This is a genomic window from Leptospira ryugenii (assembly GCF_003114855.1).
Lineage (GTDB): Bacteria > Spirochaetota > Leptospiria > Leptospirales > Leptospiraceae > Leptospira_A > Leptospira_A ryugenii.
In genome coordinates this window covers 230,686-287,472 of sequence record NZ_BFBB01000004.1, presented here as the reverse complement: position 1 = coordinate 287,472, position 56,787 = coordinate 230,686, and the positions used below count along the sequence as shown (strand labels likewise).

At 40.2% G+C, this 56,787-nt stretch carries 57 protein-coding genes (1 of these 57 only partly in view); 30 read left to right on the top strand and 27 right to left on the bottom strand.

The annotated features are described in order from the left end of the window. The first annotated feature begins 107 nt into the window (after positions 1 to 107). Together DI060_RS09740 and DI060_RS09735 are read left to right on the top strand one after the other, a co-directional pair. Positions 108 to 752: a hypothetical protein gene (locus tag DI060_RS09740; RefSeq protein WP_108976258.1), complete on the top strand. Its 645-nt coding sequence runs from the start codon at positions 108 to 110 to the stop codon at positions 750 to 752. 84 nt (positions 753 to 836) lie between these two features. After that, positions 837 to 2,264 carry a cryptochrome/deoxyribodipyrimidine photo-lyase family protein gene (locus DI060_RS09735; protein WP_108976255.1) on the top strand — a complete coding sequence of 476 codons (1,428 nt, stop codon included), beginning with the start codon at positions 837 to 839 and terminating at the stop codon, positions 2,262 to 2,264. Between the two features lie 45 nt (positions 2,265 to 2,309). Here DI060_RS09735 and DI060_RS09730 read toward each other — a convergent pair whose 3' ends face one another. The 5 genes from DI060_RS09730 to DI060_RS09710 all read right to left on the bottom strand — a co-directional run bounded on the left by DI060_RS09730 (position 2,310) and on the right by DI060_RS09710 (position 8,891). After that, on the bottom strand, positions 2,310 to 3,008 hold the full coding sequence (locus tag DI060_RS09730) for a Crp/Fnr family transcriptional regulator (RefSeq protein ID WP_108976253.1): 699 nt from the start codon (positions 3,006 to 3,008) through the stop codon (positions 2,310 to 2,312). A gap of 140 nt (positions 3,009 to 3,148) precedes the next feature. Then, on the bottom strand, positions 3,149 to 4,126 hold the full coding sequence (locus DI060_RS09725) for a dimethylarginine dimethylaminohydrolase family protein (RefSeq protein WP_108976251.1): 978 nt from the start codon (positions 4,124 to 4,126) through the stop codon (positions 3,149 to 3,151). 97 nt (positions 4,127 to 4,223) lie between these two features. Further along, entirely contained in the window at positions 4,224 to 6,158 is a 1,935-nt protein-coding gene (locus DI060_RS09720) for a PAS domain-containing sensor histidine kinase (RefSeq protein ID WP_108976249.1), read from the bottom strand. Positions 6,159 to 6,279: 121 nt separating this feature from the next. After that, positions 6,280 to 8,322 (bottom strand): methyl-accepting chemotaxis protein, encoded by a 2,043-nt coding sequence (locus tag DI060_RS09715; RefSeq protein WP_167836963.1) that lies wholly within the window; start codon positions 8,320 to 8,322, stop codon positions 6,280 to 6,282. Between the two features lie 149 nt (positions 8,323 to 8,471). After that, complete coding sequence (locus DI060_RS09710; RefSeq protein ID WP_108976245.1) at positions 8,472 to 8,891, bottom strand: RrF2 family transcriptional regulator; 420 nt, start codon at positions 8,889 to 8,891, stop codon at positions 8,472 to 8,474. A gap of 117 nt (positions 8,892 to 9,008) precedes the next feature. Between DI060_RS09710 and DI060_RS09705 the strand changes: the two genes are divergently transcribed. The 7 genes from DI060_RS09705 (at position 9,009) to DI060_RS09675 (ending at position 15,808) form a co-directional block, all read left to right on the top strand. Continuing rightward, positions 9,009 to 9,368 carry a DoxX family protein gene (locus DI060_RS09705; RefSeq protein ID WP_108976243.1) on the top strand — a complete coding sequence of 120 codons (360 nt, stop codon included), beginning with the start codon at positions 9,009 to 9,011 and terminating at the stop codon, positions 9,366 to 9,368. Between the two features lie 241 nt (positions 9,369 to 9,609). Next, positions 9,610 to 11,166, top strand: coding sequence for a methyl-accepting chemotaxis protein (locus DI060_RS09700; RefSeq protein WP_108976241.1), 1,557 nt, complete (start codon positions 9,610 to 9,612; stop codon positions 11,164 to 11,166). Further along, positions 11,138 to 11,704 (top strand): hypothetical protein, encoded by a 567-nt coding sequence (locus DI060_RS09695; RefSeq protein ID WP_135355030.1) that lies wholly within the window; start codon positions 11,138 to 11,140, stop codon positions 11,702 to 11,704. Before DI060_RS09700 ends, DI060_RS09695 begins: the two co-directional genes overlap by 29 nt. Before the next feature lie 166 nt (positions 11,705 to 11,870). Beyond that, a complete protein-coding gene (locus DI060_RS09690) occupies positions 11,871 to 13,403 on the top strand; it encodes a hypothetical protein (RefSeq protein WP_108976237.1) in 1,533 nt (510 codons plus the stop codon). A gap of 140 nt (positions 13,404 to 13,543) precedes the next feature. Then, positions 13,544 to 14,350 (top strand): hypothetical protein, encoded by an 807-nt coding sequence (locus tag DI060_RS09685; RefSeq protein ID WP_108976235.1) that lies wholly within the window; start codon positions 13,544 to 13,546, stop codon positions 14,348 to 14,350. A gap of 5 nt (positions 14,351 to 14,355) precedes the next feature. Then, the gene (locus tag DI060_RS09680) at positions 14,356 to 15,174 is read left to right on the top strand and encodes a PcfJ domain-containing protein (RefSeq protein ID WP_108976233.1); all 819 of its coding nucleotides are present in this window, start codon (positions 14,356 to 14,358) and stop codon (positions 15,172 to 15,174) included. Positions 15,175 to 15,244: 70 nt separating this feature from the next. Next, positions 15,245 to 15,808 carry an Ig domain-containing protein gene (locus tag DI060_RS09675; protein ID WP_108976231.1) on the top strand — a complete coding sequence of 188 codons (564 nt, stop codon included), beginning with the start codon at positions 15,245 to 15,247 and terminating at the stop codon, positions 15,806 to 15,808. A gap of 8 nt (positions 15,809 to 15,816) precedes the next feature. On the opposite strand, the gene DI060_RS09670 is transcribed toward DI060_RS09675, so the two are convergent. Further along, entirely contained in the window at positions 15,817 to 17,898 is a 2,082-nt protein-coding gene (locus DI060_RS09670) for a Kelch repeat-containing protein (protein ID WP_209452018.1), read from the bottom strand. A 369-nt stretch (positions 17,899 to 18,267) separates the two neighbouring features. Beyond that, complete coding sequence (locus DI060_RS09665; protein WP_108976227.1) at positions 18,268 to 18,630, bottom strand: hypothetical protein; 363 nt, start codon at positions 18,628 to 18,630, stop codon at positions 18,268 to 18,270. Between the two features lie 86 nt (positions 18,631 to 18,716). On the opposite strand from DI060_RS09665, the gene DI060_RS09660 reads away from it, so the two are divergent. The 3 genes from DI060_RS09660 (at position 18,717) to DI060_RS09650 (ending at position 21,618) form a co-directional block, all read left to right on the top strand. After that, entirely contained in the window at positions 18,717 to 19,157 is a 441-nt protein-coding gene (locus tag DI060_RS09660; RefSeq protein WP_108976225.1) for a MerR family transcriptional regulator, read from the top strand. Positions 19,158 to 19,352: 195 nt separating this feature from the next. After that, positions 19,353 to 20,648 carry a SulP family inorganic anion transporter gene (locus tag DI060_RS09655; protein ID WP_108976223.1) on the top strand — a complete coding sequence of 432 codons (1,296 nt, stop codon included), beginning with the start codon at positions 19,353 to 19,355 and terminating at the stop codon, positions 20,646 to 20,648. Further along, positions 20,638 to 21,618, top strand: a complete 981-nt coding sequence (locus tag DI060_RS09650) for an MBL fold metallo-hydrolase (RefSeq protein ID WP_244594343.1) — start codon at positions 20,638 to 20,640, stop codon at positions 21,616 to 21,618. The genes DI060_RS09655 and DI060_RS09650 overlap by 11 nt, the downstream gene beginning before the upstream one ends. 1 nt (position 21,619) lies before the next feature. On the opposite strand, the gene DI060_RS09645 is transcribed toward DI060_RS09650, so the two are convergent. Next, positions 21,620 to 22,591, bottom strand: a complete 972-nt coding sequence (locus DI060_RS09645) for an MBL fold metallo-hydrolase (RefSeq protein WP_135355028.1) — start codon at positions 22,589 to 22,591, stop codon at positions 21,620 to 21,622. Between the two features lie 126 nt (positions 22,592 to 22,717). Continuing rightward, entirely contained in the window at positions 22,718 to 23,023 is a 306-nt protein-coding gene (locus DI060_RS09640; RefSeq protein ID WP_209452017.1) for a TIGR03643 family protein, read from the bottom strand. A 127-nt stretch (positions 23,024 to 23,150) separates the two neighbouring features. On the opposite strand from DI060_RS09640, the gene DI060_RS09635 reads away from it, so the two are divergent. Further along, on the top strand, positions 23,151 to 24,035 hold the full coding sequence (locus DI060_RS09635; protein WP_135355027.1) for an LBF_1199 family protein: 885 nt from the start codon (positions 23,151 to 23,153) through the stop codon (positions 24,033 to 24,035). On the opposite strand, the gene amt is transcribed toward DI060_RS09635, so the two are convergent. The 7 genes from amt to DI060_RS09600 all read right to left on the bottom strand — a co-directional run bounded on the left by amt (position 24,032) and on the right by DI060_RS09600 (position 30,623). Next, positions 24,032 to 26,170 (bottom strand): ammonium transporter, encoded by a 2,139-nt coding sequence (gene amt, locus DI060_RS09630; protein WP_108976217.1) that lies wholly within the window; start codon positions 26,168 to 26,170, stop codon positions 24,032 to 24,034. The two genes, DI060_RS09635 and amt, sit on opposite strands and share 4 nt — an antisense overlap. Before the next feature lie 160 nt (positions 26,171 to 26,330). Then, positions 26,331 to 26,852, bottom strand: coding sequence for a redoxin domain-containing protein (locus tag DI060_RS09625; protein WP_108976215.1), 522 nt, complete (start codon positions 26,850 to 26,852; stop codon positions 26,331 to 26,333). A gap of 8 nt (positions 26,853 to 26,860) precedes the next feature. Next, positions 26,861 to 27,370, bottom strand: coding sequence for a hypothetical protein (locus DI060_RS09620; RefSeq protein ID WP_108976213.1), 510 nt, complete (start codon positions 27,368 to 27,370; stop codon positions 26,861 to 26,863). 3 nt (positions 27,371 to 27,373) lie between these two features. After that, a complete protein-coding gene (locus DI060_RS19320; protein ID WP_108976211.1) occupies positions 27,374 to 27,778 on the bottom strand; it encodes a DoxX family protein in 405 nt (134 codons plus the stop codon). A gap of 24 nt (positions 27,779 to 27,802) precedes the next feature. Further along, the gene (locus DI060_RS09610) at positions 27,803 to 28,678 is read right to left on the bottom strand and encodes a helix-turn-helix domain-containing protein (RefSeq protein WP_108976208.1); all 876 of its coding nucleotides are present in this window, start codon (positions 28,676 to 28,678) and stop codon (positions 27,803 to 27,805) included. An 88-nt stretch (positions 28,679 to 28,766) separates the two neighbouring features. Further along, on the bottom strand, positions 28,767 to 30,164 hold the full coding sequence (locus DI060_RS09605; RefSeq protein WP_209452016.1) for an Lcl domain-containing protein: 1,398 nt from the start codon (positions 30,162 to 30,164) through the stop codon (positions 28,767 to 28,769). Positions 30,165 to 30,206: 42 nt separating this feature from the next. Next, entirely contained in the window at positions 30,207 to 30,623 is a 417-nt protein-coding gene (locus DI060_RS09600) for an ABA4-like family protein (protein ID WP_108976204.1), read from the bottom strand. Positions 30,624 to 30,738: 115 nt separating this feature from the next. Between DI060_RS09600 and DI060_RS09595 the strand changes: the two genes are divergently transcribed. The 4 genes from DI060_RS09595 to DI060_RS09580 all read left to right on the top strand — a co-directional run bounded on the left by DI060_RS09595 (position 30,739) and on the right by DI060_RS09580 (position 33,832). After that, positions 30,739 to 31,200 carry a DUF1499 domain-containing protein gene (locus DI060_RS09595; RefSeq protein ID WP_108976202.1) on the top strand — a complete coding sequence of 154 codons (462 nt, stop codon included), beginning with the start codon at positions 30,739 to 30,741 and terminating at the stop codon, positions 31,198 to 31,200. Between the two features lie 203 nt (positions 31,201 to 31,403). Beyond that, positions 31,404 to 31,685 (top strand): RNA recognition motif domain-containing protein, encoded by a 282-nt coding sequence (locus DI060_RS09590; protein ID WP_282097147.1) that lies wholly within the window; start codon positions 31,404 to 31,406, stop codon positions 31,683 to 31,685. A gap of 450 nt (positions 31,686 to 32,135) precedes the next feature. Continuing rightward, the gene (locus DI060_RS09585; RefSeq protein WP_108976198.1) at positions 32,136 to 33,293 is read left to right on the top strand and encodes a GAF domain-containing protein; all 1,158 of its coding nucleotides are present in this window, start codon (positions 32,136 to 32,138) and stop codon (positions 33,291 to 33,293) included. Between the two features lie 5 nt (positions 33,294 to 33,298). Continuing rightward, positions 33,299 to 33,832, top strand: coding sequence for a TetR/AcrR family transcriptional regulator (locus DI060_RS09580; protein ID WP_108976196.1), 534 nt, complete (start codon positions 33,299 to 33,301; stop codon positions 33,830 to 33,832). Between the two features lie 62 nt (positions 33,833 to 33,894). Here DI060_RS09580 and DI060_RS09575 read toward each other — a convergent pair whose 3' ends face one another. Next, positions 33,895 to 34,551, bottom strand: a complete 657-nt coding sequence (locus DI060_RS09575) for a TetR/AcrR family transcriptional regulator (protein WP_244594342.1) — start codon at positions 34,549 to 34,551, stop codon at positions 33,895 to 33,897. Positions 34,552 to 34,651: 100 nt separating this feature from the next. On the opposite strand from DI060_RS09575, the gene DI060_RS09570 reads away from it, so the two are divergent. Both DI060_RS09570 and DI060_RS09565 read left to right on the top strand, forming a co-directional pair. Beyond that, positions 34,652 to 36,025, top strand: coding sequence for a flavin-containing monooxygenase (locus DI060_RS09570; protein ID WP_108976351.1), 1,374 nt, complete (start codon positions 34,652 to 34,654; stop codon positions 36,023 to 36,025). Between the two features lie 4 nt (positions 36,026 to 36,029). Next, positions 36,030 to 36,878, top strand: a complete 849-nt coding sequence (locus DI060_RS09565) for an SDR family NAD(P)-dependent oxidoreductase (RefSeq protein ID WP_209452015.1) — start codon at positions 36,030 to 36,032, stop codon at positions 36,876 to 36,878. A gap of 55 nt (positions 36,879 to 36,933) precedes the next feature. On the opposite strand, the gene DI060_RS09560 is transcribed toward DI060_RS09565, so the two are convergent. After that, a complete protein-coding gene (locus tag DI060_RS09560) occupies positions 36,934 to 37,203 on the bottom strand; it encodes a cyclic nucleotide-binding domain-containing protein (RefSeq protein WP_108976194.1) in 270 nt (89 codons plus the stop codon). Between the two features lie 248 nt (positions 37,204 to 37,451). On the opposite strand from DI060_RS09560, the gene DI060_RS09555 reads away from it, so the two are divergent. Continuing rightward, on the top strand, positions 37,452 to 38,033 hold the full coding sequence (locus tag DI060_RS09555; protein ID WP_108976192.1) for a hypothetical protein: 582 nt from the start codon (positions 37,452 to 37,454) through the stop codon (positions 38,031 to 38,033). A 1-nt stretch (position 38,034) separates the two neighbouring features. Continuing rightward, positions 38,035 to 38,874, top strand: a complete 840-nt coding sequence (locus tag DI060_RS09550; RefSeq protein ID WP_108976190.1) for an RNA polymerase sigma factor — start codon at positions 38,035 to 38,037, stop codon at positions 38,872 to 38,874. Positions 38,875 to 38,876: 2 nt separating this feature from the next. Here the strand turns inward: DI060_RS09550 and DI060_RS09545 are convergent, their stop codons facing one another. After that, on the bottom strand, positions 38,877 to 40,955 hold the full coding sequence (locus DI060_RS09545; protein ID WP_108976188.1) for a methyl-accepting chemotaxis protein: 2,079 nt from the start codon (positions 40,953 to 40,955) through the stop codon (positions 38,877 to 38,879). 191 nt (positions 40,956 to 41,146) lie between these two features. Between DI060_RS09545 and DI060_RS09540 the strand changes: the two genes are divergently transcribed. Continuing rightward, entirely contained in the window at positions 41,147 to 42,997 is a 1,851-nt protein-coding gene (locus DI060_RS09540; protein ID WP_108976186.1) for an AMP-dependent synthetase/ligase, read from the top strand. Between the two features lie 32 nt (positions 42,998 to 43,029). Here DI060_RS09540 and DI060_RS09535 read toward each other — a convergent pair whose 3' ends face one another. Then, the gene (locus DI060_RS09535) at positions 43,030 to 43,464 is read right to left on the bottom strand and encodes an acyl-CoA thioesterase (RefSeq protein WP_108976184.1); all 435 of its coding nucleotides are present in this window, start codon (positions 43,462 to 43,464) and stop codon (positions 43,030 to 43,032) included. Between the two features lie 90 nt (positions 43,465 to 43,554). Then, complete coding sequence (locus DI060_RS09530; RefSeq protein ID WP_108976182.1) at positions 43,555 to 44,016, bottom strand: hypothetical protein; 462 nt, start codon at positions 44,014 to 44,016, stop codon at positions 43,555 to 43,557. 143 nt (positions 44,017 to 44,159) lie between these two features. On the opposite strand from DI060_RS09530, the gene DI060_RS09525 reads away from it, so the two are divergent. From DI060_RS09525 to DI060_RS09515, 3 genes are read left to right on the top strand one after another with little or no spacing between them, the layout of a single operon-like run. Continuing rightward, positions 44,160 to 44,579 (top strand): hypothetical protein, encoded by a 420-nt coding sequence (locus tag DI060_RS09525; RefSeq protein WP_108976180.1) that lies wholly within the window; start codon positions 44,160 to 44,162, stop codon positions 44,577 to 44,579. 9 nt (positions 44,580 to 44,588) lie between these two features. Beyond that, positions 44,589 to 44,936 carry a YciI family protein gene (locus DI060_RS09520; RefSeq protein ID WP_108976178.1) on the top strand — a complete coding sequence of 116 codons (348 nt, stop codon included), beginning with the start codon at positions 44,589 to 44,591 and terminating at the stop codon, positions 44,934 to 44,936. Between the two features lie 41 nt (positions 44,937 to 44,977). Further along, a complete protein-coding gene (locus tag DI060_RS09515) occupies positions 44,978 to 46,213 on the top strand; it encodes an RNA polymerase sigma factor (RefSeq protein WP_108976176.1) in 1,236 nt (411 codons plus the stop codon). Positions 46,214 to 46,234: 21 nt separating this feature from the next. On the opposite strand, the gene DI060_RS09510 is transcribed toward DI060_RS09515, so the two are convergent. Then, positions 46,235 to 46,843 carry a Crp/Fnr family transcriptional regulator gene (locus DI060_RS09510; protein ID WP_108976174.1) on the bottom strand — a complete coding sequence of 203 codons (609 nt, stop codon included), beginning with the start codon at positions 46,841 to 46,843 and terminating at the stop codon, positions 46,235 to 46,237. Between the two features lie 60 nt (positions 46,844 to 46,903). Here DI060_RS09510 and DI060_RS09505 point away from each other — a divergent pair, with 60 nt between their 5' ends. Then, entirely contained in the window at positions 46,904 to 47,533 is a 630-nt protein-coding gene (locus tag DI060_RS09505; protein WP_108976172.1) for a DUF2306 domain-containing protein, read from the top strand. Here the strand turns inward: DI060_RS09505 and DI060_RS09500 are convergent. After that, entirely contained in the window at positions 47,530 to 48,075 is a 546-nt protein-coding gene (locus DI060_RS09500; RefSeq protein ID WP_244594340.1) for a lipocalin family protein, read from the bottom strand. The genes DI060_RS09505 and DI060_RS09500 overlap by 4 nt on opposite strands. Positions 48,076 to 48,082: 7 nt before the next feature. Between DI060_RS09500 and DI060_RS09495 the strand changes: the two genes are divergently transcribed. Continuing rightward, a complete protein-coding gene (locus DI060_RS09495; protein WP_167836961.1) occupies positions 48,083 to 49,396 on the top strand; it encodes a glycosyl hydrolase family 18 protein in 1,314 nt (437 codons plus the stop codon). Here the strand turns inward: DI060_RS09495 and DI060_RS09490 are convergent. Next, positions 49,376 to 50,404: a zinc-dependent alcohol dehydrogenase gene (locus tag DI060_RS09490; RefSeq protein ID WP_108976347.1), complete on the bottom strand. Its 1,029-nt coding sequence runs from the start codon at positions 50,402 to 50,404 to the stop codon at positions 49,376 to 49,378. The genes DI060_RS09495 and DI060_RS09490 overlap by 21 nt on opposite strands. 2 nt (positions 50,405 to 50,406) lie before the next feature. Further along, the gene (locus DI060_RS09485; RefSeq protein ID WP_167836960.1) at positions 50,407 to 51,072 is read right to left on the bottom strand and encodes a DUF4865 family protein; all 666 of its coding nucleotides are present in this window, start codon (positions 51,070 to 51,072) and stop codon (positions 50,407 to 50,409) included. Between the two features lie 91 nt (positions 51,073 to 51,163). Here DI060_RS09485 and DI060_RS09480 point away from each other — a divergent pair, with 91 nt between their 5' ends. Together DI060_RS09480 and DI060_RS09475 are read left to right on the top strand one after the other, a co-directional pair. Further along, positions 51,164 to 51,775: a TetR/AcrR family transcriptional regulator gene (locus DI060_RS09480; protein WP_108976168.1), complete on the top strand. Its 612-nt coding sequence runs from the start codon at positions 51,164 to 51,166 to the stop codon at positions 51,773 to 51,775. 46 nt (positions 51,776 to 51,821) lie between these two features. Then, a complete protein-coding gene (locus DI060_RS09475) occupies positions 51,822 to 52,127 on the top strand; it encodes a hypothetical protein (RefSeq protein ID WP_108976166.1) in 306 nt (101 codons plus the stop codon). Positions 52,128 to 52,154: 27 nt separating this feature from the next. Here DI060_RS09475 and DI060_RS09470 read toward each other — a convergent pair whose 3' ends face one another. Continuing rightward, the gene (locus DI060_RS09470) at positions 52,155 to 54,224 is read right to left on the bottom strand and encodes a methyl-accepting chemotaxis protein (protein ID WP_108976163.1); all 2,070 of its coding nucleotides are present in this window, start codon (positions 54,222 to 54,224) and stop codon (positions 52,155 to 52,157) included. A gap of 212 nt (positions 54,225 to 54,436) precedes the next feature. After that, positions 54,437 to 56,158 (bottom strand): ATP-binding protein, encoded by a 1,722-nt coding sequence (locus tag DI060_RS09465; protein WP_108976161.1) that lies wholly within the window; start codon positions 56,156 to 56,158, stop codon positions 54,437 to 54,439. 128 nt (positions 56,159 to 56,286) lie between these two features. Between DI060_RS09465 and DI060_RS09460 the strand changes: the two genes are divergently transcribed. After that, positions 56,287 to 56,787, top strand: the 5' end (the start) of a protein-coding gene (locus DI060_RS09460; protein WP_108976159.1) for a neutral/alkaline non-lysosomal ceramidase N-terminal domain-containing protein. Its footprint extends 1,506 nt past the window's final position; only the first 501 of its 2,007 coding nucleotides appear in the window; the start codon lies at positions 56,287 to 56,289; its stop codon lies off the right edge, out of view.

The window sequence follows — 56,787 nt, the reverse complement described above, 5'->3', positions numbered from 1 at the left end:
GATCTGCGGGGATCGTTAAAAAATAAATCAAAAAATAGTTTTTAATCTTGACACTGACAAAATAAAGTTTGGTTTATCTTGACATCGTCAAGATTGGAGTTTAGGATATGTTTCTAAGTCGATATGTGGTTTTATTTTTCTTTTTTATCTCGTTTGGGGGTCAGTTGTTTGCCCAAGCGATTCAATTACCAAAAGAGGGGATTCGTTCCAACGCACTTTGGCCTATCTTCCCTGGTGGGAAGTTCCGATTTGCATACCGCCGTTCATTGCATGATCAATTGGATTGGAGAACGGACATTCTCCTTGGTATCGGACATTCCGTACCAGAAAGAAGAGCCACAGAAGGTACATTTTCTGAAACGTCTGCCATCGTGGGGATACGTCAGTTTTTAGCGAGTCCCTGGCACCTTGAAATGGTTGCCGCTTATGGGCAAAGTACCTTGAGCAATGCAGTGAGTCCTGGACCTACAAACGTACGAACCTTGGCTCTTTTGAATGCTGGTTTGGAATACTATGCTATAGATGAGATTTCTAGGCAGAAAAACTTTAGAAGTATGGACTTGGAACTAATGGCCTTAGGTGGTTATGAATGGAAGTTATCCGAGCAATGGTCTTTGGATGTGCAAGCTGGTTTTGCGAAGGTAGTCTCCAAATCGAATCCCTGGCCCATTTACAAAGATACAAATAGAAGAGAGACGATCAGTGAGTCCATCATTCCTGTTGCCACACTCCATGTCACATATTGGTTCTAAAAAAAGAAAACTAAATGCAGGAGTGGAGAGGTCTGAATCATAGAGCAATGAAATCACTTAAAGATTGCTCGGATTTAATTCCTTATGTTACACACTCCCTATACTTTGTTATGGTTTAAGCGGGACCTCAGGTGGACAGAACACCCCGCATTGGGCGGTGCCATCGCGCTTGGTCTTCCTATCTATCCATTTTTTTTATGGGAGCCAGAGTGGGAGAGTGATCCAAGTACCGACATACGCCACCTACGCTTTGTTTGGGAGTCGATCCAAGATTTAAAGTCTAGCCAAAGTCCAAAACCTGGAAATTTCTTTCTTCATAGAGAATCTTCTCCAAAGTTTTTTGAAAGTATCTTTCGATCTTCTCCGCCTAAGTTTTTGGTTTCTCATATGGAAGTGGGAAATGATAGAACCTTCCAAAGAGATATCCGAGTCCAAGCTCTATGCCAAACATATGGTGTTAAATGGATTGAATATAAACAACAGTTTTTAGTACGCGGACTTCGCAGAGGAAGAAAGGATTGGCCTGCGCAGTGGAAGGAATGGATGAGGAGCCCTATGCTCCAAATTCCCTCGGAAAGGATCATCTGGAAATTGGATGCAATCTATCCTGAGTTCCAAGCAAATCTTAAGCATCATCCGAAATTCCAAATAGGAGGAGAAAAGGAGGGAAAGAATATCTTTTCCCATTTTGTAGAAGAAAGAGTTCGGCGGTATAGTCCTTGTATCTCAAAACCAGAAGAGAGCCGTATTCATTGCTCAAGACTTTCTCCTTACTTAGCTTGGGGCAATCTCTCTCCGAAATGGGTCTACCAATTAACAATAAAACAACAGGCAACTAGCAATCGTTATTTAAAAAATCAAATGAATCGTTTTTTATCTCGTTTATTTTGGCGAGATCACATGATACAAAAGTTTGAGTCGGAACCAAGGATTGAGAAAGAGAATTTTAATAGAGCCTTTGATCAACTCGTAAAGGCTCCTGATCCGAGATTGTTGCAACTTTGGGAGGAAGGTGAGACAGGTTATCCTTTAGTGGATGCCTGTATGAAATGTTTAATTGAAACAGGCTACCTAAACTTTCGGATGCGAGCTATGTTAGTGTCTTTTTTAACAATGGTTTTTTGGCAGGACTGGCGATTGGGTACAAACCATCTCGGAAGGATGTTTTTAGATTTTGAGCCTGGAATTCATTACTTTCAATTCCAGATGCAAGCAGGTACTGTTGGCATGCACCAATTGAGAATGTACAATCCGTACAAACAAAGTATGGAAAATGATCCAGATGCTATCTTTATCCGAAAGTGGTTACCAGAATTCCAAAAAACTCCCATACCTGAGATTCACCAATGGGGAAAGGAACAATCACTGTTTGCGATTGCAAAAAGACCATACCCTGCCGTAAATCTTGACCTCGCCTTACAAAGAGCAAAAGATGTTCACTTTCAATTCCAAAAGAGTATAGAGGTGCAAAAAGAAAACAAAAGGATAAAACAATTGCATGTCAATGGATAGATAAAACAAACATTTTTATCCATTGTAGATTTTCCAGACATTCATTCATGATTTGGTATTGATTCTTTTTTTTAAGCGAACTAGAGTTTCTAAGGTCATTCCAAGATAAGCTGCAATGTGTTTTTGTGGTACCTTATCAAATAATTTTGATTCTCTCTGTAAAAGCCAAAGTAACCTTTGCTCTGCTGTGTTAAATTGAAGAGCTTGCAATCGATCTTCTAATCTTAGAATCTGATATTCTAAAAATAATGTATCTAATTGCGATAGTATTGGATATTTCTTTCTAAATTCTTCGAAGACTCCATATTCGATTTGTTGAATATAGCTATCTTCTAGTGTTTGGATATATTCTATTGAGGGAGATTGGGTTGTGTAACTTTGGAAAGAAAAGATGATCTCTTTTGTAAAAGCAAAATCGGTCGGAATTTTGATTCCATTGTTCGTATAAAATTTCCAGGCTCCTCCGCTTTCAATAACATACAAATATCGACAAATCTCGCCGGCACTCATGATGTATGTGTTTTTTGGATAAAAGACCATATTTGAATGATTGCTAAATTCTTCCACAATCGCTAATGGTAGAGAATCCCAGATTTGCTCTATGGAAGCTACATAGTCTTTTAAAATTTGATTTGTTTTGGCATTCATTCGGAAAAAATAGCTCTGGTCCTGCAATGCATTCGTATCGATCCAGGGTATCATTTTATTTTCAATAGGGCAACCAATAACCTCATGATTTGGCATGATTTCTTTCCAAGTTCGCAAAGCAGCTTCATCTCTTTTGATTGAAAATGAGTGAATTTGTTTTAATCATTGAGAATGCACGTATGGATTCTGTTTAGGGGCTTTACCTCTCATAGAAGATTCTGTCTCTAGTCTATACTTTAAAAAGTCAAAAATCCCCATAACAAATCTCCTTTTAGATGTTTGGATTGCATTGTTTCACGATCAACCGGACAGGTTGCACATCGAAATGCGCCATGCGAGTTTGCATGTTCCGTAAATTCTAAACTGATTACTTTAAATCCTTTTTCTTCCAGTTTTGTTTGTAGTTTGCTATGTCTTTTTTGTAGAATGATGGTTTTTGGATCTAGGACCAAAACATTTCCCGCAAGCTCCTTTCTCTCATCATCATCTAACTCAATGAAATCATATTGGTTGAGTGGGAAAGGAAGAGGGAGTTTGATGGAATTTTTATGGATGATAGCCAGGTTTTTGCCGATCAAAGTTAAGCAACAATCTAGATGCATAATCGTAGGATCGGAAAGATAAACAGGAACAACAGTGTATCGATTGCCCAGTTTTCTCTGTAACCATTCTATCCCCTTTTCATTGGATGCATAGGTATTTACCCCAACAAACACGTAAGGATAATCAAGCAACACATCGCCGCCTTCTAAAAAAGTATCCGAATCTAGATCGATTGAATCTATTTTGATAACTTTTGATTGGAATGAGGTGAGAAGAGAATGATAGCCTCTCCTTTCTTTTTTTCGCATCGGTATTTGCAAATTCCCAAATAGAAAATGATTTCCAATCATCATTGCGGGATCTCTGGCAAACATCTGGATCAAACCTCTTGGTTCTTCTTGTTTTGGTTCGATTGCCTCTAAACGATGGACTATGACACCATGATTTTTTAAAACTTTTTCTAGGATATTGAGTTCTGTTTCGTATTGTTTTGTTAGGTAATGGGGGAGTGGCCTATCACCAAATAAGAAATGAGCAATTGGATAGAGCAATCTATCCCTAATCCTTAAACCAGATACCATTTCTTTGGGCAATTCATCATGGGAATAGATTTTTGATGAGATCCCAAGAATTACTTCTTTTAATTTGCCATATTCATTGAAGACAGCCATACAAATGCCTCTATGGCTTGATTGTCCTTATGAGAAAAGCATGAGAAGTCCTATAATAGGATGAGGAGTGTTTATCGTTTGATCTAGATCAATGATTTTATTTTTGGAAATAGATGGAAAATGTAGATCCTTTGTTTACCTCACTTTGAACGTTTATCTTTCCACCCATTGATTCCATCTGTGTTTTAGCTAGGTAAAGTCCAAATCCCTTTGCATCTTCATTGCCATGGAAGGTTTTGTACATACCAAAGATTTTGTTTTCATATTTCGAAAGATCAATTCCCAATCCGTTATCTTCAATCTGCAATACCAAATACTCTGCAGTTTCCTCAGTTCGAATCCATACTTTCGGATCTCTGACTGGGCTTCTGTATTTAATGGCATTGCCAATCACATTGAGAAGAACACTTTCCAGGTAGGCAGGGATAACTTTTACGAAAATGTTGTGTTCGATCTCTAAATGGATCGTACATTTTGTACTTGCAATGACATTTGTCAGTACATCTAGGGTTTTTTTGATCTCATTACCTAGATTGATTCTTACCATGATCCGAAGGTTATTCTCTTGGATGGTTAAAATTTCATTTAGATTGTGGATTGTTTCCTCCAATCGATTCGCACTAAAATGTAAGAGGTCAAATAGTTTGTTTTTTTCTTCTGGGTCTACAGACAATTGTAAAAGTTCTAATATGCCTTTGATATTGGCAGAATGGGAACGAAGATTGTGTGAAACAATGTAAGTAAAGTTTTTTAGTTTTTTATTCTGCTCTGAACTAACAGAGAGGAGGTCAAGTGCTTGTTGGTAAGAATTTTTTAGTTCGGTAATATCCCGTCCGACCGAGTGGATTTTGATGAGATTTCCACCTTCATCAAAGATGCCTTGGTTGATCCATGCTGTCCAACCCAACTCACCATTTGCCCTTTTGTCGCGATTTTCCCAAAGAAAAATATGATGGTCTGGATCAAGACTCAATATCTTTTCTTCTATCATGTGTAAGTCTTCGGGAATCGCAAAGTCCTTCCATCGTTTCCCGAGTATCTCACTCTCGGCAAGTCCCAATGCTTTTTGTAAGGCGGCATTTGCAAATTCTATCTTGGTATCGGGATCAGATAAGGTAACGAATTCAGTTTGGGATTCGACAAGTTGACGGTATTTGCGTTCGCTTTGTTCGAGTGCATCTTTTTGTTTTTGTAATTCAAGCTCTATTGATTTCAATTCTGCATTAGAATCTTTTAATTTATGATTGAGCTCTTCTAACTCTTTCCAAGTTTTGACTTGGTCTGTATTTTCAATGGCTAGAATGGCGACACCAATGACAGATTGGTGTTGGTCATAGATGGGATTGTGCCTGAGTTCAAAAGCTTGCCTTGCATCTTCGGAATTTCCATGGAAGGCGGTTTCTGAAACGATCTCACCTGCAAAGGCTTTTTTGAGTTTTTCCAATGCGGAATCGCGGATCTCTCCTTCTGGAAGTAGTGCAATGGCATTTTGTCCGATGGAAATGTCATGGCCATACAGTGATTTCATATATTGTCTATGGCTTTCATTAAATGAGGTATAACATAAGTTTCTGTCCAAGGAGAAGATGGCATCCGGGATTTGGTCTAAAATCGCTTTGCTAATTGATGCATTTTGGATCAGTCTTTCTTGGTGGGATTGGTATTCTGTGATGTCCAGAGTGATTGAATTCCAAAGGATAGAGCCATCCGATTGTCTTTCCGGCGTTGCCTGCCCATACACCCAAAGCTGTTTGCCTGTCTTTTGACGTATCTTCCAAACATGTGACCAACTCTTGTCTAGTTTTGCTGATTGGTTGATTTTGTCTAACAGCACTGAGATATGCTCTGGGTCAATCTGGTACCACAATAGGGAAGCATCTTGTAATGCCTTTTCTGGTTCGATACCATATATATCACGTACAGCATCGCTCACATAAAATATCTGACTTGTACCATCCGGATAAAATGTATATTGTAAATACATTACGGGGAGTTTATCTATAATTGCTCCTAAGGTGGTTTCAGGCTTCATATAATGACGTGCAAATATTCTAACACTTTGGTTTGTATCAAATATTGAGGCACCTTCTGAAGATCAACCAAATCTTATCTTTTTTGATTCATCATTGTGATCTCTTACCTATTGTATCTGATCAAGTTTTGAAAAAGGAAATACGATTCAATAGGTTTTGGTTACTTTCCTCTAAGAGATTCATGCGTCCTCTTAAGTGAGTGGTGTCTCTACTTAGCTCTTCTGCTTCCTCTGACATAGCACTGATGCCTTGCTGTATGGATTTGATGGCTTCGCTATTTTCTTCCGTTGCTTGTTTGATTTCTAAAAATCGTTCTGAAATTTCGAGGATTTGGGTCTCAATCAAATTGGCTGATTCCACGGATGTTTCCACTTGGTTGGAGACCTCTTTGATTTGGTTGTGGTTGTCACTTGTGCTACTGTTGATCTTTTCTAAAGAGTTTAGATTTTCTTCGATATTGGAGGCACCTATGCTTATGGAATCATTCAACTTTTGGATAATGGTTTCAATTTGTTTTACAGAGTTTGCCGAATTCTGAGCTAAGTTGGCAATGCTATCAGCAACCACAGCAAATCCTCTACCAGATTCACCGGCACGTGCCGCTTCAATAGCCGCATTTAAAGACAAGAGGTTTGTTTTGCCAGAGATCTCATAGATCATTTTGAGTACTTGGTTGATCTCAACCGAATGGTTTTGGATATCTGACATCTGTCGTTTGAGTTGGACCATCATCTGTGAGCCGTGCTGTGCATTAGCTTCCAGTACGTCTGCGTTTTGCGATAGCCTTTGGATGAGCCGATTGATTTCGGATGCGATCTGGCTCGATCTTAATATATCTGTTTTGATATTTTGAACGTTCTTTTCCGAGTTTTCGATGGCCATTTTTACGGAATCTGTTTGGGATAAAATCTCTTCGGAAGCGGCAGAGATTTCTTCGGAACCCGAAGCAATCGAAAGTGAAGTTTTTTGGAAGTTGTCTGCTAAGGAAACACATTCATCACTGATGCTCTTTGTCTCTTGCACGTTACCTTGGAGTTGTGTGATCAAATCTCGATAAATGGTAGATAAGGAAGAGAAGGAGCGAGAGAGACTTGAGATTTCATCCTTGCCTTCCTTTGCTTTCCAAATGTTTAATTTTCCATTTTCTGATTCCTTCATAGCAAGGGACACCAAACCTAGCTCTCGGTTGATCCTTCCTGCAACACTTTGTGCAATGAAAAAGGAGATAGCAAAGGCAAAGCTAGAGAGAAGTGTAAAAAAGAGTAAGAAGTTTAGGTTGGCAGTGCGTTCCATTTCAGCCTCTTGGAGGAGAAGGTCTGCTTCGGAGAGAATAAAGCTTTGGAGTAGGTCCATCTTTTCTGTAGAGATTTTCCACCACTCTTCTTGGCTGATCTCTGGGAGTCGGTCTCTCTGTTCGGATAAGAAGGTGGTAATGTCTAAATACTTCCCTTCATAGTATTGTTTCACAAAATCTTTTACCCGTGAGGAGATGCTGGAGTTTTCAAAAAGAGCCGTAATGAATTGCATCTGGGCAAGTGCAGAAAGGCAAAGGTTGTATCTTTCCTTTGTGAACTCTTTTTTTGTTAAGGAAACATTTAGATTGGAGCGGAGTTGTCCCGCACTATCTTTCCAAAGGAAAAATAGATTCATTTGGCGGATACGATCAGAATACACTGACTCACCGGCCGCCGTTTGTAGTTCGGCTAGTTTCAAGAGATCTGTTAATATGGCTGTATACTCTTTTTGGATTTCTTCGGGTGTTCTACCGAATGTATCCAATCGATCACGTTCATTCAACCAGACCGAACGGATCCGTTTCAAAGCAAATGTTTTATCGGTAAACTCTTCCGAGGAGAGTTTTTCCAGGCCGGCCCACTCCGTATCTGCTATTTTTCTTTGTTGGTCTAGCTCAGCCTTTACATTGGCATTGAAAGCTGCTGCATAGATATTGCTTTTGCCTCTTTCTTTCTGTGTTTCATGGATGACTTTGGCGATGGATTTTGAAAACCGAACTAGATTCACAACATTTTCAGAGATTAGATACTGATCATAGGCACTGTGCACTCCGTATAGAAAGAAGACAATGAGTGGGATACCAAGTGCTGATAAGAGAAAGGTAAATTGAAGTTTAAGCCTGTAATGAGATAATACTTTTTCGATCATAGCCATCTATTTATTTTTATTTCTTTTCCAAAGATACAAACTATAGACGAATACGTTCTCGAGGAAACTCTGATTTAGAAATTTATTTATAGAATATTCAGCTATAAAAGGAGAGCACTCGGAAGGACATTCAATTCTGAGTGCTTTACCTAAGATTGTTTTGGTACTTGTTGTACGAGTTCACTTAATTTTGTTTTCTTAAGTGATTGGATGATATCCTCTTCTACTTTTGTAGAAACCTTTGACAAGATATTTCCCATAGCACAACTCACTGGGCAATCTGTATATGGCTCTTTGTGAGGAATTTCGATCCGATTGTGTTCTGAAACGGCAAGATATATTTCAGATAGATCAATCGATGAAGGCTTTTTTGCCAATTGCACTCCTCCTGCCTTTCCACGAAGAGATTGGATCAGCTCTGCTCGCGCTAAATCTACTATCAGCTTCCGCACAAAGCTCGGGTTGGTGCAAAGACTTTTGGACAGCTCCTCGGAGCTCATCCATTTCCCAGGATTGTAGGCGAGGGCAGTGAGTAGATGGATACTGACGGCAAACTTGGTCTCAACCATAGGAATAGAGTTTCCAACGGATAGTTTCTGAAAACTATAAAAAATGTAATTTTTATAGTTGCAATTAATCGGTTTTAAATGTACTTATCAAAAATACATTTATTGAGAGGATAGAATATGAAATGGATAGGTACTGGATTATTAGGCTTTACGACTTTGGGTTGTCTTGTCTTTGGGGGCATGAAGGTAATCGGAGCAGAACAGATGCTGCAAAACATGGCGAATCTTCACTACGGTGAGGGATTCACTCGACTCTTGGGTCTCTTAGAGGTAGTTCTTGGGATCAGCATTTGGTTTTCGAAATACCGTTTGCCCAGTTTGGTTATACTCTTTGGAATCTTTTCAGGAGCCATTGGATCTCATTTAGGCCACGGAGATGTTCTTCCCTCCATCGCACCCGCGAGTCTCTTTTTTGTGATGACTTTGGTATTGTTTTTCCTTCACCCAAGGACACAATTTGGTATCTCTGAAAGTTAAATGATGCGAAGGCTAGCCGATTCACAGCTCACACCAGTTCTGTGGGTTGGCTAATCCTTTCCCCGATTCACACAAATGAGACACAATTCACGAAAAAACCAGCAGTTGAAGATAGTTTTTAGAAAATGTCTGCTTTTATTGATAATTTATAATTTTAATATATGAACATATAGTAATTTATCTCTTTTTTACTAGCTCTGTTCCCTAGAAAGGAAAAGCTTGAGATACGAAAGGAGTTTCTATGGAAGAAAAACTTCAGATGATCTTAAGGCAGAGGAGAAGAAAGATCGATATTTTCTTCGTTTGGGTGTTTATCTTGCACACTCCTGTCGTCTACCTATTTTCTTTAGGCTATGGTTCAACTCTCCTTGTTAGCACTGCATCCTTTTTGCTATCACTCATATCTCTCTTTTTCTTTTTTATCGCAAAAGATACACTTTTCCTAAGGGTTTGGAATGCTGTCACGACTATGCTCTTCAGCGCCGTGTTGATCCAAGCCCAAGCGGGAAGGATCGAAATGCATTTCCATGTATTCTCTGGCCTTGCCATTTTATTTATCTACGAAGATTGGAAGATTCTCCCTGTGGCTGCACTCACCATCGCATTGCACCACCTAATCGGCAATTATATCCAAGAGGCAGGAGTATCCGTTTTTGGTAGTCCTTTGATCGTCTATGGCTATGGAACTGGTTTAGAGATTGTTTTCATTCATGCCATTTTTGTTGTATTTGAAACCGCGGTGCTTGCCTTTTTTTCCTACCGATCTTATCTAGAATTGAAAACACAAGTGACCTTACAAAATAATTTAGAAACAGTTATGTCTGGAGTTCGTGAAGCCGTTGATGCTGTTACAGAAGGATCCAATCATTTTTCCAAAAATTCAGATATCATATCAAAACAATTGCATGAGTTTGACATCTCCTTTCGTAGCCAATCTAGTTCCATGGAATCTATTTCTGCCTCTACAGAACAAACATCTGCTGCAAGCCAACTCATCTTAAATGGCTCACAAGAACAAATTAAGGAGGTGAAAGCAGTAGATGCGCTAAATTCCAAATTATTTCAACTCACCTCTGGATTTGTAGATTCCCTCGAAGGTATGCGGGCAAAGATCCAAGAATCTGCAGACCGAGTGCGAAAAACGGAAATCGAATTTATAGATCTCTACAAATCAATGCAAATAGCTGTGGATGATTCAGATAGGATGGAAGAAATATTGGAATTGATTTCTGGTATAGCAGATAAAGTCAACCTTCTCTCCTTGAATGCCTCTATCGAAGCAGCAAGGGCTGGCGATGCGGGAAGAGGATTCGCAGTGGTAGCCGCCGAAATATCTAAGTTAGCTGACTCTACTGCGGAAGCAACCAAGAATATTTCGAATATTTCATCCAAGATTAAACAAGCGATTCAATTGAGTTTTTCAAAATCAAATTCAATTAACCAAACAGTCGAAACATTTGTCCGCTCTATCATCGCTTCTGAAGATGGGATCCGACACCTTGCTGAATCGATCCAATCTAACTTACGTGCTTTCGAAGACCAAAAAGATGCCTTGGATGTTTTATTAAAAATTGCTGAGGAGATGAGTCTTTCCACGAAAGAACAAACACAAAGTTTGGCAGATATTTCTTCTGCCATTGCCCAATTGAATGAAAATACCCAAAACCATTTACAAATGACGATGGAGTTAGTGACAAAGATTGATACGGCCGATGGTATTTTTAAATCGCTTAGACATTCGATACAACACTTGAAACAAACCATTGAAGATGATGAAGAAAAGTTTTTATCTAAATAATTTTGTTTTTTCCTTTGTTCTCGCTTTCCTCCTATGTGCCTCTTTTTTTGTCTGCTTTTCTCTGAAAAGCAAAGAGATTTCTTTTGTTGAGTGTACGTTTTGTAAAGATGAATTTCATTCGATAGACCCAAAGGCATGGCTCATTGTATACCCAGGTATCGTTGGATGCACAAAGCAATGCCCTTTGGCTCTGGCAAAGCTAAAGGCATTCCGAAAGGCAAGAGAAGGACAAAACATCTCCTTTCTCTACCTTGTGATGGATGAAAACATACCAGTAGACCATGCGGAGGACTCTCTCCAAGCGTACAAAAAGGAACTTCCCATACAAACGTATCATCCAAAGGGTGACAAACGAAAGTTCTTCCAAAGATTGGGGGCTTATCTTCCCATTTCGCCAGTTCTAAAGGAACGCGATGAACATAACTCTATCTTTTTCTGTATCCCACCCAGCCGAGACCGAGTCTATGTATGCAAAGATCTAGATCATTTTGCCATAGAGACTCTCTCTCAACCTGATGTTAAAAACCATCTTGACTGAATTCACACTTTCGAACATTAGAATTTAGTATATGTACGAGTTTACTGCATGGAGAAGAAATATTGGGATGGAAGAGAATTTGAAGAGGATGCTTTTGCTCTTGTGATAAAAAGAATACCATCTTTTGTTAATAATAGTAGCCTGTGAAAGGTGTATGCTTATGAAAATGTATCCTATATTTCCCAGAATCTCTGTATTACTTTTTGCTATCTTGTATCTATCCTGCGGGAAACTAGATTTTTCCAATGCGGGAGATCCAAAGTCGCAAGCCTTTTTTTTAACAAATCTCTTACGCACTTTGCTCACTCCGGTTCCTTCACCTGTTATTTGTAATACGACAACTCGTTGGGAAAAGTCGATTGGGAATGGATCTTTTCTTGTTTATATAACGGATGCTAAAGGTTTACCGAATGAAGATATCGTCATCACCGGATTCACTACAGAAAATTTAGGATCGGGAAAGAATTTTAACTTTTCAGAGACCATTGGATCTGCTCCCTTTTACAATGGCTTTCTTGCTAAGTTAGATGGCAAAACGGGGGACATTGTTTGGCTTGATTATTTAGGAGAGGTTGTCAATAGCTCACGATTGTCAGTCAAACTGTTTTCGAATGGTGATATTGGCATTGCGGACGATGTGATCACAGAGCAAGCTGGTGCTTTGTCAGCAAAAGCAGCTGGTCTAGGGTCTGCAGCTTTTATGGTGGTACGGTATGACCAAACGGGTCTTCGCAAATGGCATACCTATTTTGATTCCAGTGATTTGAACAATTCAAGCGCTTTTGAGATCGATGACTTGGACCAAATCCATTTGTTTGCCACTCTCAATGGAACGGCTGGGCACCAAACTTTTAGTGAATTTCCGGCAGTAACCAACACTTCCCAAGGTGCAACCGCAGATACAGACATTTTGTATGGCATAGTGAACGGTTCTGGATCACCCATCAAACAAACCTACATCACGAGTTCCGGAAGTGAATCTCCCCTAAGCACAGCTCGCGATGGTAATGTGATCTATTTAGGTGGATCAACGACAGGAAATATGAATGGAGCGACTGGACATCCTGCATTAGGTTTTACCCGTTCTTTTTTATTGAAGATTGAATCCAACCAAAGCATTAGCTGGATCTCATACCAAGGGCCGGGAGGTAGTTCTACCAATGGTGGGGTAGAAACTTTGCTTTTAGCAGGTAACCAGTTCTACACTTTGGGCCGATTTTCTGATACGTTTGGTAGCCCTGTAAGTCCTTTCCAAGGTATAGCGGGTTCAACCAAAAACTACTACTACCAAAAGTTAGACCAAAATGGGGCCAACCTGTGGCATACCTATTTGGGGTCCTCCTCCTCTTTACCCGAGGGATTCCCAATCCCACTTTTGTATGGTAGGTCTAACGATCTTGTCTATTCTACTTTGTTATCACCAAATGCGGGTCGTTATACGGGATTGGGTGCAGCGGAAACGGGAACAGGCACAGGTGGTTTGCAAAGGGTGCTTGCCAAAATCAGAGCTTCTAGCGGAGCCTATGAGAGTGTGGCCTTCGAAACAAATGATGCAAACCCACAAAAGACTCATTATACGATACTAAAGGAAGTGTGTACAGGAAAAGTGATCCGAGGAGAAAGGATTCTTCCAGATATCAATGACAGTGCACGGCAAAATTTCAAACTAAAGGTATTCCCTTCGACCGAGTTGCCATAGAATGATTTTTAATCTCATTCCATTGGTTTAGTCAGGAATTGGGAATCATTTGACTTTTCCGAGGGAAAGGTTATCATTTCCGATTGCTAATGCTCCTATCGATCTAGATAGAGCCTTAGGAGGAGAGGAAAAGATATCGTATGAAGATCCAAAAAAGTAAGCTAGCAGAACTCATAGACCTAGTAGTTTTAGTCGCATCGATCGTCGTGATTTTTGCTTGGGCTATCGGTAAACCTCTGTTTTACGAGACAAATGGTCCTGTTTTGTCTATCTTTACTGGTGTTTCTATCTTTCTAATTGTGGCACTTCGCTTTGCCACACGCTATCTTCATATGTGGCCGATCACCGGAAATATTGCATTACTTATGATCGTTGGTGGTGGAAATCTCTCGTCTATCTTAATGTTGCTGTCTGCACCTCAGGTGCACATTAGTACCAAGTCTTCGCTGGTCATGACCTCCATTTTTACTTCTATAGGACTCCTTCTCTTTAGCGTCTATGAAATTCTCTTGTACCTCCGTAGAACACCCAACCGTATTTTCATTCTAGATGACCTTCTCATCCATCTAGCGCTTGTTCCAGGTGCCTTGAGTTTAATAGGACATCTATTCCATAACCCAAGGTATTTGAGTATGGATATGGATCCGAGAGTCGGCATCTCTCTCATGGAGATGGTCTTCATGGCTTTGTTGGCAACATCTACTGTTTTATCCAATCCTCATCTCTTTCTCTGGAAATTTTTAAGTGGCGGGCTTGCCAATCAGATTACCTTTACCATTCTCTTCATCAATCAATACATTGCTCCTATCGTCTATCTAAGCATCCTTGGGCCTACTTGGGACGTGAGTCCTTATGGTGCGGAACTTTTTATTTTGCTGGGAGGTGTAATCGCAACACTTGGGTTTTTATTGTTCCAATCAAAACAAATGCAAAAGTCTAATGCCTAAGAACTATGGATGTTCCAGCTATTTACTTGGTATTTGGTAATGAGACTGAGATCACTCAAAAAAAGAGAAGGGACATTTTAATCGAGGCAGGATATGACCCAGCCTTGCGAAAACCACTCGAGAGGATGACACCTGATCTTTGGAACCTAGAATCCATTGTAGTCTTCAAAAAAATCTTTGCTGATCCGAAATACCGAAAGCATCTTTTGCACTTAAAGCAGATCAACGCAAATCTATTGAGATTCTTTTCTCTGTTACGAGCAAGAAACCAAAGACCAAAATTGCACATTCGATTTTTAGAAAATCTGATGCAAGAATCCCTTTCTGATGACGAGCTCTTGCAGATTTGCCAGTTGATAGAAGAAATCGATCTCTACAAGCCTCATTGGAAGTTTCGATCGATTGCCGATGTATATAAACTGGAAAGCACTATGATCCAAGAATTAGAAAATAGTACATTCCAAGAAGAGGTTGTTTCGTATCCAGAACCACCGTTTGAAGGCAATGAATGGATTTCGCCCATACGTTCAAATCTTGACTTATACTGGGAAGGTAAAAACCAGCACAATTGTGTATTTGATTATGACCAAAAGATACGAGACGGTAGGTTCTATTTGTACCATACAAATGGAAAAACAAAGTGTACGGTTTCTTTTCTAAACATAGAAGGGGATTGGTTTTTGGATCAAATTGCTGGACCATGCAACAAGCCTGCCGATCCTGAAACTTACCATCAGCTTGAAGCATGGCGGCTTAGAAATGGTATTCTGATTTTAGGTGATGTGTTTCGAATGGGGCTTCCCGCCTCTTGGATGTTAGAGTGAGATTTGAAAGTGCTAGACCTTCGCAGGCAGATAAAAGAAGCTGAATTGAGATTTAAATTAGGTTACATTTTTGAAAAGACAGAGTTCTCATATTTTTAGATTTTTTACAGTTTGGACTTATCTCGGTTTCTTATTGGTATTAGGCTTCACGAACCAATGCAAATCTGAAGAGAAGGCTGACCAAACAAGCTTCAATTTGCTCCTTGTCTCAAGCTACCAAAATGCACAAAGGCCTCGGATCTCATACGGAAACCAAGATAATGCTACACTTGTTTTCTCTCTTAACCAAGCCGTGGAGGTTAAGCCTACAATCTCCAATTTTTCTCCCACCCAGTTTTCTGTTTCTCCAAGCTTACCGACTGGTCTGGTTCTTGCCCCAACGACAGGAATCATAACTGGACAAGCAACACAAACTATACTTTCAAAGACAAACTATACGGTGACTGCATCCCAAGAGACTTCTCGAGCATCCACCATCCTTCAAGTTCTGAGCGGTCCATCTGGAGTATTCCAATGTTCTTATGTTGGTCAGGCGGGAGGCTGCACCTCCGATTCTATTGGTTTCACCTGCAAAAATAGCCCTGCCTGTTATGCGACTGTACAAGCTTGTGTGAGCAGTGCATTTTGCAATTGATTGATGCATCAGTCAATGATGCTATTCGTATCTTTTGAGATGCGCGCGAGGAAGCCCCGTCGCCTTCCCGCTGCTGTTTTGAATCTACCCATGACATAGATATAGCTCGCGGTATCGACAAATTTGAAGGTTGGACTGTTAAACGCGATCGAACTATCTACTAACAATCGTAAACTAGCCAGATCAAACCGAGCGAAATTGGAAATTGTAGTATCTTGTGCCGTAATCATGGCACCTGACAGAAGGAGATGGTCGCGATCCACTATCATATCTCGGACTTCACTTCCTGCTTGTGGCGCAATGCCTAGGTTATGTGATATCGGTGAGAGGTTCTGGATGTCATAAATACCAACACAACAGCCTGTTCCATTGGGTGCTGCTTGGTTACCAAAACCAACAAAAATTTTGTCGCCGTGGGTAAGAGAGCCTGTGAGTAAACCTATTGCACTTCCGCTTGGACCTTGTTTGAAGCTTCCATTTGTCTCATCAATAATAGCAAAACGATTTGTAGCCGTACTTCCGTTGATTGTTGAAAATTCTCCGCCTATGAAAAATTTTCCATTGGAAAGTTTGTGAATTTGTGACACTGGAAAATTGGGATTGGGATTATTTGCAAAAGATAAGGCGAAGGTGTTTGGATTGAGAGAAAAGAAATGGTTGATGCTATTTCCACTCACATTGGTAAACCCTCCGCCAACAAACATTGTCCCATTGATGTTCACAATTTTATTTGTAGTATTTGTATATCCAGAGATGCTGATGTTTAGGGAATTTAATTTCGGACTTGGTAAAAGATCAAAGGATGCAAACCTTGTTCGCGTAATGCCATCGATTGCAGTGAAAGTTCCCGCAATGAACAATCGATTTTCAGAGATTTCGAGGGCTTGTACTGCTTCTATCCCACCTCCTGGGTAGGTAATTTGTGGGTTCCAGTCTGTTGGTTTTCCAGTTGTTAAATCGATCTCGGACAAAAAGGATCGTTTAACTCCTTGTAAACTTGCAAAGGAACCACCTAACAACAAGGGTCCATTTGCAAATTGGAAGATCCCTCCTGTTAGGAAACTTATGTTGCCACCTGCCAATTTCGCATCCCAGGTTTCCACTGTCTCATTGCTTGGGTTGATGACGGCAAGACCAGTTATGGATTTGTCTAAGATGCTATCGAAAAAGCCAAAGACATAGAGCTTGTTATTGTATAGTATAGTCTTTGTTATATTGCCTGAGGCCAGTTTAAAATCTGTATTTAAGTCATTTCCCGAACCTGGATTCAAAGTGACCAGTCCTGGGCGTGGAGTTGAAAAAGCTCCTCCCACAAACAATTTTCCATTTGAAATATGTATCGAAGCAGGGGATGAATCAAACAAATTGCTCCCCCAGAGGAGCCCACCTGCGTAATCGATACGGGCAAGATAATTGGCAGTTTGGCTGTCTATGTTTGTGAAGCTCCCACAAACAATGATTTCATTTCCATCAAGTATGATAGAACCAACCTTGTTATCCGGTTCTCCTAGAGTCGTGAGAAAAGCACCAGAATTGACGTCTATCCTGGCCAAATTCGCGACTGAATTTCCATTCATGATAGAGAAACTCCCACCTACAACGAGACTGCTTCCATCTGTCTGCATTGTATACAGTTCTCCTGAGGGTAATCCTGCATTGAAGCCTTCGTCTATGGCTCCTGTATCCAGATTGGCGACTGCTAAAGCGACCCTGGAGACATTGTTAGGAAATGTACTCGCGAAATTACCGCCAAAATAGAGCTTTTGGTTGTGAACGAGAAGGGTGCGAATCTCCGCACTGGCATCCACTATCTTTACATCAAAACTTGTATCCAAAGTGCAATCAGCTTTGACCTTTGCGATGGACTTTCGTTTGATCCCTTGGATGTAATTAAAATCGCCCGCAATGATAGCGTTTCCTTTTCCATCACCCACGATATCGAAGATGTTTCCATCAATTTCGAAGTAGGGGCAGTTCGAAGTTGGAAGTAAGGACTGGTCGGATGGATTGAGCATCACCAAACTTCCGGTATTCGGTCCGACAAAATCATACAAACCAATCGCATAGGCTTTGTTACCGACAATTTTCATATCCTTAAGAAAACCGTTTGCCGTGTTGACCGCAAAAAATCCCCACAAACCAGGTTTAGGCTTTGGTTGGGGCCCCGGCACGAAGGAAGGTAAACAGCCCGCATTTCTGATTTGAAACAATTGAACAAAAAAAAGGTTTTGGAAATAACCAGAGTGAGATGGGTCGCAAGCATTACCCAGTTTGGTGGGTTGGCAAAATAAAAAGATAGATGTTAGGAAAACAAATAGGGAATACGTCTGAATACGTAGTACCATCTATAGACCAGAATCAAATAAATGCTCTGAAAATCGAGTGTTTTTATCTGCCCTGGTCTTGTACTAAAATTGTCTCACATTCTAAAAAGAATGAGAGACTGCTTATAAGAGGGGTTAAGCGAGCTTTTCCTTTTTCAAGGCTAGGAACGTCCAGAGGGCGGACAAGAGTTCAAAAAATGAGAGGGCGATGAGGATCTTCGGAGCATCCATTGCAAAAACTAGAATGGTAAATAAAACGAACTGAATCGTTCTCCCTTCTGTACTCAATTGAAAGAAGGTCTGCACATCTAATGAGGCAGCACGTATATAATAGTAGGATAAAATCAGAAGCGCAATCGCTACGACTTTCACCCAAAACTCGTTTGTTTCGGGTATCCCAAAGAGCCCTAAAAGAAAGTTCGGAGCAAAGAATAAGATCACTCCTTGCCCTAACATATAAACACCAAAAACCAAAATACTCAAAGCTGATTGTTTCATAATTCCTCGTGAAATGTAATTGTATCTTTGTAACATTAGAGTATACTCTAATGTCAATACTCAGCTAGGATTTTTTTGGAAAAAACATGCTCATCTCAGAAGTTTCCCAACGCACTGGACTCTCCCCTCATACGATACGATTTTATGAAAAACAAGGGCTTTTGTCCCAAGGAAGTCGAAACCGGAATAACTACCGTCGTTTTGATGAAAACTCAATTTACAATCTAATATTTATCCAAATTGCGCGTGATTTGGGTTTCCATTTGAAGGAAATCAAAGATTTCGTGAAATTATTCAAAAGTAAACAAAGCCTTGAAATGATTCACAACACCCTAGTAGAGAAAAAGAACGAGATAGAGTTAAAAATAAAAGAATTGCAGAATATGAAACGTTCTTTGGACCGTTTGATTAGATCTTGTCAGCTAGAGAAAAAAAAACATAAATTGGATTACCGAGATCTCTTAGACTCGGCACGATTCCTCGGAAAAGACTCTAAGAAGAAACGAATAAAATTTACGACTACATAAAAAAAGGACAAAGTGTACGATCAGATTTGCCTTTCAGTTTGTGTGAACAATTTGGAGTTTTAGAATGAGTATAAAATGTCGTGAAACAGATTTCGTATTTTCCCTAGAAAAGAATTTTGGAAATTCACAATTGCTCTTGCCAGGCTGCAAGTTTTTGACAACATGAAAAAGACTACTAGATTTGAGTAAACGACTATGAAGCAAAATTTTTCAGGTACTTTCCAATATTTGCGAAGAGATGCCTCTGCAGGTTTCATTACTGGCTGTATGGCCATTCCCCTGAGTGCAGGCATTTGCATCATGTCTGACTATCCCATCCTCATTGGACTCATCACAGTTGTTTTTGCCTGCATTGTAGGCTACATCACCTCTCTCTTCCGTCCTGGCAATTATGTGGGCACTCCTGGCATCGCCGCCGGCCTTGCTCCTGCTTTGGCATTTGGTGTTGCAGAATTTGGAATGGAGAATATGCCCTTTCTCATTTTGCTGACTGCACTCATGCAAATCATTGTTTGGAAGTACAATTTACAAAAGCACATTTTGTTGCTAGTTCCTGTGTATCTTGTAGAGGGTCTTTTGGCGGGAATAGGTCTCAAGATCGCCCTAAAGTTTTTTCCATTTTTATATACCACGGTTTCAAGTTCAGAACATTGGTTGGACCTAGCGCGCCTAGAGCTTCTTGGCTTTTCTACGGTATCTTTCATTTTGTTTATTTGGTTATTTCAAAAGTACAGTAAGGTTTCTCCAGGTATCTCATATTTTACCATCATGGCTATTGGCATAGCAAGTATGTTTTACTTAAGTTTACCAAAGCTTACTATAGAACCTGTTCCTTTCTATTTTAGATTTCCTTTACCACACCCTCAGTTCTTCCACACCGATGCCTTTACTGGTGTAGTGAAGATGATAGGCTATGCAATGATGTTAGGTGCCATTGATGTAATTGAACAAGTCATGAGCAATGCAGCCATCGAAAAAATTGATCCACTCAAAAGACATTGCCACACAAACAATAGTTTGCTTGCGATTTGGATTGCCAATCTCGGTTCCTCCTTCTTTGGCGGGATGACGAATCTAGACGGTTTGGCAAAGAGTAGTACAAATGCCTATGCAGGAGCAGTGACCAAACTTTCCAATCTCTTTTGTGCGGCGGTTATTATGGTAATGATTCTCTTTCCTGGTCTATTGTCCTTTCTTCCTCAATACACACTCGGCATCATTATGGTCTTCACTGGTGGTAAGATGATTTATGGATTGCGTTCTGTCTATGACCACCATGGTAAGTATGCCATCGTACTTGCGACGATTTGTGGTTTACTCGTGTATAAACTTGGGATCTTTGAAGGCTTACTGTTATGTTTACTACTCCATACAATCATTCATATCTATATGGCCCTCCAAAAAAAACAAACCATCAAAGATATTTATCATAGCTTTAGAACCTCTTATATGGATCGATTGGAAAAATCAGAATCCAATCTTGGAGCTTAACTCTCCCTTAGCTATGATAGTAAGACCATTCATCCGATTGTTAACTTACCTCACCTTGGCTACTTTGATTTCCTGCCAAGTTACCTCACACCAAGCCAAAGAAGAATGGAAGACTAGTCCTTCTCAAGAGTTTCCATCTCTTCGCCAAACAACTACAAAAATTGAATTTAAGATCGTAAAGGCCGCTGATTGGGAAGTGCCACTCTCTGGTCTCCTTGATCTCAATGACCCAAAAGCAAAGGGCCAAATTGATCGCCCCGAACCTATCTCAATCTATTTTTATGTTATCAAACATCCCAAGTTTGGTACCTATCTAATCGATTCCGGTGTGGGTAAGTCTTTTCGCAATGGAAACCAAGAAAGAAAAGTGAGTTCGATAGTTGCGTCTCAGATGAACTTAGAGAAATTAAAAATCTTCCATACAACGAAAGAGTATCTGCTTGAAAACAAAATAGAATTGAAGGGAGTCTTTTTTACTCATTTGCATCTAGACCACGTTCTCGGAGCTTATGAGATTGATTCAAAAATTCCATTTTATGTCGGGCCAAGTGAAGTAACCTCCAAACAGTTCATCAATCTTTTTGTGCAAGGAAGTACAAACAATTTATTAGGTGAAGAACCAAATCTAATACAGCTCAAACTTTCGGAAGAGATAGGTAAAATTTCTTATCTAGATTTTTTTGGTGATGAAAGTTTTTTTGTTATCTCTGTGCCTGGGCATACAGCTGGAAGTTTAGCATTTTATGTTCAGGCAAAAGATGGAGGACATTTGGTGTTGGGTGATAGTTGCCATACACAATGGGGATGGCAAAATGAAGTCATACCTGGATCTTTTACAGCTGATCCAGATTTGAATCGAAAGAGTTTACGTTATCTAATCGAATGGACAAATCAATTCAAACCAAAGTTTGTCTATCCAGGCCACCAAGAAAGGTTACCGGGATTAGCATTCGAGACTTGGAAACGTTAAATTAAAGTTTACCAACAACCGAGCTACCTTCCTTGATCACTAAAAATCTGTTTCTATCTATATTCTTTTGGCCAAGGCTTTCCATTAATTCTTGGACAGGTTGTAAACGATCTTCACTAGAAAGGTTAAATGTCCCAAAATGCATGGCTATGCTAAGCTTTGCTTCTAAATCCAAATGAGCAAGTACTGCTTCCTGTGGGTTTATATGAGCATCTTTCATCATATCTCTCGGCTCATAAGCACCTATGGGTAAAAGTGCCAAACTCGCTTTCCCCAATCTGCTTGCTATTTGTTTAAAATGGGAGCCATAACTTGTGTCGCCAGCAAAATAAATATAACCGCCGTTTGAGTGCAAGATCGCAAAGCTGCCCCAAAGAGTTTTGTCTCTGTCTGTCAAGCCCCGTCCCGAATTGTGTCTTGAGGGAGTAACCATCACCTTTAAGGTATCATTAAAAGCATACGTCTGCCACCAATCCAAATCATATACTGTTTCGATTCCTACACTTTTGAGGAGGTCTTTGTTTAATTTTGGAACAATGAAGATTGGGTGGAATCTTTCATTTAATCTCTGTAAGCTTGGAAGGTCCATATGGTCATAGTGATTGTGGCTAATCAAAACAATATCAATCTTTGGTAGGAGTTCAAAAGGGATCCCTGGCTCAATGCCCCTTTCTGGTCCCGCCCAAGAGAAGGGTCCAACTCGATTTGACCACACTGGATCTGTGAGAATATTGGCTGATTTGGTTTCGATTAAGAAACTTGCATGGTTGATAAAGGTGACACGGTATTCAGTGTCACCTAGACTGAGAGATGATTTTGTATATATTTCTGGATTTAAAACTGAGTCAGGCCAATTTGAATTTCTTCCTGAGACAACATGGCGGAAGATCCGGAAAAAACTAGGGTGACTTGTTGGTTCTGGATTGAAAAACACTTCACCGTTGAAGTGATCGCTCTTTTGTACATCTGGCATAGAGGAGCAAGTAACGTATGTTATAAGTATAATTAGAAAAATGTAGATCCGAGCCAAAGCAATTCCCTCCTTGCGTTTATATGGTTTAGACTTTTTTTGGGGAAATGAGGGAAAGAAACGATAGCTTTATTTCCAGCCTTTTGTAGTGCCATCCACAGATTGACGAGTGCATTTGAACCTCGATTCTAAAAAGCCTCTCTGTTTTTGGTTTTTAAGTCGACCTTGTTCGGAAATCCTTCTTCTCCAGCGTTCAAATCGATCCCTCGGTAAAAAATGTCTCATCAATTTTACAAATTCATTTGGGCTCAGAGAAAATTGTTTCTGAATGGCTTCCCAAGGCGTGCGGTCTTCCCAACCCATCTGTATGCAGCGTTCAATCGTTTCTGCATCGAAGGATTGGATTCGTTCCATAAGAGATCTGGAAATGCTCATCAATGTTTAGACTTCTTTATATAAAAGAATTATTCTAATTAAAAATTTTTTGAGTAAAAGAATCTGATTCAAAAATAGAAAAGGATTTGGAACAAAGAGAGACATGTCTCCCATTGTAATACATTCAATGAATATTTTAATCTGGGATTTTTGGAAGAAAGCAGGACCAAATAATGCAAAAGCTTCTCTATCTTTTTTGAGCGACACGGACTTATTACAGGACTATCTAGAAATCCTATTCGAAGTCGAGGAGCTTAGGGATTATTTTATCCGTTATCTCTGGATCTTACGAAATGAACCAGAGATTGAAACACTCATCAATCGTAAGGATCTTCCTGTACCTCTATTGCTCAATTTTTTATACCATGGGTTTGGAAAAACCATAGCAGAAAGAAACGCAGAATCAAGTGAATATATCTTAGAACTAGTATCCAAATTATCTTCCGCACAAAGTTTACGGATCCTACTAGACCATACAGGACAACTGAACGATCCTACACTAAAGATTTTTCTCATTACAAATTTAGATGCAGTGAGTTGGGAGGCATTCTTTTCTTCACTTGAGCAAGAAGGGGGCGTTATCGAGGGCTTAGTCGAACTATTTTCTGAGATGGACCAAAAAACAATCGACCAAGTCTTTTTTACCAATCCTCAATTGTACCAATATGTTCGCATGGTGATCGTATTATGTGATAATGACAACCCAATCCATATGGAGTTTTCTCAAAAGATCGAACCTGTATTTGTAAAACTAGAGAAATGGGATAAATTCACAAAACAAATGGCAGAGTTTTTTCCTTATGAAGTCGAAAAACAACTGAAACTCCAAGAAAGAAACCCCAATCGACTTTCCATATTATTACATGAACTGAATGCTTTGGAATCAGAATACCAATCTTCGGTTGTGGAGTACTTATTCCACCAACACATCATTGTTGACAGAGAAGAAAAAAATATTCTCACTAGTGCTCTCAAAAACTACCAGGAAAATAAAAAGTTTTTTCTATTTTAAGCTCCTAATCTCTTTCGGCTCACTCCAATCACGGTTATATCATCTTGTAAGGGCATGCCCTCTAAAAAATTCTTTTGTAATTCTAAGATCTTATCGATGTCTTCCCGAAAGGAAATGACTTCCTTCTGTTGGAAGTACTCTTCCAATTTCATTTCCCCAAACTCCAATTGGTCTGCATTCCATTGTTCTGTCAGACCATCAGTAAACAGACAGATTGCATTGCCAGGTAAGAATTCAAATTCATGGGATGTATATTCCGTACTTGGCTTTACACCGATGATTCTACCTGTTTTTTCCAATCGAGTGATCACTTGGTCACGGATTAAAAATTGAGGTGGATGGCCGGCCGAGGCATAGCGAATTAGGTTTCGGTTGCTATCTATGTCTATGATGGTACAAGTGAAGAACTGGTTTAGGTTTTTGAAGGAATGGTAATACTCACTATTGAGATATTTCAATAGTTCATGAACACTATAGTGCCCGCGTTTTAAAGATTCGTAGATAGTTTTGATAGCCATTGTGATGAGTGCTGCCTGCACTCCGTGTCCCGTGGCGTCTGCAATAAAGATCCTCTGCAATCCAGGTTTTAACTCAGCGATATCAAAAAAGTCACCACCGACCTCCGATAAAGGTAAGTAGCGAATCGTAATTTCTAAGTCCCCAATCAGTCTATCTTCTTGGTTCAATATACTCGCTTGTATTTTTTTGGCTGTGTTGAGGTCGTTTTGTATCACACCTAAGTTCAATTCTAATTCATGAGTGAGTTGTTCTTTTTCTTTGATATTCGTGCGGATTTTTTCCAAAACCAAGTTGTAACGTTCCGCAATTTGACCAACTTCAGTAAACGGTTCGATGGAGACATTTTTACTTAGATCACCAGTTTGTTTTTGGTATTCCATCTCAGAGAATAAATCATACAGCTCTGTAGTAGCACGGTGCTCTGTGAAGTTAAGTCCTTGTTTTTCCGCTGATTCTGATACGCGGAGCGGATAAAAACGGTTGATAAGAGATAACAGAAGATAGCTGAGAGAGAATGCAATCAGCCCACAGGCGATGATGCCCAGTGCCTGCACTTGGATTTGGCCCCATCGAGTCAAATTGGAGTGAAGGGTTTCTAAATTTGCAAAGAGCCCTACCGCTAGTGTTCCCCAGATACCTCCCGTTAGGTGAACCGGGATGGCTCCCACCGCATCATCTAACTGAAATCGTTCTAACAACTTTCTTGTTTCAAACATTAAAATGCCCGATACAAAACCGATAAAAAGTGCTTCTTCAGAGCGAACTGCATGGCAAGAGGCAGTTATGGAGACAAGCCCGGCTAGGGCACCATTCAAAGGTAAGGTGGCCTCCGCATAAGATAATCGCAACCAACCATAAATCAAAGCGGCAGCCATTCCGCCCGATGCGGCAAGCATAGTATTGGCAAGAATACCAGGAATACTCTTTGAAAATGCTAATGTGCTCCCTCCATTGAAGCCGATCCATCCAAACCAAAGGATGAGGGTGCCGAGCATCGCAATGGGTAAATTGTTCCCAGTGATTTGGTTTACTTTGCCATCGGTATCAAATTTCCCCATACGGTTCCCGATGATCATCATGGCCGAAAGACCCACCCAACCACCTACACTATGTACGACGGTTGAACCTGCAAAATCTACAAACCCCAACTTTGCTAACCATCCTGTCTTAATGCTTAGATCCGCGAGAGATCGGCCCCATACCCAATGTCCAAAAAAGGGATAAATAATGGAAGATATCATCGCCGTAATGAGGATATAGGCACCGAATTTCATCCGTTCTGCGACAGCACCCGAAACGATAGTCGCAGCGGTTCCACAAAACATTAACTGGAAGAGAAAGAATACTGGCAGTTTTGGATTGCTGAGTGAAAATTCCGGAAGGAAGTGGTCTGCACCATACCAACCTTCTATTGAATTTCCGTACATTAGGCCATAACCGACCGTATAAAATAAGATGGTCGCAATACCAAAGTCAGTGATGTTTTTGATCGCGACATTGATTGAATTTTTTGTGCGTGTGAGGCCAGATTCGAGGCAAAGAAAACCAGCCTGCATAAAAAAAACCAAACCAGAGCAAATGATGATCCAAAGAATATCAAAGTCCTTTTCTAACATAATGCCTCAATCATAAGTATTGTAATGGGAGATAGAAACGTAATTCTTTTGAGAGTGATTTAGATTATAGATGCATTTGGTTGCGAAAGAAAGCGATTTTTAAGAAAACAAAGGTTCCTTGGGCAAACGAAAGAAATTCGTAGAGAAGGGCACGAGAAAATTAGGATTGGGTTAGTACTTCTTCCCATTGGCTTTCAATGATTTCAAAGCTTGCTGGGTTTCGTTTGCCTTTATACACGAGTCGAATCGTAAGGTTTGTATCAATTAAGAAAGTTGCGGCTTGGGAAAACTGGTTGGGAGGAATCCGAACTCCAAAATAATCCATGAGTTCATAATCAGGGTCGGCCGCAAATAAAAACCCAACAGGATTGTAGGCCAACCACCGTTTAATCGTAATTAGTTTTTCACTAGAAACAACAATGACTGTGCCTCTCTTATTTTTTAATGTTTCTACCCAAATTGCTAAATTCTTTAAATGGATGTTGCAAAAAGGGCACCAGGTCCCTCGGATGAAAACAAGAAGTAAGGGACCATCTCGCACAATTTCTTTGATAGAGAGAGTTTGGTTACTAGAAAGCTGAAGTCTATAATCACGAATGGTTTGGTCGACCTTCAAAGAATCCGTCTTTTTATTCACTCCCGGATCGATTTGTTGCATAAACCATTCTCGAATGCTTAACATAATTCTACCTAAAACTCTGCTTTGGCCTTTGAAAGAAATTGAGTAGCATATGCGACTCCAAATCCATCCGATACTTGGATCCTTGGGAAGCTTTGGAATAATGCCATTTTAATAATCGCCATGTGATGGATAGAATGTTCATTGCAATAGGAAAGTTCTCTATACAAGGAGGATTGGATGTGAGACCTCAATTCTAATTTGTGCGAAGATACATGTAGCAGTATTGTTTTGTCAGGAAAAGAATTCGAAAATTCAATCCGCATCAATTGAATGAATTCAATGGTATAGTTTCTGTCTGATTCTATTTTTAAGGATCGTTTTCTTGCATCATAGTCAATCTCTCCTTTTTTATGCCCTAAAAGAAACTCTTGGTAAAATTCTAAGATATGCCGAACATGCTGGGATACAGATTTATTTTGGAGAATAGAGATGGGCTCATAATACTCTTTTTCTGACATTTTTGAAAGTAGGGAGTCCAGAGAATCTAGGATAAAAAGTGTTTCATTAAAAAGATGCATGAATCAATTCCTTTTTAAAATACGATTGTATATAGAAATCAGTTCTTCTTTTTGATTGAAACATAAGACTAATGCGGCAAACAAACAATATACGGCCAGACCAAAGAGCAGGCCGTGGTCGCCAGCAATTTCAAATCCTAAAAATAGAAAATGGATGGCAACGATATTTACCATCATTCCTGCCGTGAAGAATGCTCCTAAGGCTGCAGTTCTAGGTATGAAAAGCATGATGCTCAATATAAGTTCAGCAAGTCCTGCTCCAATCCTTCCCCAAGGTTCCATACCTAAACTACTGAAAATAAAGACAGATTCTGTAGCGGCGGTAAATTTGAAGTATAGAGTTTGTAGCAAGATAATGGCCAAGCTAAGTCTTAAAACTATATTCAATCTATTTTTTGTGATCATCATGTTTTCCTTTTTTTGTATGAATACTTAATTTTGTTGTTCTTGGGACTGTCTCTCTGAGATGCCTGTCTTGAATTGCGAAGGTGATTCATTTGTTATCTTTTTAAATAATTTGCTAAATTGACTCATATCCTCAAAGCCTAGTTCATCCGAAATTTCCGTGACTGATTTAAGTGAAAAAAGTAACAGACGTTTGGCTTCCAAAATAATCCTTTGGTGGATCCGAGTGAGCGGTGGATCTAGTTTCGCTTTCTTAAATGTTGATGATAACTTTTTTGCACTGACACCCAACTCAAAAGCATAATCATTGATTTGCTTTTGCTGTCTAAAATTTAAGTCTACGAGTAGGTTGAATCTACGAATGAGCTCGATTTCTTGAGAGTTCCCATCAATCGCGCGTACTTGTTTTTTCCCAATTCTAGTTAAGATGATAATGAGTACTTTTAAAAGGCTCACCAACATTTCTCCGTGCACAGGGTCCTTTTTTTCGAATTCGACTTTAAACAATTGAAAGATTTGATGGGCTGACTCTCTTTCAACGGGATCTAGGTTATGGATAGCAAAGGTTTGAGCTCCATAGAAAAGGATCCCATTGCAAGAAATCTCATGGTCATGGTCTCTCAAGCAATAGAACTCTCGGTTGAAGGATATACATGTAAATGGTTCTTGGTTGGGTATCAATCTTACAAAATGAAAAGAGGTGGTAGTCGTAAACGAATGCGGTGGCAAATAGATCAAGTTTGCATCACAATAGAATTTTAATTCAGTACTTCCTTGGTTCCAAAGGATATGGTTGGCGGAAGGCTCGCTGAAAACATGGGATTGGTCAAAAAACGCATTTTCGGTATAGTGAAAGAACGCACCTGTCTTTTCATCCTGGAATAAGTAACTTTCCCACTGCACTCTATCTGTATCATAGCACCTTCTTGAGGAAATGAGAAGGTCAGAAAGTCCTTTTTATTTGTCAATTTTTCCCGAGAGAGTCGTCGGATCAGTTGTCTGCTACACAACGGACAAAGTAGCCTGTCGTTTTAACAGATGAATCATAGATATTATTGATCGTCGATGTAAAATTTACATACCATGCCCTTGTTGTATTAATGGCATCAGTGGTTGAGGTCCAATGGTGTTCAGAAGTAGAAGTGCCTACATTTGGAAATGTCGTACGATCGATAAAGGGCGCTGAATTTAAGGCATAATTGTACAAACTTGCCAACTCATTTCTGTTAGGTAGTCTCCATGTTTTACCCGCCAAGGTTAATTGTGCACACTCGGAAAGTCCTTGTGTCCATGTTCTTGGGCTTGCCGATCCAGAACAGGTAGCATCATTGTTTTGACCGATTGCACAACGTTGCCATAGAAGACCAGTTTTTCTGTCAAATACGGTTCCATCTGTGTTCACGGTAAAATAAAATCCTTCTCTAAATGAAGAGCTGGCCACGCAGCGCGCATGGTAATTATTATTTGTGTTAAATGTCGCATAAGAATTTCCATTGGAGTAGTCCAAATACCACGCAAAACCAGTATTAAAGGGATACGGAGTTGATGACCAATAGGCAAAATTAAATGTTACAGGTAATTCCGTTGTCGCCGAAAGGGTAAACGAGGTTTTGGAGGCATCGTTTGTCGAAAGTAGTTCTGTCATTGTTGGTAGACGCCAAGTTTTGAATCCGGCAAACCCCGCACCAGCATTCAAACTATTCATATTGCTACATTCCAGGCTTGCATCCGCAAAGGTAAACTGATTGCCACTTACAGCTGTGACACATGTTGCACCAGAAAAACCTTGGGTGCAGGATTTCCAGATGATCCCCATCGTATTCTCACGAGTTATATGATCTGCGGGATATGCTGATGGTGCTGAAGGTCCCGTATAATTTCTGGGAGATCCCTTTTGCAAGGCTCCATCATCATTTGCGGCATAAGAGATGATCTGGCCTGTTTTCACTAAAGAATATGAATAGATTGCCTGGACAACCTCACTATCTGTGGTTCCCGGTTTTATAGCAATCGCTTGGAAAATCGTGCCTGCCTGTTCTGGAATGAGAAAAGGTTCTTTAAATACTGGACTGGATGCATTCGGAATGCTTCCATCCGTCGTATAATAAACTGTTGCTTCAGCATCATCGTTAGTGATACGCACTGATTGAGGGCTTGTATAGGTTCCAGGCTTAGGTAGAAACCTAGGACTAGAAACTCTAGTTTGGTCCACGCGGAAATTGCAGAAATTGCTGCGATCCAGACCAGTTAACTTTGCATTGACGACGATATAAAAAAAATTGCTCCGCGAATCACAAATATTGTAGATCTCAGTTGGCTTGCAGGAGAATGCGAGAGATAATTGGAAATAGAGAAACAGAGGTAATACGAGATGTGCTTTTTTAATCACGTATACCCTTGCCTTCTCATTCTGCTTATACATCGCCTTTACTCAAAAGGCGAGAAATAGATATCTGATCAAAAGATAGAGAACAAAGCCAAAAGGACCAAACATCAAAGTGAAAAATAATGCCGGAATCAAAAGATATTGTGGAAGATTGATGGAAAGTGCATCCCTCCATTCGTAGGTTCCCACTAACATATCAAAGGCTAGGTAATGAATCCATCCTGCGAGGAGTGCATTTTTATTGCGAAATAAACTAGCAAGTCCATCCAGTGTCCGAAAGTTTCCTTTGCTCTTTCCAAAACTTAAACTAATGTAAAGGGTATACAATAACGAGAGACCAATAGGAAATGCGAAAGAATTTACTACGAGAGCTGTGTACTCCCAGTTCGGGAGAGCTGCCATTAAGATCCAAGGTGGTAATGCTACGATATTGGCGATGCGAAAGACTTTATCTGGTGACATAGGAAGTACCTCTTCCTTCAAAACTTAGGAAAAACAAATACAGAGTCAATTTTTTTAACTGCAGATGACTTATACGAATTCCATTTCGTCTACTGAGAGGAAAGGAGTCTAGCAAATGGAAGCAGGTATCGGAGTTTTTGTACTTTGTTGTATGAGTCTACTTAGCCCCTTCTATGGCGTGTCTGAAGGAGAATTGCACGGTTGCCCTCCTTCACCCAATTGTATTTCCTCGCAAAGTATGAAGTTCAATTTGATACACCACACAGAGGCACTACAATATTCCGTTAGTCGTGAGGAAGCCTTTCGAAAGGTGAAAGGCTTTATTGATGCATCAGAAAACGTGCATATAGATGAGATTCGTGAAGGTGAATACATCCGTTTAACATATTTCACAAAGGTATTTCGGTTTCCTGATCGTGTGGAACTCTTTTTCCCCAATTCTGAACAAATTGTTCAATTCCGATCTCATTCTTGGTTAGGCTTTTGGGATGTATTTGCCAACCGAATCCGAAGAGAGAAGTTCCAACGTGTGCTGACCGCAGAAGACCCGCCTAAAAAAGACGAGGTATTTTTATAATATCTCCTTGACAGGAATTGTGCTTGTATTTATGGTTTAACTGTCCGGCGACATTTACACTTCATTAAATTACTTCAGTTCTCTCTCACCTTGGCTTGCATTCCGATTCCTTTTCGAAGTTTTCTTCCTGCACATTCCTGGCGTATTAGTTCTGTTTCCCTTTAGGGGGATGCTTTTTTGCTGTTTCTGTTGCGGGCCAAACTATACACCAAGGAAACAATATGTCAGTAAACATTTATGTTGGCAATCTCTCTTACGAAATGACGGAAAGCAAACTCAGAGACCTTTTCTCTGCTCACGGTTCCGTTTCATCCATTAAAATCATCACCGACCAGTATTCCGGCGGATCCAAAGGTTTTGGATTTGTTGAGATGGACGACCAACAAGCGGCTAACAATGCAATCCGTGAACTGAATGGACAAAACATTCTAAACAGAGAATTGAAAGTTAACATTTCAAAACCAAAAACAAATTCTTGGAGATAATCTCTCGGAAGATACTCTCTGTTCGAATCAACAGAGAGTATCCTTGCTCCAGCTCTAGCAGTGTGACCAGGAGCTGAACGCGAAACGCGCGCTCGACTTTCTCTATCGGTTTTACATCAGCTAACAAAAACTAGCTTCCCAGCCAATCAATTTATTCAATACTCTTCTTTTCTTTCCAATTTCGATGATTTCTCCTACGATTAATATTTCGAATGCATGGATGTTGTGAACCCATCGGGAGTCCCCGCACCAGCGATAGCAGCGGAAATCTCTCCCATCTAATAGCCGCTTGGTGGTGGGAGGATTGTAGCGGAGAGCGCGGTCGAGAGACATAGTGAGATATCGATCCACCAAGCGGTCCGAGGTGCCCAGACGATCAAAATAGAAAAAAAAGCAGTTGACGAATTCGGGCAAATTATCTATCTACTGATAGATAGAAGAGGTGGTTTCATGGACCGAAATGCGATACCTGCGAATGAAGATGCCCGGATGAGAGCTTTGGCGGCTTACGATATCCTAGACAGCGAGAAAGAGGAGTTGTTTGACGACCTGACCCGTCTCGCAGCGGAGATTTGTGGCACACCGATTAGCCTCATCACACTGGTGGACAAAGACAGGGTGTGGTTGAAATCCAAAGTGGGCATAGATGCGAGCGAAATGCCGAGAGAAGGCGCCTTTTGTTCCCAAGCTATCCTAAGCGATACAGGAATCGTCATTTCCGATGTACTGGCAGATCCCAAATACCGAGAGCATGCAAATGAAGGCCAAGTGGGTGTTCAATTTTACGCAGGCACACCTTTGAAAACAAGAGATGGATTTAATATTGGAACACTTTGTGTCATTGACACAAAACCTAGAGAAATGAGCGAAGAAAGACTCAACCAAGTGCGCATGTTGGCCAGGCAAGCCATGGCGCAGATCGAACTTAGGCATAATTTGGATGCTCTTGCAAAATCAACGCGTAAGGCAGTCTCTTTAGAAAATTTAATCAAGCGGTATACCTCTAAGAGTGTTTGGGAACGTGCAGATGTGACCGTGGAAAAAGGGCATCTTGATTTGCATGATGAAGAGGTGCAGGCAACATATTTCTTTTTGGATGCAGTCGGCTTTACAAAGTTAAGCGAACAATTGGGATCGGCTGCAACGGTTGAGTTACTCAATACGTACTTTAAACCAGTTGTAGATCGTATTTTTGCCAATCGAGGGGACATCGATAAATTTGTGGGTGACCAAATCTTTTGCCTCTTTCCTGACCCAAATGATGCGCTAAGAGCTGCTATCGAAATCAGAGAATTGGTAGAACGATTGAACAAAGAACGCAAAGAAATGGGGCTCGTCGCTTTAGAATTTACGATGGGCTTAAATGTCGGAGCATCGATACGTGCCAATGTTGGCGGTGAGGATCGACGGGACAATACACTGATTGGAAATGCAGTCAACATTGCAGCTCGTTTGCAGAAGGCATGTCGACCTGGAAGTATCTTGATCAGTGATTCACTTTTGCGGCTAGTCGATCGCACGGTTCACAGTGTGCAGGCGGTAAAACTCAAATTAAAAAATGTGTCTGAAATCCTACTTGCTCATTACGTGGAAGTTGGACCAAGATAACCTAGATGTCGACAAAGGATGAAATTCTAAAGCTTGCAAACCGTGAACTTCAGGAAAAGGGTTTGCATAGTCTGAGTTTTCGAGAGCTGGCTGCAAGCCTTGGAATCAAATCCTCAAGTATACATTATCATTTCCCACAAAAAGACGATCTCATTCAGACACTGATTACTGAATATAGAAAGTCTGTTTTCGGTGGTCTGAAACAGATGGAAGGAACAGTGCAGCCTGGCCGCGAAAGATTGGTATTGCTGGTTGAGATGATCGGTAAGTCACTGGAAAGTCGTCAATGCACCGCTGGTGTTCTTGCAGCAGAGTCTGCTCAAATTTCCGAGAATGCCAAAGATCTAGTGAGAGCATTTTTTGAGGAGCTCATGGCTTGGATCAAAGCTGAGCTCTCCGCCATGGGCAAAACAGATGAGGATGCCCAATTGTTATCTTCTGTGATCCTTAGTGCCATCGAAGGAAGTTTGATGTTGGATTGCTTTAACAAACGTTCCGAGAAGTTGAATCATGTTAAGCAGTACATTAAAACCTTATAAATGGGGTTGTATCTCTATCCAGGCATGGGTATGCGTTCGGGTTTTGAGAGCAAATACAAAGATCAGCTTTTTTTAGATTTCCGCATCTTCTCTTTTGAAAGCAAAACCAGGGCATCAAATCTTAAGTGGTATTGCAATATATATTCTTGTACCATTGCCTTTTGGTCTTCCTTGGGAAGTTCTTTGATAAAACGTAGGATAGCACCTGTTGTATGTGCCATATGGAGAGCAAATGGTTTGATCTCCTTAATCGTTAGTCCTTTAAAAAATTTAAGTGCAGTGCGGATAATGAGATCTGCATTGCGATAGCTATCCAAATTATCTTCTCGGATCAATTCTGGAATTGCCCTTGCGCCAGACCAAAGATGGTTGAGTGCTGTATCTTTTTCAAACATTTCAATGAATTTCATAATGGCAATTTCCCCTTTAGCTCTAAAATCAGAAAGCGAAGTTGCCGACGAAAATAAGTCGCTTGTTTGGGAAAACATAGCCTCGTAATATTCCCGCATGATCGTTAATAAAAGAATATTCTTGTTTGGAAAATACTGGTAGAGCGATCCAATCTGGATGCCGCATGTATCTGCGATTTCACGCATACTCACGTCATCTACCCCTCTATCACCAATGAGTTGTTTTGCGGTCTTTAGGATGAGCTCAACTCTCTCCTTGCTCCGCGCCTGAGTAGGTGGTTTAAAGGCTACTTTTTTCATCGATTGCATACTTTTCCCTAGGAATTTGTCTGACCAGTTTTTTTGTGAATTTGAATTTTTTTCTTGACCGAAAGAACAAATATGAGCAATGATCGCAAAAGTAAAAAATATGATCAATGCACATATTTTGGGGGTAGAGAAAATGGGAACAGCAAAGTATTGTATCGTAGGTGGCGGTCCTGCAGGACTTTCCATGGCACGCTCACTAAAAGCGAGAGGCATTCCTTTTGATGTGATCGAGAGGCACAAAGATGTAGGAGGGATTTGGGATATGGAGAATCCAGGTTCGCCCATGTATGCATCGGCTCATTTTATCTCTTCAAAGTATCTTTCCAATTATGCAGATTTCCCCATGCCGGAAGAATATCCAGACTATCCTTCTAACCAACAAATCCTTGCCTACCATCGAAGTTTTGCAAAGGAATTTGGACTATATGAACACATACAATTCCAAACCGCAGTGAAATCCATAACCCAAAGTGGTGAAAAGTGGGAAGTTACTTTGTCTACTGGAGAAAAAAGAATATACGAAGGTGTTATTTGTGCATCTGGGATTACTTGGTCTCCCAATCGCCCTAAACTAGAAGGCGAAGAAAATTTTAAAGGCAAGATTATCCACAGTGTTTCGTATAAAGATAGTGAGAGTTTTAAAGACAAACGCGTATTAGTTGTGGGGGCAGGGAACTCAGGCTGTGACATTGCTTGTGACGCTGCTTTTGCTTCCCAAAAGGCCTTTATTAGTGTCAGAAGAGGCTATCATTTTATTCCTAAACATATTCTAGGCCAACCAGCAGATGTATTTGGTGATGGCGCACACTGGATACCCAATTGGTTTTCACAGTTGATTTTGGGTTTTGTTTTACGAATTCTAGTCGGTGATCTTCGAAAGGTTGGCTTGCCAAAGCCTGATCACAAATTGTTTGAAACCCATCCCATTATCAATGACCAACTCATACATTATCTACGGCACGGTGATATCATTGCAAAGCCAGATATCCAAAAATTGGAAGAAAATGAGGTAGTCTTCAAAGATGGGACTAGAGAAAAGATTGATTTGATCGTTCTCGCTACTGGCTATCACTGGGCGATTCCATATATGGACACAAAGTACTTTGAGTGGAAGAATGGAAGACCAGAGCTGTATCTAACTTTATTCAATCGGAAGTACAAGAATTTATTTGCTCTTGGATATATGGAAACAGATGGAGGTGCATACAAGATGTTTGATGAAATGGCAAATCTCATCGCATCCTACATTGATGCCAAAAGGAAACAAGATCCATCCTCGCAAAAATTTGACCAATTAATAGAGAAAGATTTTCCGCTCTTAAATGGTGGAATCAAATACCTAAATACAGGTCGTCATTCTGTTTATGTCAACCAAGTGGCTTATAAACAATACAGATCCAAAGTCCAAAAGAAGATGGGTTGGCCAGAAATTAAATCAGGCCAGTTCCAAAGATCTAAAATAGGTTCGGTGTAAGGTGATGAGTCAAAAAAGAGAAAAAATTGCCATACTAACAGGTGCCGGAGGTGGGATCGGAGAAGCAATCGCTTTGCGATTGGACGCCTTGGAATACAAACTCGTCCTTTGTGACATCCAAAAGCCAAACTTAGAAAGGCTTGCCGAAAAATTAAAGATAAAGCCTGACCTTTATCTATTTGATTTAACAAATCCAAAGCAAGTCGAAGAAAATGCAGAACTGATCAAAGCAAAATACCAAACGATAGATGTCTTGGTAAATAATGCAGGCTATACCAAAGAAGGGCCATTTCTACGGGCAGATCGTTCGGAAATCAACAGACATTTAGAAATTAATCTTCTAAGCGCACTTCGGCTGGTTCATTGCATCGCTCCGAAAATGATTGAACAAAAGTTTGGCTCCATCGTGTGCATTGTGTCCATTGGAGGGATTACGGCACTTGCTGATTCTGCTTTGTATTCCAGTGCAAAGTTTGGACTGCGAGGATTTTTAACTGCCTTCCATGAAGAACTAAAAAATTCAGGAGTGAAAGTATCTGGGATCTACCCAGCGGCGGTGGATACACCAATGCTCTTACATGAAGCAATGCATGGTGGGTCTGTTCTCAATTGGTTAAATGCGGTACAAAGCCCAGATGCAGTGGCAAAGGCCGTGCTCAGAGGGATAAAAACAGGTCGGATGGAAATCTATGTGCCATATGGAGAAGGCCTACTTGCTCGAGTATCCGCCGTATTTCCTTGGTTAGTTGGATTCTTGTCCCCTGTTTTGCTCTGGTTGGGAGAAAAGGGAAGGAGAAAATGGTTAAGGTCGAAAGGGATAGACCCAATCACTTTTGTTCCATTATCAAAGTAGACTAAATTTGGTTTATTCAAATATCTGTGAGTGCAACTGATCTTTTGGCGAATGCTTAGGTCAGTTGTGCGAGTGATTTGCTAAAGGTTTCAGGTTCCATTCCTAGGTAAGATGCCAATATTTTGACATTGAGTACAAAACGTCCGATTTCAGGTCGCTCGTCAAAGAATTTATAAAGATCTGATTTTGATATCCGCAATAGTTCAGAGTCAGAAAAACTCACCAATCTTTCATCGGAGGGATATCCAGAAACAAAGGAAGGCTTTTCCGAATTTCGGGCTACATTTGGAGGACTCTTTGTTGCCTTAGGACTTTTTCCCCTCATAAGCCAAACTGCTTTGGCCTACCAACTTGTCGGTTCAGCCTGGTTAGCGACAGGCCTTGGGAGATTGGTTTCTATGTGTTTCGACTCTGGCTTTACCAAAAAGAATGGGATGGCATTTGTCTTGGAATGTGGATTGGGGCTTTTGCATGTCCTAGGCAATATAAACGGCAGCTAAAAAAAATTTCAGAAAGGACATCCATTTCTTTGGACTCATTTGTCAGAAACAGAAATTCAATGAGGTGAATGAAATGAAACAAATTCAAATTTCTGTTCTAAGTTTGGTTTTTTTGAGCACGATCTGGCTCTGCCAATCCCAAACAAATCCATTTAACAGTTTACAGGGAGTATATGCCGATCCAAAACCCTATGCTTATGGGCAAACTTTTGGGCATCGGAAGTTTACATTTGAGAAGGATCGTTGGTCTCTAGACTTTACCCTCAGTTTAGATCCACAAGGCAACTTACCGGTTTTCTCTTTTCGTACTTTCGGAAATTACAAAGTTTTAGCTCCATCAAAGCTTGTTCCAGGTGCTTGGGAGGCAATTTTTTACGAGGATAAAAAATTTGTAACTCTTCATACCAAACAAAAAGAACTTATAGATGCATTTGGCTTTACTCCTTGTTCATTAGAAGTTGGAATTGAAAAAGATATTTCAGCGACTGGTTGTTCCGCATGGGCTCCCGTTTCTGTTTGTAATGAGGACCATGATCTATTAGCACTCACTGAAACAGGGGGTATTCGTTTCGGTGAAAGGCCAAGAGATAATAACATGTGCAAAGCTGAGAATCGACCCACATCCTTAACTCCAAGTGTTGAGAAAGTGAAATAATATGAATGAACAGAATCGAAAGGAAAATGAGGAGACTACATCGGTAGTCTCCAAAGAAAAATTCCACAGTTTGTTTTTGGAGTTTGAACCACAATTAAAGTCTTATCTATATCGGATTACAGCAAATCGATCTGATGCTGAGGATATTTCGCAAGATACATTTGTCAGAGCATATGAAAAGCTCTCTACTTACCGAGGGGAGTCCTCATTAAAAACTTGGGTGTTTCAAATTGCGACACATATCGCATTTAATAAGCAAAAGCACAACAAACGTTGGACTGTCAATGTAAGCGAAGAAGCAAAACGACTTGTGATGGAAAATCCAAGCCTGTCTCAGAAGATTTTATTTACAAGATCAAACTCTCCGGCTGGCGCATACGAGGTCAAAGAACATATCGATACTTGTTTTACTTGTATGGCAAAAAATTTACCAATCGAAAAGCAAATCACATTGATCTTAAAGGATATTTATGACTTTTCTACCAAAGAGATTTCGTTGATACTTGATAGATCCTATGCAAGTGTAAAACATATGGTTTCTCATTCCCGAGAGATCTTGAATGAGATCTATGAATATCGATGTGCCCTTGTAAACAAAAATGGAGTCTGCCATCAATGTAAAGAGCTGAACCAATGGTTAAATCCTCTTGATGATCATGATAAAAAAATGGAAGGAGTAAAGCGTGATTTGAGTTCGAGTGATCCTGGGAGTTTATATGACTTAAGAGCCCAACTCATCAAAGCAATTGATCCTTTGCAAACTTCAGGATTTGAACTGCAAGAAGTTCTCTTACGCTGCAATCGCATAGCGATGGGCGAAGAAGAGTTGCCTAAGACATAAACTCAATCCAAACGTGAGGCGGTTTTTGCTAATTCTTTGATTTCTAGAGAGATTTGGTTATTTGCATCCACCGCATTTTTCAAAGACTCATAAAAGGAATGAAGAGAATTGGTAACTCCAAGAACTACACTTTTTTCCTGGGCTGATGCTTCCTGGACAGAGTGCATTAAAGATTCAAATTCCATTAGGTTCTCATTCATCTTCCTACTGGTTTGGATTTGCATATGGATGACATCTTTCAATGTTTCCAGATGATCGGATAGAGAATCAATACTCTTATGAGATTGTTCCATTGTGGAATCGACTTTCGTTATGTTCTCTCTACCAATTTGGATTTCCTTTGCATTGCTTTCAATTAAGACAGAGATATTTGAAATAGATTCTTCTGTACGGGTTGCCAACTTTGCCACTTCACTGGCAACGACAGCAAATCCTCTTCCATGAATGCCTGCCCTTGCAGCTTCAATTGATGCATTCAAAGAAAGTAAATGGATTTGTTCTGAAATTCCCTGTATGAGTTCCAATACTTGGCTCATCTCTTCAGAACTAGCTTCGACTTTTTCAAATGAGGAGAAGAGCTGGTGGAGAGATTCTTGGCTTGCATGGGATAGTTCACTCAAGGAAGTAAATTGATTTTGTGTCGTACTTAAGGAACTAACAACATCGGCCAACTCTTTCTCTAATGTTTCTTTCAATACCTTTACTACTTGAAATCTTGAGGTGTTGACCTCTATCATTTCGGAAATCCTTTCTACATTTCTGCTTACTTCTTCCATAGAAGCTGCGATGCGATCGGATTCTATGCTTTGGTCAGAACTCACTTTAAGTAGCTCTTCTGTACTCAATTCGATCACTTGGCTGGATGTCTTTACTTTGTCTGAAATTTGGTGTTTTTCTTCCAGACTTTTGGCAAAAGTGCCAAGTACTTCCATTAATTTGGATACTTCTTCCGTATCATTTTGACTTGTCTGAATGTTTGCTTCCCAATTTCCCAGAGATAATTGGTGTAAAGAGCGTGAAGCAAGCATAATACGATCAATAGTATTGGACTTCAATTTTTTCATGAAGAGACTTCCCAAAAAAAAGCTAAGAAGAGAAAAGAGAATGACTGAGGCAATTTCTCCGATATGCCAATACAATTCTTTGTTTGTCTCTTTTAACATTTCATCACTTGCCGCGTTGCTTAGAGCTTCAACGGAAGTAAGTGCATTTTGTGTACTCTCAAAAAATGATTCAAAGTTTGGAATGTTGCTATTTGTTTCTATGCCAATGGCGAGAGTATCCATCTCTTTTTGGTAATTGTCTCTGTGCAATCGTTCTGCATTGTCATACATAGTTTGGATACCAAATGCACTCGGATCTTTGTGTACTAATATGCTCAACTGGTTCCACAATTGTTTTGTTATATTTTGAAAAGACCGAATGCGTTCCTTTTCTTCAGGGCTTGGTGGTCTTTGGTTAAGAACAGCAATGGCCCAATAGGTGCGCTCTCTACCAGAGATCTCACGTATCTGCCATGCCAATCTTGCGATGGAGAGAAGGGCATCTATCTTTGGCGAGTTAGTCCCAAGATGTAGATGAATCCTCTCCGCCTCCAAACTTTCTAAAGCGTGCGGGAAAACAAAAGGAAATTGTTTTCGGAAGTCTGCATCTCTCTCTTCTTTTGGTAGGACAATGTCTTTGTCCACTTGGCGGCGATAGGTTTCTAATTCGCTGAGGATGTCTTCTATCTTTCGGATTGGTTTTTCCGAGCCGAGACTGTCAAACTCTCTCCAGGTTTGGACAGCTTCCTTGATTTTTGTGGACCCTTTTTGTCTTTGTACCGCGATCAGAGTCCGGTAGGTTTCGGGAAGTGGGGCCTCCAAATGTAAGCCGATTTGGCTCACACTTCTTTCCAATGAAAGGTCGATGAGACCCCTGATCAATTCGCTCGATATCTTTACCCTTTGGGAAACAGAATGAAAAGTTTGTAAGTCAGAGGCCGACTCATAGATGAGAAAAGAAGCCAATACAAATAAAAAACCTGATTGAAGGAGGTATAAGGTAAAGATCCGTTTTTGTAAACTTTGCGGTTTTTTCATATGATTTCTTACGAACTGGGTTTCAGGTGTAACAAATAATAGGACAGGTTGCAAGATCAAAAAGTTTTTTCTTTCTGGATATGCAGAAACTTTAGATCGGTCTTCCCTTCATATATTAAATGCGTGCCATATTATAACATGCGACGACACGAAAGTTTCACTCTGCTAAGCTTTGGATAGGAGAGAAATGAATGTCGAAAACCTTAGTTAATTTGTTGGATACTGCCTTTTTACAATGGCAAAACCTTCCTGCTTTTGCCTATAAATTGGAAAAATCTTATCAATTTATATCCTTTCAGCAACTCAAACAAAAAGCAGAATACCTTGCCTGTGCGCTGATACATTTGGGTTTGGAACGCGGTGACCGGGTAGCTTTGGTTTCTGATAACCGTTGGGAATGGATCATAACGAGCCTTGGGATCAATTATGCAGGAGGAGTCGACGTTCCTAGAGGGAGTGATGCTACAGACGAAGATCTAAAATACATCATCGCACATTCGGAATCCAAGTTTGTGTTTGTAGAAAACGCACAGATGCGAGAGCGCATTGTACGGATGAGAACTGAACTTCCCAATTGTATAGAAGTCTTTCTTTTGGATGGATCCTATCAATTTCCCAACCTTGGCACGCTCTTAGGTGAGGGTGAGATTCTGCAGAAAAGAGATGCGGATGCACTGCGGGATCGGATTTCCGAGATTCAATCCAATGATCTAGTTACCATTATCTATACTTCCGGAACCACAGGCAATCCGAAGGGAGTCATGTTGAGCCATGCAAATTTTGTAAGCCAAATTGAAAATGTTCCCATTCATTTGCACTCTGGAGAGAGGATCCTTTCCATCTTACCAGTATGGCACATCTTTGAAAGGATCTTTGAATACATGTCCTTAGCCAAAGGTGCATGCACTTATTATTCAAATGTAAAAACTTTAAGAGAAGATTTAAAATCCGTAAAGCCTACCTTTATGGCATCTGCACCGAGGCTTTGGGAAAGTCTTTTCCATGCCATCCATACTCAAGTCAACAAAGGCACAAGGTTTCAAAAACAATTCTTTTCTTTCGCTATCAATGTGGCAAAGTACCATAAACTGGCACTCTTATATGCTCTCAATAGAATTGATGGAGTTGAAATTTCAAAACTCAAATATCCGTCTCTCCTTCGGCCACTCTATCTTTTGTTTGCTGTTCTCTCCTATCCTGCCTATCAGCTTTTCAACCAATTGGTTTTTAAAAAAATTAAATCAATCTTAGGTGGGCATCTCAAAACTAGTGTGTCAGGTGGTGGCTCGCTACCTTTTTACATTGATCTTTTCTTTTCCTGGATCGGTGTGTCTGTTTTAGAGGGATATGGAATGACTGAGACATCTCCCATCATAGCGATGAGAAAAGATTCATCGTCTGCACCAGGAACAGTTGGAGTCGCTTTTCCGAATACAGAGATCAAACTTGTTGATCCAGAGACAAAACAGACCATTAGAAAGGCATACCAGAAAGGTGAAATTTTGGTGAAAGGGCCACAACTTATGAAAGGTTACTTAAAAGGGCCTGAAAAAACGAGCCAAGTCATCGTGGACAATTGGTTACATACCGGCGATTTAGGGATGTATACATTTCGAAAAGAGCTGAAATTAGTAGGCCGAATTAAAGAAACCATAGTCTTGTTAGGTGGAGAAAATGTTGAACCTGTTCCGATTGAAGTAAAAATTTTGGAATCTTCTGCCATTGAACAATGTATGGTCGTAGGCCAAGATAAAAAGTACCTAACAGCTTTGGTTTTACCGAGACTCGAATATTTCAAAGAGTATGGACAATCCTGGAGTGATTTGAAAGAAAATCGCGAAGTCTATGAGATTCTCAAAAAAGAAATCCAATCGAGAAATGGCCAGTCCCAAGGGTTTAAATCGTTTGAAAGAGTAGTCGATTTTCATCTTCTCGATATGCCGTTTGGAGTAGGTGAAGAACTGACAGCAAAATTGAGCCTAAAACGAAATTTCATCCTCGAAAAATATTCACAAGCGATTGAGGCAATGTACCGGAAGTAAAGCTATCTAAGTGAGCCTCAACTTGATGCACATCATTTGGATGTAGGAGGCTCACTCGTATGGGAATATTTTTCCTTAAAGACTCTGGGTAAGTTGGTCGGTTTCCTTGTTTGGAAATCAAACCAAATAATAGAGGCCTTGCAACTAACGGCGCATTCCTCACCTAACCACATCGAACAATCCATTGTAAAACCGCGCGAAGATAGCGAACTGACTGTCATCGTGATTTCTAAATCTGCTGGGAAAGCGACCTGACGTCTATAATCCATTTCTAGATGGGTGAGGACAGGTCCTTCTCTCAGGGTTTTTGCATGGGCCTCCCAAAGATTTTCATCGGTGAAAAACTGTGCACGTGCTGATTCAAAATAACGGACATAGGTAACATTGTTGACATGCCCAAAGGCATCCATGTCGCCCCAAGCTACTTTTTGTTTGTAGATCGACTGGTATCGTATCGGTTTGCTCATGGCTCTTTAGGACAATGATTGTAAGCTGAGACTAGGAGGCAAGGCGGATCAAATCAATTCTACACCCTAAGGGCTTTGCCAGTTTCTAGTTCAATAGACTGTTTTTTCCCAAAGTAGGGCAGACCTTCCATAGCTTCCCTTCCAAATCCCATCAATCAAAAATTGGCTCTGGTCCTCTTCTGGCCTGCGGATTCGCACCACAACCTCTTCCTTTGCTTTCTCGAAGTTGAGTTCAAGAAATAATGTATAGTCCTTCACTTGGGTGAATCCTGCCCCGTTACGGACTTGCAAAACTCGGAAATTTTTCAATGCACCGAGATTTTGTTCATTTTGTCTTTGAGCTTCGAGATACCTTTCTAGGTTGTATTGGTTTTTAAAGTCGAAGTGAAAGTAAAGTTCATACGCCTTTGCGTATTCTCTATTTTTTACCAAATCAAAATAAGGGTACACTTTGGTTTGGATTTGCGTTTCTGATTCCTTTTGTAAGTTCCCCAATTGGACAAAGCCAAACCAAACTGCCAATATTCCAGCACCTAAAATTGACCATGCCATAAGTTTCTGTTTCCTCATTCTGCTATTTACCGTATTGTTTAGAGTAGTCCTAGGATGCGCTGTCATACTAGGATTTTTTTTTGTCCTCATGTCCAGAAAAACAAAACCCAAAGGTCCTCTTAGAAACAAACAGGAGTGAACCTATGAAAACCAATCTACTTTTCGGGATTTTAACCTTTTTGGCCGTCGCCATTTTGGAAACAATCATCAACCAAATATTGCTGTCCCCAATTTACGGAAGCCTCTCGGCGCTTTGGAGACAGACTGAAGAATTGAAAGCCAATGCCTCCATTTTTTTTGGGATCTATGGAGTATTTTCTTTTTCTTATGTATGGCTTTTCTTAAAGTCCTACCAAGGGAAAGGATGGTTAGAAGGCGCAATGATCGGTCTTGCCTTGGGAGGCATAGCGAAGTTTTGGTATGGATATACAAATTACATAGTATTACCCATTCCACATAGCCTAGGTTTTTTATGGTTTGTGTATGGAACCGTAGAGCTATTGTTAATTGGTATATTCTCTGCCGCTTTCATTGATCGTACAAAACACAATCCAGGTAAATAGGAGAGGAAAATGAAAGAATTCATTTTATTATTCAGAAACATTGTCGGTGAAAATGACTACAGTGTGAGTCTCGAAGAAAGGGAAAAAACCATGTCTCATTGGACAAACTGGATCCGAGAGATTGTGGAATCTGGTAAGTTCGTAGCTACCCAACCTTTGGACTATGAAGGTGCGGTTTTAAGGCCAGGTTCTGTGAGCGATGGTCCATATGTGGAAGCAAAAGAAATTTTGGCTGGGTATTTGGTTTGCAAAACAGCTAACATAGAAGATGCGATCGAAATTGGGAAAAAGTGTCCAATTCTAAATTATCCGAATGGAAGTCTGGAAGTACGCCCCATTACGCCATTTTCGCCTTAGGCAAAACAGAATTTGGACGGAGTCATCTCCGTCCTTTTTTTATGAAAGAGAAACAACTCACTCAAATTTATCGGGAAGAATCGAGAAACTTAACTGCTACTCTGATCAAAATCTTTGGCTTTTCGTACTTTGAAGAGATTGAAGATGCGGTCCAAGAAACCTTTCTCAGTGCATTTGAAGTTTGGAAGTTAAAAGGACTTCCGGAAAATCCAAAGGCTTGGTTGTATGCGGTAGCAAAGAACAAAATTCTCTCCAAGATCCAAAAAATTAAAAATAGAGAAAAGATACTAGAAAAGAATCTAAACATTTTCCCAAAAGAGTTCCATTTGGAAGCAGTCTGGGAAAAGGAAATCCAAAGTATAGATGACAACACCTTGCAAGTATTGTTTGCGATCTCTCACCCAAGTTTGCCTGTAGACAGCCAAATCGCTCTTGCCTTAAAAACTTCCTTCGGATTTACCGTGAAAGAAATTGCAGAATTGCAAATGATGGAAGAAGAAACCATCCAAAAAAAATTATACCGTGCCCGCCAAACTATCCAAAATCAATCATTGAGTATGGCATTCCCCCCAAGGCAAGAACTGGAAGAAAGAAGAGCTTCTGTTTTGAAAATCATTTACTTAGTCTTTACGCAAGGACACTACGGGCATTCCAAGAAAGGCATTTTACAAATCGATTTGATGCGCGAGGCTTTGCGATTGAGTCTTTTGCTAAGCCAAAATCAGACTTTGAAAAGTTATGATGTAGATGCTTTAGTTGCTCTCTTTGCCTTTCATTCCTCTCGATTGGAAAGTAGGGTAGCTGAGACGCCATATCTTTTGGCGATTGACCACCAAGACCGTACAAAATGGAACCAAGAGCTTATCCAGTTCGGAAATATCTACTTAACAAAGAGTCTTGAAGCTTCGAGAAGGTTACAAACAGACTATCAAGTGGAAGCTATGATCGCAATGATGCATACGCGAGAGGACAATAAAGAGAAATGGGAGATTCTATCTGACTTAAATGAACAATTGTTTCGCTTAACAGAAAATAAAACAGTGTTTCTCAATCAGGTGTATTCTGTCTTTCGAAGCAAAGGAAGAATAGATGCTTTAGCACTTTTAAGCACCCAAAACAATATTCCTGAGAGTGTATACTTTCATTTACTTCTCGCTTATATTTGGAAACAGGAAAATCGGGACTTGGCCAATTCTCATTTAGAAAGTGCTCAAAGGCTAGCAAAAACCCAAGAGGAAAGAGAAACAATCCTTTTCAATTGGAACCTCTCTCCTTAAGCATTTGCAATTGAAAAAACATTAATATGCTTGGTTTTTAATTCGACTGAGGGTAACAGGTGTGATTCTCAAAAAAGAAGCAATCTGTTGTTGGCTAAGTTCGGATTCAATATTTGGCCTTTCCCTTTTAAGACTTTGATATCTCTCTTCTGCAGACATGGTTAACAATTCAAATTCGCGTTTTGCTTTTTTTTGAAACAAGAGTTCCACCAAACGCAGATTCCACTTTGCCCAAAAATGAGAGCTCTCTCTGAGTTGGAGTAATTTTTGGAAGGGAGCCACTGCAAATCTTGAGTCCTTCAAAGCACGTATTGAACAAGTAGAACCTACACCCGACAGTAGGTCATAATAAGAACCTGTTAGTTCTCCAGGAAAATTATATGTTTTTACAAATTCATCACCTTTCTTTGTTAAGTATGATTCCATGACAAGACCATCCTTAACAATGGCCATCTCAGAGGCCACTTTTCCCTCCTTTAAAAAAAACTCTCCTTTCTCTAAAAAGCGCATTGTAAAAAAATCTTCAGGCATCTCCTCCCAAATACTTTTAGGAATCGGAAGGATACTAGAAAGTGATTGGTAGAGAAATGTTAGGTCTTCTGTTTGCAGTGGAATTCTTTTGGATGCCATAATTTCTAATCTCTTGATTTTATCCTTGTCAGACCAAAATTGCGAGAGATTTCTTCTTCTATGTCCTTATTTTCCAAACTCTCGAAAGATAGCTGGATGTTGGTATTTCTTCTGATTTTAAACTTGGTTCCAAGCCTTGCTGGTAGTATAAGGTTATTCAACTTACTCTCAGGTTCAGAACTTCCTTTGGCAGACCAACGCTTTGCTGAGGCTCCGGTACCCGTTATCCTTCACATCCTTTCAGCTGTTTTTTATGGCCTTCTATCAATATTTCAATTTTCTTCTAATTTTAGAAAAAATCACATAACGATACACAGGCGATTGGGACGTTTTCTTTTGCTCTGTGGACTCATGGCAGCAGCGACTGGCATATGGATGGCATTTTTTTATCCAAAAGTACCTACCGATGGCCCATCACTCTTTTATACCCGATTGATTGTTGGTCTTTGGATGCTCCTTTGTCTTCTATACGCGTACCGCGAGATACGAAAATTAAACGTTAAAGAGCATCGGATGTGGATGGTGAGAGCTTATGCGGTTGGATTAGGAGCAGGCACACAAGTGTTCACTCACCTTCCTTGGTTTGTCTTAGTTGGTGGTGATCCGAGTGGCTGGATAAGAGATGGACTTATGGCCGCAGGTTGGATCATTAACATTGTTTTTGCGGAAGTATACCTACGTAATACCTAACGAAATCGTTTCAGGGAGGCAACACGGTAACCTGCACCCTTCGCATATTCGATGTAACTTGTTTCAATGGCTGGATCTATGCTTTCTTGTCGGGAAAAGATCCAAAGAAAATTTTCCGTAGGACCACCTATCAGCGCTGTTTGGTAATTCACTCGGTCGATCCGTAAGATGAGAAAGTCACCAAAAAAGAAAGGAAAAGCAAAGCTCACTTTCAATCTTCCCACTTTTGGATCTGGGACTAAGGCGATCCCATTTTGCGCAGTCGTGCCTCCATCGGATCTCGTGCCCTGGTTCAATACTCCTATTTGGCCATTGCCAATATCACTGTAAGTCGCCCTTGACCTTGAAAGTCCACTTTGGAAACTAGTATCGATTCTTTGCATTTCATTCCATGTACCGAGGAATCTAGAAAAATCTATCTCTCGTTCGGCAAAAGAATCAAAGGGCGATGTACTCGCATAGGAAGTTAAACCAAAAATAAGAAAAGGTTCCCAAACTGGTCTCTCCTCTTTCTTAGGGGAGCTACAAAAGGAGAGAAACAAAAGAAAAATGATTCCTGCTCGCACAACTCTTAGACTAAACTATCTCCGGAAGGTTTTTTTTCTTCTCGCGCTACTCATCTTCTCTCTTACTTTCTCAATCTGTCAAAAAAATCCAGAACCAAAACAAGTATCACCCAAACAATCAAACCATTATCGAATGTTAGCTTCCACATGGTCCTCTGATATCGCAAGCATCAAAAAATATGTTCATTTGTATGATGAAATGCACCCCTTTATCTATAATCTAAAGGGAGGGAGACGCAATACAGGTGAGATTCACAATGTATGGTCAGAAAAAGAAACCAGAGATTTGGTTTTGTATGTGAGAGAAAAATCACCAAACACTTTACTTATCCCTACTATCTTTCGTTGGGAAAATAATTCTGAATTGATTATGGAAGCCATTGGCGCAAAAGATCCTGATTTCAAAATCCGAAGCCGGCATATCGAAGCCATTCTGAAAGAAATTGATCTCTATGGTTGGGATGGAATCGACATTGATTATGAGGGAATGGGTTGTGACCGAAAAGAAGCCTTTGAAGATTTTTTGATCGAATTAAAAAAGAAACTGAAAGAAAAAGACAAACTATTGAGCGTAGCCATACACCCAAAAACAGCCATCCAAGATACGATTGATTTTAAGTGCCCAGGCTTGAAACAAAATATCAAAGTAGACTACTTTGAATCCTATAAAGGCCAATGGACACATGATTATGAATTTTTGGGAAAGGTTGCAGACAAAATAAAGATTATGGCGTACGAACTGTACCCAAGGGGACCAGGTTTTCCAGGTCCAGGGCCACAAGCTCCATTGGATTGGATTGAAAAGATTTTGGACTATGCACTTGCCAAAATCCCAAAAGAAAAACTCTATATGGCAATACCAACTTATGGTTATGATTGGCCACTCAATTGCGAGGGAGAGACAAAGGCCGTCTATTATTCTTATGCAAGAAAAATCATCCGAGAAAAAAATCCTCTTAAAAAGGAGCCCACATCTATACCTGCCATCATGAAGTCATACCCTCGGTCTACGAACGAGTGGCCAGAACTTGATCCTTATCTCTACCGACACTTGGGCAAGGTATATGAAGATCCGAGTCTTTGGTATACAGTTGATGGATGTGACCACGTAGCTTTTTATATGAATCGAGGAGCATTTGCGACAAAGTACAATGCTCTAAAAAAAAGGAAAATCGCAGGATTTTCCTTTTGGCAATTGGTACGAGACAATGATCCCGAGATCCATACTTTTTTAGAAGAGGCAATCAAGGAAAATCATCGTGAATCTTTAGGTGAATCAGTTCCGAAGCACAACTAGTTTTGTCTCTTCTTCTAAGTACGCTCTGTCCGCATCTTTCCAAGAAACTACTTTTGTCACAACTGGACCAGGTTTGTAAGTACCAGATTCAACTAAATCCAAAATTTTCGGCATCCATTCTCTGGATCTAACTCTTCCTATGTGGATTTGGATGCCGAAATTATAGAGATCTAGGTACGGAATGGGCAAATCATTTGTCCAAAAAATAGAAGCAGTTCCAAAGATACCATCGACACTCGCCGATCGCAAACCAAAAAGCCAAGCTTCTTTTGTGCCATGTGCATCGGCGATGATATCAAACCGTTCGGCATGTGCTCTTGGAAATTGATCAATCTCCATCACATCAATACCGAAAGATTGCACTAGAGAAAGACGAGTGCGATCCGTATCTATGTATAATAATTTTTTTACTCCCATACTTTTGGCTAGGAGAACAGAGTACAAACCTATGCTTGCTGCAAAGCCACCAATCACCATAACTGAAGAGTTTGGTTTTAAATCCAGATGTTGGCCTACTAGTTTCCACGCTTCTACCATATTATCTGATAAGCTGGCAATCGAAGCCAAATCAATGTTTGGAGATAAAGGTAGTATCATTTCTTTTGCATAAGGTACGAGAACCAAATCAGATAGCGCACCTCCAAAATCTTTAGCAGACTTCCCAATTCCATAGTTTGAGCCAAAAGGAACCGTTTCGCAGGCTTGTGAATGAAGAGTTTTACAATGAGGACAAATTCCACAAGAGATTTGAAATGGCACTGCCACACGATCTCCTTTTTTGAAATTGTCTTTTAGATCATCTGTCACATCTACGATTTCACCCACAAATTCGTGTCCAATGGGGAATGGGGCTCGGAAGAGTGTTTGGCCTCTTATTATGGGAAGGTCTAAGTCGCAACGCGAAACTGCGAGAGGTTTCACCAAAGCCTGGTTTGATGAGGTGAAGGAAGGAGATTCTGTCTCCCTCCACTCTATTGTATTTTTTTTGACGTATACAAGTTGTTGCATATTCATTTTAAATTACTCAATTGGATAGGTAGCTCACATATTCCTAGAAAGGAACCCTTAGTCAGTTTAATGTGGGATTCATTTTCCTTTCCTTCTGGTCTATCCTTCCAAAAAGTAAAGTAGAGAACATCATCTATCCCTTGTTTTGCGGAAATAGCAGTCAAAAAACCTGCTTCTTTTTGGAATGATTTTGTCATTTCTTCCCATTCTTTGGCAGTTTTTGGACTCAGATTGGATTTTATTTGAAACACTTTTGCATAGGTCGCAGATTCTCTAGCCCTAAGAAAGTCTTCTTCTTTGGGCATCCAAACAAGGGGAAGAATTGGGACTTCCGTTTCCCCATACTTTTCTTTCACGCGAGCAAACCAATTGGGATTGAACCAATCCCGAGCCGCTTGTTCTGACTTCCAGATATAGATGCCTCCAAATGAGCTTTGCTCGGTTTCTATGCTATAGGATTTAAGGGCAAGGCCGGGAATGGCTTTGTATTCGGGTATAGAATCTTTCATCTTTGATTTGATCAAAAAGGAAACTGCATACCAAGGACGATTGACTCGTGTCCAGGTCAGGACCGCCGTTTTTGGGTCTAAGGTATTTCCAGGCATCCCATCGGCAAAAATAGGGCTTAGGCCTAGGAATAGTATGAGTAGTGTGGATTTGAATTTCATGGGTTCTCCTTTGGATAGACTATTTGGTCTATCGAACATGGATCGACTCAAAAATGGATAGACTATTTAGTCTATCCATTTTTTTCTGAGAATGAAAAAAAGGAAAGGTATGCAAACCGAGGAAAAAGGAAATCCGAAAGAACGGTTAATGAAAGCTGCGGTAGATTTGATCTACAGGCAAGGCTTTGATGCTACGACCGTGAACCATTTGATTGAGGCCTCGGAGACTCATAAGGCGAGTTTTTATCGACACTTCCAAAATAAAGGGGAGGTTGGGGAGCTCTATCTACAAATCCAAGGAAGTTCCTTTGTCCAAGGATGGAAAATTTTGATGGCAAAAGCAGAATCTCCCGAACAGTTCGTACGTATTTGGGTCTCTATGCTCAGAAGACAAGTCAGGCGCCAAGCCTACTTTGGCTGTCCGATTGCAAGGTTTATGACTAGTTCCGAAAAGACTCCACAAAGTCCTGAAATCGCGAAGGCCATCTTAGAATCCTGGTACCATCTCTTTGCCGATTTCTTTTTATCTTTTGAGCCCAAAGAAAAGCAATCCTCTCGGGATGTGCAAGAGTTCTGTCTCAACAAAGCCAGACAATTCATAAAAATATTCCAAGGCAATTCGCAACTCTATGTCATTACCCAAAATGCAGATTATTTCGAAGAGATGGAAGGAGAGCTGCTTTCTATTTTACAGGCAAAGTAGAGAAGAGGGTAGTGTTTTCTTTGTCCTTTCGGCAGGCGTACTTGCAATGAATAAATCTGGTCTTAGTAGTGTCGCAAGCTTTTCTGCTGGATGGACAAATGGTATTATTAAACAAGTGAGCATCTTACAAAATGGAACAGCCAAAGTCACAATAAAAATTGATGGTACACAAGTATTGAGTACGACACCTGCAGTCACGGGCTATGTCTCTGGAAACATAGGGATAGGAGTAGGAGGAGCGGAAATTGACCTAGCAGAGATCCTATTTTTTGATAACAGAGTGTCCGACCAAGACACGAGTCTCATAGAATGTTATCTTGGGACAAGGTATGGAACCAGTGCCTGCCAGTAGTAGGCATTGAAACAAAAAAAAAGACCCTTACAACTTAAATCTCTCCACCTGTTTTGCCAATAGATTTGCCTCAGAAGAAATACTGCCAGAGGAGAGTGTGAGTTGGTCTGAACCCAAGGCCAACTCTTGAGTACCTTCAGAAATACTTACGATAGTCCTGGAAATCTCATCTGCAGCTCTCTTTTGTTCCAGTACAGCTTCCTCGATTTGAACACTGAGATTGGTAAGACTATTGGCATTGATTGAAATATCCTTAGCGTTTACCTCCTGAGAATGGACAGAGTGTAACACTCGGTTTGCAGTCGTCTCAAATTCTTTGACCCTTTCGTTAAGTAAGGTCAAAATATGAGCGGCTTCGGTTACCCTCGTATTTCCATTCGATACCGCTTGGTCTGTTGATAACACCAGTTCGCTGATCTCTTTGACTGAGCTACCAGTCTGTAAGGCTAATTTTCCGATTTCCTCAGCAACCACAGCAAAACCTCGCCCGGCATCTCCAGCTCTTGCTGCCTCAATAGCAGCATTCAATGCCAGAAGATTTGTCTTTTCGGAAATTTCTGTGATGATATCCAAAACTTCGCGTATCCTCTCTGCTTTGTCTCGAATATCTTCCATGGCTTCGGTGGACGCAACCATTGCATTTTCACCAACGATGGCTTGGTTACGAGATTCCATCGCCAATTTTGCTAAAGCGTCCATCTCCACATTGATCTTTTCAATTTCAGTGCGTAAATTTTCTACGTTTTGGTTGATCTCTTTTGTTTTTTGGACAGCATCTACCATGGATTTACCCACATTTTCCGCAGAAGCTGTTAGTTCTTCTACAGCAGCCGAGGACTCTTCTGCAGAAGATGCTTGTGTTTGCGAAATATCAGATAATCTTTGTGAGGTGACGTTCATTTCGTCCGTTTGTTCATCCAAAGCCTTTGTGGTTTTTTTAAGATCGGAAATGATGGAGTAAAGGCTTGTTTTCATTTTATCCAAGGAAGCAAATAACTTCCCAATTTCATCTGCATTCTCTTTTGGTGAGATGGCTTTTAAATTACCATCAGCGATTTCTTTAGAAAATAAAATTGCCTCATCTAAACGATCGCTGATTTGTTTTTTAAAAATAAGATTCAAAACAAGGAGAGTAGCGGCGAGGATAAAAACGACAGTTAGAAAAGAGCTCAAGACAATCTGCCAGATAAGATTTCTCATCAGGCTTGCAGGTATACTGACTTGCAATACCCAATCGTCTTCATCCTTCCCGATTCTAAACGGAGAAAAGTAATGGGAAAAGTCTCCGCTGGTAAAGGTAAAGGGTGTTTCCTTTTTTGCATTTGCAAGAAACACTTTCATCATTTCTGGATCTGAGATGCTCGTTCCTAATTTACTAGCATCTTGTCCGTACATAGCGTACTTTCCTTGTGGGGACAAAAGTGCGATATATCCTTCTCCACGGAAGGGTCGGCTATCGCCGATTTTGTTTTGGAGCTCTTCTAGGTCCAAATCAATGCCTGCTGCACCGATAAATTTTTTATTGGGGTTAATAGGAACGATTAGGGAGATCATTTGTTTGGATGTTTCGCCAGCGACATAGCTATAAGGCCCTACGACTTTTGCTTGGTTTGCAATTTTAGTAGCCTGGTAGTACTCACCAGCTCCATCTAAATTTTCATAATCCTTGAGCGGTTCCAGATTGAGCTTTCCTTCCCCCAATTGGTGGACATATGGAATGAATCTTCCTGTTTGGTCATGTCCTGTTGTATTCTTATAGATCGCATCCTTTCCATCATAGGCATTTGGCTCATAGCATAGCCATATCCCAAATAGATCGGAATTTCGTTTCAGGATTTCTTGTAAGCCTAAGATTGTTTTTTCTCGAGGAGGTGAGGTGAAAAAGAGAGAAAATCGAAAGCCACGTATGAGTCCCATGGCAGTATTAAATTGTTCTTTAACCTCGTAACTCCATCTTTCTGCAGTTAGTTTAGCACTACTGTCGATTTCAGTTTGGAGATCATTGATCAAACGGTATGTTTGAATAGATGTAGATATTAGGAAACCGGCAATTAACACAGAACCTATGGAAAGAAAGATCCGTAAGCGTATGCTCATGAGTCCAGCCTCTCTGTACGATCAATCTTTGCAAACGGAAACCATTCTAAGAGAAAGATTCTTTTCTCGGACATTGATTCCCAAACAAATCCTTTGGCTTCAGTAAATTTATTTTTCCTCCCTTCCATACGAACAAATCCTAGGAATTTTTGGGATTTGATCCGATCTGTTTGGCGGATTGCTCAACCAAAGACAGGTCATCCAGAGGGCCATTACTTAGTTAGGTATTGCAAGAGGATGTTTTGGAATTCTTTTGGTTGGAAGGGTTTGTAGATGATATCTAAGAAGCCAGAGTCCTTTACTTTTTGTAAGGCGTCTTCATTTACATCGGCAGTGAGAGCAAGCACTGGAACTTCAGGTTTTGTTTCCTTTATCTTTTGGGTCGTGTAAAATCCATCCCAGCCAGGCATTTGTAAATCCATAAGTATGAGAGAGAGATCTTCTGCTTTTGCTATTTCATAAGCACTTTCTCCTGATTTTGCAACTAAGAAGGGAAACTTCCATTTTTTAAAAAATTGAGAAACCAAACGCAAATTCATTTCATTGTCATCTACGACAAGAATCGGTTTCTGTATATTTGGGAGTATAACTTCCTTGGTCTCGACCTCTTCCCAAAGATTTGTTTCGGTATCGACTACAGGAAAGTTTAATTGAAACGTAAACTTGGAACCTTTTCCTGGTTCCGATTCCAAATGGATCTGGCTTTGGAAGAGATCTAGTATTTTTTTTGTGATAGAAAGTCCAAGCCCAGTCCCACCAAACTTTCGTGATATGCTAGCATCTGCTTGCGTAAATTGTTCAAAGATCAGATCGTGTTGTTCTTTCGGAATACCTATACCAGTATCAGCGATGCTAAACTCTAAACAAATAAAACTTTCCCATCGCTTTTTTACCTCAATTTTAAATGAAATGACACCTTTCTCTGTAAACTTGATCGCGTTGGATAGTAGATTAAAAAGAATTTGAGTGAGTTTGCTCGGGTCCCCTTTCAATTGTCTGGGGATGGCTTCACTCAATTCCAAATGAAATTCTAAATTCTTTTCATCTGCCTGAAGTTTTAGCGAAGAATGAATTTTCTGGAGTAAGAGAGGAAAATCAAAGGGTAGATGGTCGATGGAAATTTTCCCTGCTTCCAATTTATTGAATTCAAGAATGTCATTGATGAGAACCAAAAGATTGCGTGATGAAAATTCGATCAAACTTAGGATTTCTCTTTGTTCGGGGCTTACATCTTCTTCCAAAATTAAATTTGTATAGCCAAGTATCGAATGCAGAGGAGTTCTCATTTCATGGCTCATGGAAGATAAGAATAAAGAGCGTGACTGAGCGGCTTTTTCAGCCTTTTCTTTTTCATCCACTAGATGATGCAAAGTGCGCCGCAATTCATCTGTTTTTGTTTGCATATTTGATTCCAGCTCTCCAGTAACCTTGATGAAAACAAACATGACAATGAACTGACCAAGGAGCGTTAAACAAAGATTAAATAGAAAAACTAATTTTGGTTCTGGCTTTTCAAAGTCCCCAAATTTTAAGATTTGATAATCTGAAAGTTCTAAGAGTAAAAAACCAATAACCGATACGAGACACCAAAAGAAAATCCAACGCAATTCTTTCCATTCTAAAAGCAAAAAGTACAAACTCATCAAGGGGAAATAAAGTAAAACAGATCCTGAACCTTCCCCTTGTGTGCTGCTAATGTTTATAACTGCAAAATTGAAAATCAATAGTACGATGGATTTGGCAAGGAGATGATACCCTCTCTGATTGATTACATAACAAAGAATAAATATCGCTGCAATGATGAAGCCAAAGTAGGAAAAGAAACTATATCCGTAGAAATTTAACATGCCGATAGCATTTAAGGAAGCAAGTATGCTTGCGACCAAGCAGATATAGCTGATGAACCGGTTCTGTTTGTGTTTCAGGGTAGGCATCTAATGACAGCTACGAAAGCCTTCTTTTTTTTCTGCGCAAACCATTTTTCCAGTCCTCTCGTTTTAGCCGAAAATAGTCGACAGATGTTTGGTTTGACATTTCCCCATCTTTTTGATTTCTTGTGTGCATGAAATCCATTTTTACCCTTGTCCTTGTCCTTTTTTCTCTGAAGGGGCTTTACGCGGAGGAAGCTGTCTATTCGGTTGGACTTTCCAAAAAGGATATCACAGGTCCTCCGTTTGGGCTGATGTTTTGGGGCTATGCCCGCGAAGACCAAACTGGGGTCGGCATACAAACGAGACAGTTTGCACGCTCTCTTGTCATGGAAGAGCGGAAGACGGGGAAACTCTTGGCTTATGTAACCGCTGAGGTGGGTGGCATTCCCTTTGAAGTCCAAAGAGAGGTTGTGAAGCGATTGCAAAAGGAAGTAGATCCGAAGTTTCATTTGGGAAATGTAGTCCTCAATGCTTCTCATACTCACAGTGGGCCGGCGGGATTCTTTCAGTATTCAGAAGTATCTTTTTATTCCACAAATTACTATTCACAAGTATTTTCCTTGTTATGTGATGGAATCTTTTCGGCCATCCGAGACGCCTACCATAAAAGAATTCCTTCCACAGTTTATCTT

What these genes read in the sequence shown, in the direction of transcription:
- DI060_RS09740 (WP_108976258.1), top strand. Translation starts at nt 108, where the DNA reads ATGTTTCTAAGTCGATATGTGGTTTTATTTTTCTTTTTTATCTCGTTT.
- DI060_RS09735 (WP_108976255.1), top strand. Translation starts at nt 837, where the DNA reads ATGTTACACACTCCCTATACTTTGTTATGGTTTAAGCGGGACCTCAGG.
- DI060_RS09730 (WP_108976253.1), bottom strand. Translation starts at nt 3,008, where the DNA reads ATGCCAAATCATGAGGTTATTGGTTGCCCTATTGAAAATAAAATGATA.
- DI060_RS09725 (WP_108976251.1), bottom strand. Translation starts at nt 4,126, where the DNA reads ATGGCTGTCTTCAATGAATATGGCAAATTAAAAGAAGTAATTCTTGGG.
- DI060_RS09720 (WP_108976249.1), bottom strand. Translation starts at nt 6,158, where the DNA reads ATGAAGCCTGAAACCACCTTAGGAGCAATTATAGATAAACTCCCCGTA.
- DI060_RS09715 (WP_167836963.1), bottom strand. Translation starts at nt 8,322, where the DNA reads ATGATCGAAAAAGTATTATCTCATTACAGGCTTAAACTTCAATTTACC.
- DI060_RS09710 (WP_108976245.1), bottom strand. Translation starts at nt 8,891, where the DNA reads ATGGTTGAGACCAAGTTTGCCGTCAGTATCCATCTACTCACTGCCCTC.
- DI060_RS09705 (WP_108976243.1), top strand. Translation starts at nt 9,009, where the DNA reads ATGAAATGGATAGGTACTGGATTATTAGGCTTTACGACTTTGGGTTGT.
- DI060_RS09700 (WP_108976241.1), top strand. Translation starts at nt 9,610, where the DNA reads ATGGAAGAAAAACTTCAGATGATCTTAAGGCAGAGGAGAAGAAAGATC.
- DI060_RS09695 (WP_135355030.1), top strand. Translation starts at nt 11,138, where the DNA reads ATGATGAAGAAAAGTTTTTATCTAAATAATTTTGTTTTTTCCTTTGTT.
- DI060_RS09690 (WP_108976237.1), top strand. Translation starts at nt 11,871, where the DNA reads ATGTATCCTATATTTCCCAGAATCTCTGTATTACTTTTTGCTATCTTG.
- DI060_RS09685 (WP_108976235.1), top strand. Translation starts at nt 13,544, where the DNA reads ATGAAGATCCAAAAAAGTAAGCTAGCAGAACTCATAGACCTAGTAGTT.
- DI060_RS09680 (WP_108976233.1), top strand. Translation starts at nt 14,356, where the DNA reads ATGGATGTTCCAGCTATTTACTTGGTATTTGGTAATGAGACTGAGATC.
- DI060_RS09670 (WP_209452018.1), bottom strand. Translation starts at nt 17,898, where the DNA reads ATGAAAATTGTCGGTAACAAAGCCTATGCGATTGGTTTGTATGATTTT.
- DI060_RS09665 (WP_108976227.1), bottom strand. Translation starts at nt 18,630, where the DNA reads ATGAAACAATCAGCTTTGAGTATTTTGGTTTTTGGTGTTTATATGTTA.
- DI060_RS09660 (WP_108976225.1), top strand. Translation starts at nt 18,717, where the DNA reads ATGCTCATCTCAGAAGTTTCCCAACGCACTGGACTCTCCCCTCATACG.
- DI060_RS09655 (WP_108976223.1), top strand. Translation starts at nt 19,353, where the DNA reads ATGAAGCAAAATTTTTCAGGTACTTTCCAATATTTGCGAAGAGATGCC.
- DI060_RS09645 (WP_135355028.1), bottom strand. Translation starts at nt 22,591, where the DNA reads ATGCCAGATGTACAAAAGAGCGATCACTTCAACGGTGAAGTGTTTTTC.
- DI060_RS09640 (WP_209452017.1), bottom strand. Translation starts at nt 23,023, where the DNA reads ATGAGCATTTCCAGATCTCTTATGGAACGAATCCAATCCTTCGATGCA.
- DI060_RS09635 (WP_135355027.1), top strand. Translation starts at nt 23,151, where the DNA reads ATGAATATTTTAATCTGGGATTTTTGGAAGAAAGCAGGACCAAATAAT.
- amt (WP_108976217.1), bottom strand. Translation starts at nt 26,170, where the DNA reads ATGTTAGAAAAGGACTTTGATATTCTTTGGATCATCATTTGCTCTGGT.
- DI060_RS09625 (WP_108976215.1), bottom strand. Translation starts at nt 26,852, where the DNA reads ATGTTAAGCATTCGAGAATGGTTTATGCAACAAATCGATCCGGGAGTG.
- DI060_RS09620 (WP_108976213.1), bottom strand. Translation starts at nt 27,370, where the DNA reads ATGCATCTTTTTAATGAAACACTTTTTATCCTAGATTCTCTGGACTCC.
- DI060_RS19320 (WP_108976211.1), bottom strand. Translation starts at nt 27,778, where the DNA reads ATGATGATCACAAAAAATAGATTGAATATAGTTTTAAGACTTAGCTTG.
- DI060_RS09600 (WP_108976204.1), bottom strand. Translation starts at nt 30,623, where the DNA reads ATGTCACCAGATAAAGTCTTTCGCATCGCCAATATCGTAGCATTACCA.
- DI060_RS09595 (WP_108976202.1), top strand. Translation starts at nt 30,739, where the DNA reads ATGGAAGCAGGTATCGGAGTTTTTGTACTTTGTTGTATGAGTCTACTT.
- DI060_RS09585 (WP_108976198.1), top strand. Translation starts at nt 32,136, where the DNA reads ATGGACCGAAATGCGATACCTGCGAATGAAGATGCCCGGATGAGAGCT.
- DI060_RS09580 (WP_108976196.1), top strand. Translation starts at nt 33,299, where the DNA reads ATGTCGACAAAGGATGAAATTCTAAAGCTTGCAAACCGTGAACTTCAG.
- DI060_RS09575 (WP_244594342.1), bottom strand. Translation starts at nt 34,551, where the DNA reads ATGCAATCGATGAAAAAAGTAGCCTTTAAACCACCTACTCAGGCGCGG.
- DI060_RS09570 (WP_108976351.1), top strand. Translation starts at nt 34,652, where the DNA reads ATGATCAATGCACATATTTTGGGGGTAGAGAAAATGGGAACAGCAAAG.
- DI060_RS09565 (WP_209452015.1), top strand. Translation starts at nt 36,030, where the DNA reads ATGAGTCAAAAAAGAGAAAAAATTGCCATACTAACAGGTGCCGGAGGT.
- DI060_RS09560 (WP_108976194.1), bottom strand. Translation starts at nt 37,203, where the DNA reads ATGAGGGGAAAAAGTCCTAAGGCAACAAAGAGTCCTCCAAATGTAGCC.
- DI060_RS09555 (WP_108976192.1), top strand. Translation starts at nt 37,452, where the DNA reads ATGAAACAAATTCAAATTTCTGTTCTAAGTTTGGTTTTTTTGAGCACG.
- DI060_RS09550 (WP_108976190.1), top strand. Translation starts at nt 38,035, where the DNA reads ATGAATGAACAGAATCGAAAGGAAAATGAGGAGACTACATCGGTAGTC.
- DI060_RS09545 (WP_108976188.1), bottom strand. Translation starts at nt 40,955, where the DNA reads ATGAAAAAACCGCAAAGTTTACAAAAACGGATCTTTACCTTATACCTC.
- DI060_RS09540 (WP_108976186.1), top strand. Translation starts at nt 41,147, where the DNA reads ATGTCGAAAACCTTAGTTAATTTGTTGGATACTGCCTTTTTACAATGG.
- DI060_RS09535 (WP_108976184.1), bottom strand. Translation starts at nt 43,464, where the DNA reads ATGAGCAAACCGATACGATACCAGTCGATCTACAAACAAAAAGTAGCT.
- DI060_RS09530 (WP_108976182.1), bottom strand. Translation starts at nt 44,016, where the DNA reads ATGGCATGGTCAATTTTAGGTGCTGGAATATTGGCAGTTTGGTTTGGC.
- DI060_RS09525 (WP_108976180.1), top strand. Translation starts at nt 44,160, where the DNA reads ATGAAAACCAATCTACTTTTCGGGATTTTAACCTTTTTGGCCGTCGCC.
- DI060_RS09520 (WP_108976178.1), top strand. Translation starts at nt 44,589, where the DNA reads ATGAAAGAATTCATTTTATTATTCAGAAACATTGTCGGTGAAAATGAC.
- DI060_RS09515 (WP_108976176.1), top strand. Translation starts at nt 44,978, where the DNA reads ATGAAAGAGAAACAACTCACTCAAATTTATCGGGAAGAATCGAGAAAC.
- DI060_RS09510 (WP_108976174.1), bottom strand. Translation starts at nt 46,843, where the DNA reads ATGGCATCCAAAAGAATTCCACTGCAAACAGAAGACCTAACATTTCTC.
- DI060_RS09505 (WP_108976172.1), top strand. Translation starts at nt 46,904, where the DNA reads ATGTCCTTATTTTCCAAACTCTCGAAAGATAGCTGGATGTTGGTATTT.
- DI060_RS09495 (WP_167836961.1), top strand. Translation starts at nt 48,083, where the DNA reads ATGATTCCTGCTCGCACAACTCTTAGACTAAACTATCTCCGGAAGGTT.
- DI060_RS09490 (WP_108976347.1), bottom strand. Translation starts at nt 50,404, where the DNA reads ATGCAACAACTTGTATACGTCAAAAAAAATACAATAGAGTGGAGGGAG.
- DI060_RS09485 (WP_167836960.1), bottom strand. Translation starts at nt 51,072, where the DNA reads ATGAAATTCAAATCCACACTACTCATACTATTCCTAGGCCTAAGCCCT.
- DI060_RS09480 (WP_108976168.1), top strand. Translation starts at nt 51,164, where the DNA reads ATGAAAAAAAGGAAAGGTATGCAAACCGAGGAAAAAGGAAATCCGAAA.
- DI060_RS09475 (WP_108976166.1), top strand. Translation starts at nt 51,822, where the DNA reads ATGAATAAATCTGGTCTTAGTAGTGTCGCAAGCTTTTCTGCTGGATGG.
- DI060_RS09470 (WP_108976163.1), bottom strand. Translation starts at nt 54,224, where the DNA reads ATGAGCATACGCTTACGGATCTTTCTTTCCATAGGTTCTGTGTTAATT.
- DI060_RS09465 (WP_108976161.1), bottom strand. Translation starts at nt 56,158, where the DNA reads ATGCCTACCCTGAAACACAAACAGAACCGGTTCATCAGCTATATCTGC.